The sequence below is a fragment of the Microbacterium sp. NPDC060132 genome (genome assembly GCF_042729675.1).
Classification (GTDB): domain Bacteria; phylum Actinomycetota; class Actinomycetes; order Actinomycetales; family Microbacteriaceae; genus Microbacterium; species Microbacterium sufflavum.
Map to the genome: position 1 here is coordinate 2848824 of NZ_JBHWXU010000001.1, position 54678 is coordinate 2903501.

General features: G+C 70.4%; 55 protein-coding genes and 3 tRNA genes (2 of these 58 running past the window's edge). 35 read left to right on the forward strand and 23 right to left on the reverse strand.

Annotation, left to right across the window (positions count from 1 at the left end):
* On the forward strand, window positions 1-1061 hold the 3' portion of the coding sequence (gene mnmA / locus ACFWCH_RS13750) for a tRNA 2-thiouridine(34) synthase MnmA (RefSeq protein WP_136031836.1). It extends 37 nt beyond the left edge of the window; only the last 1061 of its 1098 coding nucleotides appear in the window; its start codon lies off the left edge, out of view; it ends in the stop codon at window positions 1059-1061.
* 38 nt (window positions 1062-1099) lie between these two features.
* On the forward strand, window positions 1100-3415 hold the full coding sequence (ligA, locus tag ACFWCH_RS13755; RefSeq protein WP_378803669.1) for an NAD-dependent DNA ligase LigA: 2316 nt from the start codon (window positions 1100-1102) through the stop codon (window positions 3413-3415).
* Between the two features lie 15 nt (window positions 3416-3430).
* Here ligA and ACFWCH_RS13760 read toward each other — a convergent pair whose 3' ends face one another.
* The 3 genes from ACFWCH_RS13760 to ACFWCH_RS13770 are packed head-to-tail and all read right to left on the reverse strand — an operon-like array spanning window position 3431 to window position 7495.
* Window positions 3431-3892, reverse strand: a complete 462-nt coding sequence (locus tag ACFWCH_RS13760; protein ID WP_378803670.1) for a GNAT family N-acetyltransferase — start codon at window positions 3890-3892, stop codon at window positions 3431-3433.
* A gap of 2 nt (window positions 3893-3894) precedes the next feature.
* Window positions 3895-5748, reverse strand: coding sequence for a DEAD/DEAH box helicase (locus ACFWCH_RS13765; protein WP_378803671.1), 1854 nt, complete (start codon window positions 5746-5748; stop codon window positions 3895-3897).
* Window positions 5749-5794: 46 nt separating this feature from the next.
* A complete protein-coding gene (locus ACFWCH_RS13770; RefSeq protein ID WP_378803672.1) occupies window positions 5795-7495 on the reverse strand; it encodes a long-chain-fatty-acid--CoA ligase in 1701 nt (566 codons plus the stop codon).
* A gap of 64 nt (window positions 7496-7559) precedes the next feature.
* Between ACFWCH_RS13770 and gatC the strand changes: the two genes are divergently transcribed.
* The 6 genes from gatC to ACFWCH_RS13800 are packed head-to-tail and all read left to right on the forward strand — an operon-like array spanning window position 7560 to window position 13118.
* Window positions 7560-7859, forward strand: coding sequence for an Asp-tRNA(Asn)/Glu-tRNA(Gln) amidotransferase subunit GatC (gene gatC / locus ACFWCH_RS13775; protein WP_136031845.1), 300 nt, complete (start codon window positions 7560-7562; stop codon window positions 7857-7859).
* Window positions 7856-9373: an Asp-tRNA(Asn)/Glu-tRNA(Gln) amidotransferase subunit GatA gene (gene gatA, locus ACFWCH_RS13780; RefSeq protein WP_378803673.1), complete on the forward strand. Its 1518-nt coding sequence runs from the start codon at window positions 7856-7858 to the stop codon at window positions 9371-9373. The genes gatC and gatA overlap by 4 nt, the downstream gene beginning before the upstream one ends.
* Window positions 9373-10890 carry an Asp-tRNA(Asn)/Glu-tRNA(Gln) amidotransferase subunit GatB gene (gene gatB / locus ACFWCH_RS13785; RefSeq protein WP_136037384.1) on the forward strand — a complete coding sequence of 506 codons (1518 nt, stop codon included), beginning with the start codon at window positions 9373-9375 and terminating at the stop codon, window positions 10888-10890. The genes gatA and gatB overlap by 1 nt, the downstream gene beginning before the upstream one ends.
* Before the next feature lie 47 nt (window positions 10891-10937).
* Window positions 10938-12197 (forward strand): DNA polymerase IV, encoded by a 1260-nt coding sequence (locus tag ACFWCH_RS13790; protein WP_247638754.1) that lies wholly within the window; start codon window positions 10938-10940, stop codon window positions 12195-12197.
* A gap of 38 nt (window positions 12198-12235) precedes the next feature.
* Complete coding sequence (locus tag ACFWCH_RS13795) at window positions 12236-12553, forward strand: hypothetical protein (RefSeq protein ID WP_136031854.1); 318 nt, start codon at window positions 12236-12238, stop codon at window positions 12551-12553.
* Entirely contained in the window at window positions 12537-13118 is a 582-nt protein-coding gene (locus ACFWCH_RS13800) for a hypothetical protein (RefSeq protein ID WP_136045261.1), read from the forward strand. The genes ACFWCH_RS13795 and ACFWCH_RS13800 overlap by 17 nt, the downstream gene beginning before the upstream one ends.
* Window positions 13119-13134: 16 nt before the next feature.
* Here ACFWCH_RS13800 and ACFWCH_RS13805 read toward each other — a convergent pair whose 3' ends face one another.
* The 6 genes from ACFWCH_RS13805 to orn all read right to left on the reverse strand — a co-directional run bounded on the left by ACFWCH_RS13805 (window position 13135) and on the right by orn (window position 15741).
* Window positions 13135-13617 (reverse strand): DUF2017 family protein, encoded by a 483-nt coding sequence (locus ACFWCH_RS13805; protein ID WP_378803674.1) that lies wholly within the window; start codon window positions 13615-13617, stop codon window positions 13135-13137.
* Window positions 13614-13904, reverse strand: a complete 291-nt coding sequence (clpS, locus tag ACFWCH_RS13810) for an ATP-dependent Clp protease adapter ClpS (RefSeq protein ID WP_136031860.1) — start codon at window positions 13902-13904, stop codon at window positions 13614-13616. The genes ACFWCH_RS13805 and clpS overlap by 4 nt, the downstream gene beginning before the upstream one ends.
* Window positions 13905-13906: 2 nt before the next feature.
* Window positions 13907-14254: a metallopeptidase family protein gene (locus ACFWCH_RS13815; protein WP_247638756.1), complete on the reverse strand. Its 348-nt coding sequence runs from the start codon at window positions 14252-14254 to the stop codon at window positions 13907-13909.
* 33 nt (window positions 14255-14287) lie between these two features.
* Window positions 14288-14917, reverse strand: coding sequence for a LysE family transporter (locus ACFWCH_RS13820; protein WP_136031863.1), 630 nt, complete (start codon window positions 14915-14917; stop codon window positions 14288-14290).
* Between the two features lie 88 nt (window positions 14918-15005).
* Window positions 15006-15078 (reverse strand) — tRNA-His (locus ACFWCH_RS13825).
* Between the two features lie 36 nt (window positions 15079-15114).
* A complete protein-coding gene (orn, locus tag ACFWCH_RS13830; RefSeq protein WP_247638757.1) occupies window positions 15115-15741 on the reverse strand; it encodes an oligoribonuclease in 627 nt (208 codons plus the stop codon).
* Between the two features lie 61 nt (window positions 15742-15802).
* Between orn and ACFWCH_RS13835 the strand changes: the two genes are divergently transcribed.
* A tRNA-Arg gene (locus ACFWCH_RS13835) sits at window positions 15803-15875 on the forward strand.
* Window positions 15876-15899: 24 nt separating this feature from the next.
* On the opposite strand, the gene ACFWCH_RS13840 is transcribed toward ACFWCH_RS13835, so the two are convergent.
* Window positions 15900-16169, reverse strand: coding sequence for a hypothetical protein (locus tag ACFWCH_RS13840; protein WP_247638758.1), 270 nt, complete (start codon window positions 16167-16169; stop codon window positions 15900-15902).
* A 205-nt stretch (window positions 16170-16374) separates the two neighbouring features.
* Here ACFWCH_RS13840 and ACFWCH_RS13845 point away from each other — a divergent pair, with 205 nt between their 5' ends.
* The 4 genes from ACFWCH_RS13845 (at window position 16375) to ACFWCH_RS13860 (ending at window position 19775) form a co-directional block, all read left to right on the forward strand.
* The gene (locus tag ACFWCH_RS13845; RefSeq protein ID WP_247638759.1) at window positions 16375-16953 is read left to right on the forward strand and encodes a single-stranded DNA-binding protein; all 579 of its coding nucleotides are present in this window, start codon (window positions 16375-16377) and stop codon (window positions 16951-16953) included.
* 73 nt (window positions 16954-17026) lie between these two features.
* Window positions 17027-17521 (forward strand): DUF6993 domain-containing protein, encoded by a 495-nt coding sequence (locus ACFWCH_RS13850; RefSeq protein ID WP_240744576.1) that lies wholly within the window; start codon window positions 17027-17029, stop codon window positions 17519-17521.
* Window positions 17522-17602: 81 nt separating this feature from the next.
* Window positions 17603-19282, forward strand: coding sequence for an energy-dependent translational throttle protein EttA (ettA, locus tag ACFWCH_RS13855; protein ID WP_136031871.1), 1680 nt, complete (start codon window positions 17603-17605; stop codon window positions 19280-19282).
* A 4-nt stretch (window positions 19283-19286) separates the two neighbouring features.
* The gene (locus ACFWCH_RS13860; protein ID WP_136037378.1) at window positions 19287-19775 is read left to right on the forward strand and encodes a thioesterase family protein; all 489 of its coding nucleotides are present in this window, start codon (window positions 19287-19289) and stop codon (window positions 19773-19775) included.
* Window positions 19776-19811: 36 nt separating this feature from the next.
* On the opposite strand, the gene ACFWCH_RS13865 is transcribed toward ACFWCH_RS13860, so the two are convergent.
* Window positions 19812-20702: an acyl-CoA thioesterase II gene (locus ACFWCH_RS13865; RefSeq protein WP_247638760.1), complete on the reverse strand. Its 891-nt coding sequence runs from the start codon at window positions 20700-20702 to the stop codon at window positions 19812-19814.
* A gap of 51 nt (window positions 20703-20753) precedes the next feature.
* Here ACFWCH_RS13865 and ACFWCH_RS13870 point away from each other — a divergent pair, with 51 nt between their 5' ends.
* Window positions 20754-21419, forward strand: coding sequence for a hypothetical protein (locus ACFWCH_RS13870; RefSeq protein WP_136031878.1), 666 nt, complete (start codon window positions 20754-20756; stop codon window positions 21417-21419).
* Window positions 21420-21569: 150 nt separating this feature from the next.
* Here the strand turns inward: ACFWCH_RS13870 and ACFWCH_RS13875 are convergent, their stop codons facing one another.
* The 4 genes from ACFWCH_RS13875 to pepN form a co-directional block, all read right to left on the reverse strand.
* Complete coding sequence (locus tag ACFWCH_RS13875) at window positions 21570-23237, reverse strand: FAD-binding dehydrogenase (protein WP_247638761.1); 1668 nt, start codon at window positions 23235-23237, stop codon at window positions 21570-21572.
* On the reverse strand, window positions 23234-23683 hold the full coding sequence (locus tag ACFWCH_RS13880) for a globin (protein WP_136037375.1): 450 nt from the start codon (window positions 23681-23683) through the stop codon (window positions 23234-23236). Before ACFWCH_RS13880 ends, ACFWCH_RS13875 begins: the two co-directional genes overlap by 4 nt.
* On the reverse strand, window positions 23680-24753 hold the full coding sequence (locus ACFWCH_RS13885) for a mechanosensitive ion channel family protein (RefSeq protein ID WP_136031884.1): 1074 nt from the start codon (window positions 24751-24753) through the stop codon (window positions 23680-23682). The genes ACFWCH_RS13880 and ACFWCH_RS13885 overlap by 4 nt, the downstream gene beginning before the upstream one ends.
* A gap of 78 nt (window positions 24754-24831) precedes the next feature.
* Window positions 24832-27384: an aminopeptidase N gene (gene pepN / locus ACFWCH_RS13890; RefSeq protein WP_247638762.1), complete on the reverse strand. Its 2553-nt coding sequence runs from the start codon at window positions 27382-27384 to the stop codon at window positions 24832-24834.
* A gap of 164 nt (window positions 27385-27548) precedes the next feature.
* On the opposite strand from pepN, the gene ACFWCH_RS13895 reads away from it, so the two are divergent.
* Genes ACFWCH_RS13895 through ACFWCH_RS13915 form a run of 5 tightly spaced genes read left to right on the forward strand, consistent with a single transcriptional unit; the run spans window position 27549 to window position 32432 of the window.
* A complete protein-coding gene (locus tag ACFWCH_RS13895) occupies window positions 27549-28733 on the forward strand; it encodes a ferrochelatase (protein ID WP_136037372.1) in 1185 nt (394 codons plus the stop codon).
* 39 nt (window positions 28734-28772) lie between these two features.
* Complete coding sequence (locus ACFWCH_RS13900; protein ID WP_136037371.1) at window positions 28773-29258, forward strand: ribose-5-phosphate isomerase; 486 nt, start codon at window positions 28773-28775, stop codon at window positions 29256-29258.
* A 1-nt stretch (window position 29259) separates the two neighbouring features.
* On the forward strand, window positions 29260-30258 hold the full coding sequence (locus ACFWCH_RS13905; RefSeq protein ID WP_136031893.1) for an Fpg/Nei family DNA glycosylase: 999 nt from the start codon (window positions 29260-29262) through the stop codon (window positions 30256-30258).
* Window positions 30259-30297: 39 nt separating this feature from the next.
* A complete protein-coding gene (locus ACFWCH_RS13910; RefSeq protein ID WP_136031895.1) occupies window positions 30298-30939 on the forward strand; it encodes an FMN-binding negative transcriptional regulator in 642 nt (213 codons plus the stop codon).
* Window positions 30936-32432: an amidohydrolase gene (locus tag ACFWCH_RS13915; RefSeq protein WP_247638763.1), complete on the forward strand. Its 1497-nt coding sequence runs from the start codon at window positions 30936-30938 to the stop codon at window positions 32430-32432. The genes ACFWCH_RS13910 and ACFWCH_RS13915 overlap by 4 nt, the downstream gene beginning before the upstream one ends.
* A gap of 66 nt (window positions 32433-32498) precedes the next feature.
* Here the strand turns inward: ACFWCH_RS13915 and ACFWCH_RS13920 are convergent, their stop codons facing one another.
* Entirely contained in the window at window positions 32499-32984 is a 486-nt protein-coding gene (locus tag ACFWCH_RS13920; protein ID WP_136031899.1) for a Dps family protein, read from the reverse strand.
* 132 nt (window positions 32985-33116) lie between these two features.
* Here ACFWCH_RS13920 and ACFWCH_RS13925 point away from each other — a divergent pair, with 132 nt between their 5' ends.
* The 4 genes from ACFWCH_RS13925 to ACFWCH_RS13940 all read left to right on the forward strand — a co-directional run bounded on the left by ACFWCH_RS13925 (window position 33117) and on the right by ACFWCH_RS13940 (window position 35481).
* Window positions 33117-33683 (forward strand): gamma carbonic anhydrase family protein, encoded by a 567-nt coding sequence (locus ACFWCH_RS13925; RefSeq protein ID WP_247638765.1) that lies wholly within the window; start codon window positions 33117-33119, stop codon window positions 33681-33683.
* Window positions 33684-33696: 13 nt separating this feature from the next.
* A tRNA-Ile gene (locus ACFWCH_RS13930) sits at window positions 33697-33770 on the forward strand.
* Window positions 33771-33815: 45 nt separating this feature from the next.
* Window positions 33816-35078, forward strand: coding sequence for a globin domain-containing protein (locus ACFWCH_RS13935; RefSeq protein ID WP_372490594.1), 1263 nt, complete (start codon window positions 33816-33818; stop codon window positions 35076-35078).
* Between the two features lie 142 nt (window positions 35079-35220).
* Window positions 35221-35481, forward strand: a complete 261-nt coding sequence (locus ACFWCH_RS13940) for a DUF6458 family protein (RefSeq protein ID WP_136031905.1) — start codon at window positions 35221-35223, stop codon at window positions 35479-35481.
* 50 nt (window positions 35482-35531) lie between these two features.
* Here the strand turns inward: ACFWCH_RS13940 and ACFWCH_RS13945 are convergent, their stop codons facing one another.
* Together ACFWCH_RS13945 and ACFWCH_RS13950 are read right to left on the reverse strand one after the other, a co-directional pair.
* On the reverse strand, window positions 35532-35849 hold the full coding sequence (locus ACFWCH_RS13945; protein ID WP_136031908.1) for a hypothetical protein: 318 nt from the start codon (window positions 35847-35849) through the stop codon (window positions 35532-35534).
* Window positions 35850-36020: 171 nt separating this feature from the next.
* On the reverse strand, window positions 36021-36938 hold the full coding sequence (locus ACFWCH_RS13950) for a helix-turn-helix transcriptional regulator (protein ID WP_378803675.1): 918 nt from the start codon (window positions 36936-36938) through the stop codon (window positions 36021-36023).
* A 111-nt stretch (window positions 36939-37049) separates the two neighbouring features.
* Here ACFWCH_RS13950 and ACFWCH_RS13955 point away from each other — a divergent pair, with 111 nt between their 5' ends.
* A complete protein-coding gene (locus tag ACFWCH_RS13955) occupies window positions 37050-37949 on the forward strand; it encodes an alpha/beta fold hydrolase (RefSeq protein WP_136037364.1) in 900 nt (299 codons plus the stop codon).
* On the opposite strand, the gene ACFWCH_RS13960 is transcribed toward ACFWCH_RS13955, so the two are convergent.
* Complete coding sequence (locus tag ACFWCH_RS13960) at window positions 37909-38394, reverse strand: Lrp/AsnC family transcriptional regulator (protein ID WP_136032312.1); 486 nt, start codon at window positions 38392-38394, stop codon at window positions 37909-37911. The genes ACFWCH_RS13955 and ACFWCH_RS13960 overlap by 41 nt on opposite strands.
* Window positions 38395-38563: 169 nt before the next feature.
* Here ACFWCH_RS13960 and pdhA point away from each other — a divergent pair, with 169 nt between their 5' ends.
* The 3 genes from pdhA to ACFWCH_RS13975 are packed head-to-tail and all read left to right on the forward strand — an operon-like array spanning window position 38564 to window position 42058.
* Window positions 38564-39679, forward strand: coding sequence for a pyruvate dehydrogenase (acetyl-transferring) E1 component subunit alpha (pdhA, locus tag ACFWCH_RS13965; protein ID WP_247638767.1), 1116 nt, complete (start codon window positions 38564-38566; stop codon window positions 39677-39679).
* Window position 39680: 1 nt separating this feature from the next.
* Window positions 39681-40691, forward strand: coding sequence for an alpha-ketoacid dehydrogenase subunit beta (locus tag ACFWCH_RS13970; protein WP_136037361.1), 1011 nt, complete (start codon window positions 39681-39683; stop codon window positions 40689-40691).
* Window positions 40688-42058: a dihydrolipoamide acetyltransferase family protein gene (locus tag ACFWCH_RS13975; RefSeq protein ID WP_136045245.1), complete on the forward strand. Its 1371-nt coding sequence runs from the start codon at window positions 40688-40690 to the stop codon at window positions 42056-42058. The genes ACFWCH_RS13970 and ACFWCH_RS13975 overlap by 4 nt, the downstream gene beginning before the upstream one ends.
* Here ACFWCH_RS13975 and ACFWCH_RS13980 read toward each other — a convergent pair.
* Window positions 42051-42653 carry a TetR/AcrR family transcriptional regulator gene (locus ACFWCH_RS13980; protein WP_136032319.1) on the reverse strand — a complete coding sequence of 201 codons (603 nt, stop codon included), beginning with the start codon at window positions 42651-42653 and terminating at the stop codon, window positions 42051-42053. The genes ACFWCH_RS13975 and ACFWCH_RS13980 overlap by 8 nt on opposite strands.
* A 112-nt stretch (window positions 42654-42765) precedes the next feature.
* Between ACFWCH_RS13980 and ACFWCH_RS13985 the strand changes: the two genes are divergently transcribed.
* From ACFWCH_RS13985 to ACFWCH_RS14005, 5 genes are read left to right on the forward strand one after another with little or no spacing between them, the layout of a single operon-like run.
* Window positions 42766-44319: a carboxyl transferase domain-containing protein gene (locus tag ACFWCH_RS13985; protein ID WP_247638768.1), complete on the forward strand. Its 1554-nt coding sequence runs from the start codon at window positions 42766-42768 to the stop codon at window positions 44317-44319.
* A 5-nt stretch (window positions 44320-44324) separates the two neighbouring features.
* Window positions 44325-46250 carry an acetyl/propionyl/methylcrotonyl-CoA carboxylase subunit alpha gene (locus ACFWCH_RS13990; RefSeq protein ID WP_378803676.1) on the forward strand — a complete coding sequence of 642 codons (1926 nt, stop codon included), beginning with the start codon at window positions 44325-44327 and terminating at the stop codon, window positions 46248-46250.
* A complete protein-coding gene (locus ACFWCH_RS13995) occupies window positions 46247-47398 on the forward strand; it encodes an acyl-CoA dehydrogenase family protein (protein ID WP_378803677.1) in 1152 nt (383 codons plus the stop codon). Before ACFWCH_RS13990 ends, ACFWCH_RS13995 begins: the two co-directional genes overlap by 4 nt.
* A 9-nt stretch (window positions 47399-47407) precedes the next feature.
* Window positions 47408-47893 (forward strand): MaoC family dehydratase, encoded by a 486-nt coding sequence (locus ACFWCH_RS14000; RefSeq protein WP_378803678.1) that lies wholly within the window; start codon window positions 47408-47410, stop codon window positions 47891-47893.
* The gene (locus tag ACFWCH_RS14005) at window positions 47890-48696 is read left to right on the forward strand and encodes an HpcH/HpaI aldolase/citrate lyase family protein (RefSeq protein ID WP_378803679.1); all 807 of its coding nucleotides are present in this window, start codon (window positions 47890-47892) and stop codon (window positions 48694-48696) included. Before ACFWCH_RS14000 ends, ACFWCH_RS14005 begins: the two co-directional genes overlap by 4 nt.
* Window positions 48697-48733: 37 nt before the next feature.
* Here the strand turns inward: ACFWCH_RS14005 and ACFWCH_RS14010 are convergent, their stop codons facing one another.
* Both ACFWCH_RS14010 and ACFWCH_RS14015 read right to left on the reverse strand, forming a co-directional pair.
* Window positions 48734-49321: a histidine phosphatase family protein gene (locus tag ACFWCH_RS14010; protein WP_136032331.1), complete on the reverse strand. Its 588-nt coding sequence runs from the start codon at window positions 49319-49321 to the stop codon at window positions 48734-48736.
* Complete coding sequence (locus tag ACFWCH_RS14015) at window positions 49318-50157, reverse strand: Sir2 family NAD-dependent protein deacetylase (RefSeq protein WP_136032333.1); 840 nt, start codon at window positions 50155-50157, stop codon at window positions 49318-49320. Before ACFWCH_RS14015 ends, ACFWCH_RS14010 begins: the two co-directional genes overlap by 4 nt.
* A gap of 65 nt (window positions 50158-50222) precedes the next feature.
* Here ACFWCH_RS14015 and ACFWCH_RS14020 point away from each other — a divergent pair, with 65 nt between their 5' ends.
* Window positions 50223-51023 carry a TrmH family RNA methyltransferase gene (locus ACFWCH_RS14020; RefSeq protein ID WP_378803680.1) on the forward strand — a complete coding sequence of 267 codons (801 nt, stop codon included), beginning with the start codon at window positions 50223-50225 and terminating at the stop codon, window positions 51021-51023.
* A gap of 4 nt (window positions 51024-51027) precedes the next feature.
* On the opposite strand, the gene ACFWCH_RS14025 is transcribed toward ACFWCH_RS14020, so the two are convergent.
* On the reverse strand, window positions 51028-51855 hold the full coding sequence (locus ACFWCH_RS14025) for an SGNH/GDSL hydrolase family protein (protein WP_136032337.1): 828 nt from the start codon (window positions 51853-51855) through the stop codon (window positions 51028-51030).
* 146 nt (window positions 51856-52001) lie between these two features.
* Here ACFWCH_RS14025 and ACFWCH_RS14030 point away from each other — a divergent pair, with 146 nt between their 5' ends.
* A complete protein-coding gene (locus ACFWCH_RS14030; RefSeq protein WP_136032340.1) occupies window positions 52002-53744 on the forward strand; it encodes a DEAD/DEAH box helicase in 1743 nt (580 codons plus the stop codon).
* A 134-nt stretch (window positions 53745-53878) separates the two neighbouring features.
* On the forward strand, window positions 53879-54678 hold the 5' portion of the coding sequence (locus tag ACFWCH_RS14035) for a VIT1/CCC1 family protein (RefSeq protein ID WP_136032342.1). It continues 298 nt past the right edge of the window; only the first 800 of its 1098 coding nucleotides appear in the window; its start codon is at window positions 53879-53881; the stop codon falls past the right edge of the window.

Below are 54678 nucleotides of genomic sequence, written 5' to 3' on the forward strand. Positions count from 1 at the left end.
CCGCCGTCGCCGCGGCGAGGGCGGTCGAGGCCGGGCATGACGTCGTCGGCGTGCACCTCGCCCTGTCCCGCGCGGGCGGGACGCTGCGCACGGGCAGCCGCGGCTGCTGCACGATCGAGGACGCGCTCGACGCGCGCCGCGCCGCCGACCTGCTCGGGATCCCCTTCTACGTGTGGGACTTCTCGGAGCGGTTCCGTGACGACGTGATCGACGACTTCATCGCCGAGTACCGCGCCGGGCGCACCCCGAACCCCTGTATGCGCTGCAACGAGAAGATCAAGTTCGCCGCGCTCCTGGAACGGGCGATCGAGCTGGGCTTCGACGCCGTCTGCACGGGGCACTACGCCACCCTGATCGAGGGGCCGGACGGCCGGGAGCTGCACCGGGCATCCGACAACGCCAAGGACCAGTCGTACGTGCTCGGTGTGCTCACTGCCGAGCAGCTCGCGCACACCTACTTCCCGCTCGGCACGACGCCCTCCAAAGCGGTCGTGCGCGCTGAGGCGGCAGCCAGGGGCCTGACCGTCGCCCAGAAGCCCGACAGCCACGACATCTGCTTCATCCCGGACGGCGACACGCGCGGGTGGCTGGCGGAGAAGGTCGGTGCGGAGACCGGGGAGATCGTCGACCGCAGCGGCGCGGTGGTCGGCGAGCACGAGGGCGCGCACGCCTTCACGGTGGGGCAGCGGCGAGGGCTCAAGCTCGGGGTGCCGGCCGCGGACGGCAAGCCCCGGTTCGTGCTGGAGGTCCGGCCGGTGTCCAACACCGTGGTCGTCGGGCCGAAGGAGGCGCTCGCGATCGCCGAGATCGCGGGGGAGCGGTTCAGCTGGGCCGGCGCGGCGCCCGTGGAGTCGTCCTTCGCATGCGACGTGCAGATCCGAGCGCACGCCGACCCCGTTCCCGCCACGGCCACCGTGACCGCGGACGGCGTCCGTGTGGCTCCGGAGGTTCCGCTCGACGGCGTCGCACCGGGGCAGACCGCGGTGTTGTACGTCGGCACGCGCGTGCTGGGCCAGTTCACGATCGACACCACGGTCTCGGCGGTTCCGGTCGGCGTCTGATCCCGGCGGATGTCGGCGGCCGCTCCTAGACTGAGCAGGTGGCGGAGAACATCTCACTGGAAGACGCTCGGATCGAGGCCGAGGAGCTGACGACCCGCATCCTCGAGGCCAAAGACGCCTACTACGGACGCGACACCTCGCTCGTCGACGACGCAACCTACGACGGGTGGATGCGGCGTCTGGAAGAGCTGGAGCGCCTGCACCCCGAACTGCAGGGCCAGGACTCGCCGACGCAGATGGTGGGAGCGGCGGAGGCCACCGGTCTCGCCACGATCGAGCACGCCGAGCGCATGCTCAGCCTCGACAACGTGTTCTCCGTCGACGAGCTGCGGGAGTGGGCGGCCAAAACCCGCGCGGCGGCCGGTCGTGACGTCGACTGGCTCACCGAGCTCAAGATCGATGGGCTCGCGATCAACCTCCGCTACGAGAACGGGATGCTCACCTCCGCCGCCACACGCGGTGACGGCCGGGTGGGCGAGATCGTGACGGAGAACGCGCTCCGTCTGCCGGAGATCCCGCAGCGACTGCGTGGTGAGGGGCATCCGCCGATCGTCGAGGTCCGCGGCGAGGTGTTCATCCCGGTCGCGGCGTTCGAACGGCTCAACGCCGCGCAGGCCGCCTTCCGCGAGCGCGCCTACGCCGACGCGCTCGCCCGGTGGGAGGCACGCGGCGGCGTGAAGAAGCCGTTCGACGAGGAGAAGGCGCGCACGGCTGCGGCACGTCGGTTCCCCGCGTTCGCGAATCCGCGCAACGCCGCCAGCGGTGGTCTGCGCCAGCAGATCGACAAGAAGGACGGGCTCGAACTGGAGGCGGGGCTCCTGCGGATCGAGTCGCTCGCGCTGTACGTGCACGGCATCGGCGCCTGGGCACAGCCGCCGGTGGCCGCGCAGAGCCAGGTGTACGACCTGCTGGCTGAATGGGGCCTGCCGACGAGCCCGCACACGCGGGTGTGCCGCAGCATCGATGAGGTCGTCGACTTCGTGGAGTACTACGGCGAGCACCGGCACGACATCGAGCACGAGCTCGACGGGATCGTGGTGAAGGTCGACGAGCTGGAGCTGCATGACGAGCTCGGCGCGACCAGCCGGGCACCCCGGTGGGCGATCGCCTACAAGTACCCGCCGGAGGAGGTGCAGACGACGCTCCTCGACATCGTGGTGTCGGTCGGACGCACGGGCCGGGCGACCCCGTTCGCGGTGATGGCGCCCGCGCACGTCGCGGGGTCGGTCGTGCGTCAGGCCACGCTGCACAATAAGGACGTCGTGAAGGCCAAGGGCGTGCTCATCGGCGACACCGTGGTGCTGCGCAAGGCGGGTGACGTGATCCCCGAGGTGCTCGGGCCGGTCGTGGAGAAGCGGGACGGCACCGAGCGCGAGTTCGTGATGCCTGCCGACTGTCCGGAGTGCGGAACACCGCTGCGGCCGATGAAAGAGGGCGACATCGACCTGCGCTGCCCGAACGCGCGCTCGTGTCCCGCACAGGTTCGCGGGCGTGTCGAGCACATCGGGTCGCGCGGCGCGCTCGACGTCGAGGCGCTGGGCGAGGTCACGGCCGCGGCCCTCACGCAGCCGACGTCACCCGCCGTGCCGCCGCTGGAGACGGAGGCCGGGCTGTTCGCGCTGACGCTCGACCAGCTCGTGCCGATCGAGGTCGTGGTCCGGGATGCCGAGACCGGGCTGCCGCGTGAGGACGAGGACGGCCTGGTGAAGACGAGGGCGCCGTTCCGCCGGAACCCGACGGCGGCCGAGAGGAAGGCGGGGCGCGAGGGCCCCCAGCCCTCCTCGCAGGCGCTCACGCTCCTCGCCGAGCTCGAGAAGGCCAAGACGAAAGACCTGTGGCGACTCCTCGTCGCGCTGAACATCCGTCACGTGGGCCCGGTGGCGGCTCGAGCCCTCGCGCAGTGGTTCGGTTCGCTGGACGCGATCCGGGCGGCCTCCCGGGAGGAGCTCGCCGCGGTCGAGGGCGTCGGCGGGATCATCGCCGACTCGCTGCTCGCATGGTTCGAGGTCGACTGGCACCAGGAGATCGTGCGGCGCTGGAGCGAGGCGGGGGTGCAGTGGGCGACGCCGGGGCACGCGGGGCCCGGGGCTGCGGTCGCCGAGGGCGGAGTGCTCGACGGGCTCACGGTCGTCGCGACGGGTTCGCTCGACGGCTACACGCGCGAGGGAGCGCAGGAGGCGATCATCAAGGCGGGGGGCAAGGCCGCTTCGAGCGTGTCGAAGAAGACCGACTTCGTCGCGGCAGGTCCGGGCGCCGGCTCCAAGCTCGCGAAGGCCGAGGAACTGGGCATCCGCATCCTCGACGCTGCACAGTTCCACCTGCTGGTGACCGAGGGACCCGACGCCCTCGGCTGAACGGGTGCCCGCGGGTCAGGTGTCCGTGGGAGGCAGGAACTGCAGCAGCCGAGGGGAGTCGGCGAAGCCGAGCCCGCGGTACAGCGTCACGGCCTCCTCGCTCGAGTGCACGGTGACGCGTCCTGCGCCGAGGGACACCGCGTGAGCGCACGCCGCCGCGACCAGTGCTCGCCCGGTCCCGCGCCCGCGGTGCTCCGGCAGCACGAACACGCTCTGCACGTCGGCCGAGACCCGGTCCGCGGCCCCGGGGCGCGGCACCCGGGGGAGCATCGCGACCCAGGCGACCCCGACGGGGTCGCCTGGGTCCGCCCTCGCTACGAACGCCGAGTGCGTGTCCTCGTGGAGGCTCCACCAGGCGGCGAGCTCCGCCGTGAACTCGTCGAACGACCGTCCCGCCGTCAGCTCGTCCGGCACGTCCTGCCACTTGAGCAGCGCGAGCCCCGCGACGTCTCGGCGGTCCGCACGGTCGATACGCACGATCAGCTCTTGTGACGGGGCTTCCGGAACGGCTTGTCCTCGCGGGGACCGCGGGGTCCGCGATCGTCACGGTCATGGCGGTCACCGCGGTAGCCGCGGCCCGCGCTGTCGTCGTTCCCGCGGTCGCGCGCAGCTCCCCGGCGTGCCCCGGGGCCACGGTCGGGCGCGATCTCGATCAGCCGCCCGGAGATGCGGGTGTCGCGGAGCTTCTCGAGGACGGCGGGGTCGAGGTTGGCCGGCAGTTCCACGATCGAGAAGTCGGGGCGGATGTTGATGGCGCCGAAGTCGTCGCGACCGAGGCCGCCCTCGTTCGCGAGCGCGCCGACGATCTGCCGCGGCTCCACGCGGTGCCGTCGTCCGACCTCGATGCGGTACGCCGCATAGTCTCCACGGCCCCGGCGTTCCCTGGGCTCACGCGTCTCCCGCGCGTCGCGCGGTGCGCGCTCACGCGGAGGACGGTTGTCGGCGGCGACAGCTCGGGCGAGCGGGTCGTCCGCGGGGTCGAGGAGGAGTGGACGCTCACCCTGCGCGACCACGGCGAGAGCCGCGGCGACATCGCTCTCCGGCACGTCGTGGTGGCGCACGTAGTGGGCGATGATGTCGCGGAACGCGTCGATGCGGGCGGTCTCGGACAGCGCGGTCGTGATGGCGTCGTCGAAGCGCGCGAGGCGCGTGGTGTTGACGTCCTCCGTGGTCGGCAGCTGCATCTGCGTCGGCGTCTGCCGCGTGGCCTTCTCGATGTGCTTCAGCAGGTAGCGCTCGCGTGGGGTGATGAAGCTGATCGCGTCCCCGGTCCGCCCGGCGCGCCCGGTCCGGCCGATGCGGTGCACGTACGACTCGGTGTCGGTGGGGATGTCGAAGTTGATGACGTGGCTGATGCGCTCCACGTCGAGACCGCGCGCGGCGACGTCGGTCGCGACCAGGATGTCGAGCTTGCCGTCCTTGAGCTGGTTGACACTGCGCTCGCGCTGCACCTGCGGCACGTCGCCGTTGATCGCGGCGGCGGAGTAGCCGCGAGCGCGGAGCTTCTCCGCGAGCGTCTCGGTCTCGTTCTTGGTGCGGACGAAGACGATCATCCCGTCGAAGTTCTCCACCTCGAGGATGCGCGTGAGGGCGTCCACCTTCTGCGCGTACGACACCACGAGGTACCGCTGGGTGATGTTCGTGTTGGTCGCGGTCTTGGACTTGACCGTGATCTCCTCCGGGTCGCGGAGGTACTGCTGCGCGAGGCGCCGGATCTGGGCGGGCATCGTGGCGGAGAACAGCGCGACCTGCTTCTCCTCCGGCGTCTGGGCGAGGATCTGCTCGACATCCTCCGCGAAGCCCATCTTCAGCATCTCGTCCGCCTCGTCGAGCACCAGGTACTGCAGCTCCGAGAGGTCGAGCGTGCCCTTGGCGAGGTGGTCCATGATGCGACCGGGGGTTCCGACGACCACGTGCACACCGCGGCGCAGCGCCGACAGCTGCACGCCGTACCCCTGACCGCCGTACACGGGCAGCACGTGGACGCCCTTCATGCGTGAGGCGTACGACTCGAACGCCTCGCACACCTGCAGCGCGAGCTCGCGCGTGGGGGCGAGCACGAGGGCCTGCGGGGTCTTCTGTGCGGTGTCGAGGCGCTCCAGCACGGGGAGCGCGAAGGCCGCGGTCTTGCCGGTACCGGTCTGCGCCATGCCCACCACGTCGCGGCCCGACAGCAGGGTCGGGATCGTCGCGGCCTGGATCGGGGAGGGGGTCTCGTAGCCGAGGTCTCGGATGGCCTTGAGGACGGGCCCGGTGATGCCGAGCTCCTCGAATCCGGGGGTTGCGGGGGACTCGTCGGGGGCGTCGGTGGGCACTGCGTCTTCAGGGGTCACTTCCCAAGGGTAGCGCGCGCCGGCCGCCACCACCTGTGCAGACGGCTCAGGCGCCGGTGGTGAGCGCGAGCAGCTTCTCCTTGACCTGGCGGCGCAGGACCTTGCCGATGAGCGACTTCGGCAGCTCGTCGACCACGAACACGCGGCGCGGCACCTTGTACGGGGTGAGGATGCTGCGGGCGTACGCGCGGATCGCTTCGACGTCGACGTCGGCTCCTCCGTCGACGACGATCGCGGCGACGACCTCCTCGCCCGAGTGCTCGCTGGGCAGTCCGACGACGGCGGCGTCCACGACCGACGGGTGCTGCCGCAGCGCGTTCTCGACCTCGGTGGGGGCGACGTTGAAGCCGCCGGTGATGATCAGCTCCTTGATGCGGTCGACGATGCGGACGAAGCCGGCCTCGTCGATCGTGACGATGTCTCCCGTGCGGTACCAGCCGTCGACGAACACGGCGTCGGTCTCCTCCGGCTTGCCGTAGTAGCCGGAGAACACCTGCGGGCCGCGGACGACGAGCTCGCCCGCCGACCCCGCCGGTACGTCCTGCGTCGGGTCCTCGGGGTCGACCACGCGGCACTCCGTTCCGGGGAGGGGGAGGCCGACGGTGCCCGGCACGCGGTTGTCGGCCACGGGGTTCGCCATCAGCACGGGCGAGCACTCGCTCAGCCCGTAGCCCTCGACGAGGTAACCGTGGGTCGCGGCCTCGAAGGGGACGACCAGCTCGTGCGGCAGGGCCATCGCCCCGGAGATCGCGACCTCGATGCCGTCCAGGGAGACGCCCTTCGCCTGCGCGGCCGCGAGCAGCCGGTCGGCGATCGGGGGCACGAGCGGGAGGAAGGTCGCGGGGTGCTTCTTTGCGACATCGAGCACGAGGTCGGGGTCGAACTTGGGGAACAGCACGAGCCGCGCCCCCATCGACATCGCGAACGTGAGGCACAGCGTCAGCCCGTAGGCGTGGAACATCGGCAGCACGGCGTACACCACGCAGCCCTTGCCGCGCTGGATCGACGGCACCCATGCCTGCGCCTGCGCCGCGTTCGCCAGCAGGTTGCGGTGCGTCAGCGCGGCGCCCTTCGGAGTTCCGGTGGTGCCCGAGGTGTACTGGATGATCGCGAGGTCGTCCGTGTTCGGTCTCGGATGCGACGCCGGAAGCGGGTCGGAGGCCACGAGCGAGTCCCACACCACGGTTCCGCGCACGCGCTCGGTCAGCGCTGCCCTGGACTCGCGCGCCTTCGCGACGGGCAGCCGCAGAGCGAAGCGGGTGAGGGCGGGCATCGCGCGCGTCACGTCGACGGAGACGAGGTTCGTCACGGCGAGGTCGGCGGGGAAGTCCTGCACGGTGGCGACGACCTTGTTCCACACGATCGCGTGCTTGGCGCCGTGATCCTCGAACTGCTTCCGCAGCTCGCGCGGCGTGTAGAGCGGGTTGTGCTCGACGACGACGGCGCCCAGACGCAGCACGGCGTAGAAGGCGATGATGTGCTGTGGGCAGTTCGGCAGCACGATCGCGACCGGGTCGCCCGCACGCACGCCGAGGTCGCGGAGTCCGGTGGCGGCCCGGTCGATCGCGTCCTGCAGTCGGGCGTACGTGGTCTCGCGGCCGAAGAACTGCAGCGCGGGAGCGTCGGGGTAGTCGCGGGCGGACGCGGCGACGATGTCGACGAGGGAACCGGTGACGGGGGCGAGATCCTCGGGGACGCCGTCGGCGTAGCTGGCGATCCACGGGCGAGGAGGCTGGAACGTGCTCACGCGCCCAGCTTATGCGCGCCGCGACGCGCCGAGCGGGCGACGGCACCCCAACTAGACTGGGGTCGTGTCTGAAATCACCCCTGATCTTGTGCGCCATCTCGGCGTGCTCGCGCGCATCCAGCTGAACGACGACGAGGTGACGCGGCTCACGGGCCAGCTCGACGCCATCGTCGACAACATCGCCAAGGTGTCGGAGGTGGCCACGGCCGACGTCGCCGCCACGAGCCACCCGATCCCCCTGAGCAACGTCTTCCGTCCAGACGTCGTCGGGCAGACGCTCACGCACGAGCAGGTGCTGCAGAACGCCCCCGACGCCGCCGACGGCCGCTTCCGGGTGACCGCGATCCTGGGAGAAGAGCAGTGAGCGACATCATCCGGCTGACCGCGGCGGAACTCGCCGACAAGCTCGCGGCGCGTGAGGTCTCCAGCGTCGAGGCCACCCAGGCGCACCTGGACCGTATCGCCGCGGTCGACGGCGACGTGCACGCGTTCCTCCACATCAACGAGCACGCGCTCGACGCGGCCGCTGCCGTCGACGCACGCCGTGCGGCAGGGGAGGAGCTCGGCCCGATCGCGGGGGTCCCGCTCGCCATCAAGGATGTCCTGGTCACCACCGACCAGCCGACCACCAGCGGGTCGCGCATCCTCGAGGGCTACCGGTCGCCGTACGACGCGACCGTCGTCGCCCGCTCGCGCGCGGCCGGTCTCATCCCGCTCGGCAAGACGAACATGGACGAGTTCGCCATGGGCTCGTCGACGGAGCACTCCGCGTATGGCCCGACGCGGAACCCCTGGGATTTCGACCGGATCCCCGGTGGATCCGGCGGCGGTTCGGCCGCCGCCGTGGCCGCGTTCGAGGCCCCGCTCGCGCTCGGCTCGGACACGGGCGGCTCGATCCGTCAGCCTGCTCACGTGACCGGCACGGTCGGGGTGAAGCCCACGTACGGCGGAGTCAGCCGCTACGGCGCGATCGCCCTCGCGTCGAGCCTCGACCAGGTCGGCCCGGTCACCCGCACGGTGCTCGACGCCGGTCTGCTGCACGATGCGATCGGCGGCCACGACCCGAAGGACTCGACGTCGCTCGACGAGCGGTGGCCGTCGTTCGCCGCTGCAGCGCGTGAAGGTGCGAGCGGGGACGGCCTCAGAGGTCTCCGCGTCGGTGTCATCCGCGAGCTTCCCGACAGCGGCTTCCAGCCGGGGGTCGCCGCGTCGTTCCGCAGCGCCCTCGCGCTCCTGGAGGCTCAGGGCGCCAAGATCGTCGAAATCGATGCGCCGCACTTCGAGTACGGCGTCGCCGCGTACTACCTGATCCTCCCGGCGGAGGCGTCCAGCAACCTGGCGAAGTTCGACTCGGTCCGCTTCGGTCTGCGCGTGACGCCGGAGGGTAACCCCACGGTCGAGGACGTCATGTCCGCCACGCGCGACGCCGGATTCGGCGACGAGGTGAAGCGACGCATCATCCTCGGCACCTACGCGCTGTCCGCGGGCTACTACGACGCGTACTACGGCAGCGCCCAGAAGGTCCGCACGCTCATCCAGCAGGACTTCGCCGCCGCCTTCGGCCAGGTCGACGTGATCGCCACGCCTTCGGCGCCGACCACGGCGTTCAAGCTCGGCGAGAAGATCGACGATCCGCTGCAGATGTATCTCAACGACATCACCACGATCCCCGCGAACCTCGCGGGTGTGCCCGGCATCTCGATCCCGAGCGGCCTGTCCGACGACGACGGCCTGCCCGTGGGCATCCAGTTCCTGGCTCCGGCCAGGGAGGACGCCCGTCTCTACCGCGTGGGAGCGGCGCTGGAGACACTCCTCGTCGACTCGTGGGGGGCGCCGCTCCTCACCCGCGCACCGCAGCTCGCAGGAGGGAACCGCTGATGGCCGCCGCAGCCAAGCTGATGGACTTCGACAGGGCTCTCGAGCTGTTCGAGCCTGTGCTCGGGTTCGAGGTGCACGTCGAGCTCAACACGAACACCAAGATGTTCTCCGACGCGCCGAACCCGGCGAACGAGGCGTATCACGCCGCCGAGCCCAACACGCTCATCGCCCCGGTCGACCTCGGTCTGCCCGGGTCGCTGCCGGTCGTGAACGAGACGGCCGTGCGCTCGTCGATCAGCCTCGGACTCGCACTGGGCTGCTCGATCGCGGAGTCGAGCCGGTTCGCGCGGAAGAACTACTTCTACCCCGACCTCGGCAAGAACTACCAGATCTCGCAGTACGACGAGCCGATCGCGTTCGAGGGGTCGGTCGAGGTGGAGCTCGAAGACGGCACCATGGTGACCATCCCGATCGAGCGCGCGCACATGGAGGAGGACGCGGGCAAGCTCACCCACATGGGCGGCGCGACCGGACGCATCCAGGGCGCGGAGTACTCGCTGGTCGACTACAACCGCGCAGGGGTGCCGCTGGTGGAGATCGTCACCAAGACGATCTTCGGCACCGAGCACCGGGCGCCGGAGGTGGCGAAGGCGTACGTGGCGGCGATCCGCGACATCGTGCGCGGTCTGGGCATCTCGGAGGCCCGGCTGGAGCGGGGCAACCTGCGCTGCGACGCCAACGTGTCGCTGCGCCCGCGGGGGCAGGAGAAGCTCGGCACGCGTACCGAGACGAAGAACGTCAACTCGATGCGCTCCGTGGAACGCGCCGTCCGGTACGAGATCCAGCGCCAGGCGCAGATCCTCGCCGACGGCGGCACGATCATCCAGGAGACCCGCCACTGGCACGAGGACACCGGCACCACCTCGCCGGGCCGTCCGAAGTCCGACGCGGACGACTACCGGTACTTCCCCGAGCCGGACCTCCTCCCTGTGCAGCCGGCCCCGGAGCTGATCGAGGAGCTGCGCGCGGCACTGCCCGAGCAGCCCGTCGCGCGGCGCCGCCGGCTCATGGCCGAGTGGGGTTTCACGCCGCTGGAGTTCCAGGACGTCCGCAACGGCGGTCTGCTCGACGTCGTCGAGGCGACGATCGCGGCGGGCGCGACGCCGGCGACCGCGCGCAAGTGGTGGACGGGTGAGATCAGCCGCCTGGCGAACGCGCAGGAGAAGGACGCCGCGGAGCTGATCACCCCCGAGAACGTCGCGGCGTTGCAGAAGCTCGTCGACGAGGGGACCCTCACCGACAAGCTCGCCCGCCAGGTGCTCGAGGGCGTCATCGCCGGCGAGGGCACTCCGCAGCAGGTGGTCGATGCCCGGGGCCTGGCCGTGGTGTCCGACGACGGCGCGCTCGTCGCGGCGATCGACGAGGCCCTCGCCGCACAGCCCGACGTGATGGCGAAGATCCAGGACGGCAAGGTGCAGGCCGCCGGTGCGATCATCGGTGCGGTCATGAAGGCCATGAAGGGTCAGGCCGACGCCGCACGCGTGCGCGAGCTCATCCTCGAGCGCGCTGCCCAGTAGCCGTCTCTCCCGGGCCTCGTGTCCGGGGCCCGGGAGAGAATGGACGCATGGGACACGGTGACGGCAGAGGGCGCATGGTGTCCGCGGCCGATGCCGACGACAGCGGAACCCGCATCCTGCATGTCGACATGGACGCGTTCTACGCCGCGGTCGAGGTGCTCGACGATCCGAGTCTGCGGGGCATGCCCCTCATCATCGGCTCGCCGGACGGTCGTTCCGTCGTCTCCAGCGCCTCGTACGAGGCGCGGCGCTACGGCGTTCGGTCCGCGATGCCCGTCTCGCAGGCTCTCCGCCTGTGCCCGACGGCCAGGGTGGTACCGCCGCACTTCCCCCGCTATCAGGCGGTCTCGCGCCAGGTGATGGCGATCTTCGAGTCGTTCACCCCGCTGGTGGAGCCCCTGTCCGTCGATGAGGCGTTCCTCGATGTGCAGGGCGTGCGTCGGCTGTGGGGGAGCCCGGCGAGGATCGCCGCGCAGATCCGGGAGCGCGTCTCGGCGGAGGTCGGCATCACGTGCTCTGTGGGCGTGGCCGAGACGAAGCACGTCGCCAAGATGGCGTCGACGATCGCGAAACCCGACGGCATGCTCGTGGTATCGGCCGCGGAGACGCTCGACTTCCTGGCCCCGCGGTCGGTGCGCGCGTTGTGGGGTGTGGGGCCGAAGGCGGCGGAGGCGCTGGAGGCGCGAGGCATCCGTACGATCGGCGACATCAGGGCGACCACGACCGACATGCTCGACCGTGCAGTGGGCCCGGCGCTGAGTGCGCGGCTGGCGCAGCTCTCATGGGGCCGGGATGCGCGGGCGGTGGACACCGAGCGCGTGGAGAAGAGTATCGGACACGAGGAGACGTTCGACGTCGATGTCGACGACCGCGCGTTCCTGCGTGCGGAGCTGTTGCGGCTGGCCGATCGCGTGGGCGCGCGGTTGCGTCGTGCCGGGTGGGAGACGTCGACCGTGTCGATCAAGATCCGCTTCGCCGACTTCCGCACGGTCACCCGGTCGCAGACCCTGAGCGACCCGACCGCCGTGAGCCAGCGCATCGGGGAAGCGGCGCAGAGTCTGTTCGAGCAGATCGATCGGCGCGATCCGATCCGTCTGGTCGGCGTGCGGGCCGAGAGACTGCAGCCGGCGGGCGGCTCCGCCCTGGCGCTCTGGGACGACGACGAGGACTGGCGCCGCGTGGAGGGGGCGGTGGACGAGGCGATCGCCCGCTTCGGGACGGCGACGATCAGCCGCGCGCGTCACATCGGTCGCGGCGAGGGTCGCGGGGCCGCGCGGCATCCGAAAGACCACGGCATCGCGGATTGAGGGGCGCGCACGCGGGCGGGGTCGGCTACCGTGGGAGCATGCCGAACATTGCACTGGAACTCGGGAAGCAGGTCGCGTCCTTCGGCGTGAAGAGCGCGTACGGTGAGCCGCAGGATGTCGACGGCGTGAGCGTGACGCCGGTCGCATTCACCTACTCCGGTTTCGGGGGCGGCAGCGGCGACGGTGCCGAGGGCGGCGGCGGGGGCGGTGTCTCGATTCCCGTCGGCGTCTACGTGCGCCGCGAGGAGGGGCTCCGCTTCGAGCCGAACATCGTGACCCTGCTCGTCGTGGCGGTGCCCTTCGTGTGGGTCACCGGTCGTGCCCTCACGCGCATCATCCGTGCCCTCAAGAAGTGACGATCCCGTCGCGGCGGCGCTTCGCCAGGCCGCGGCACTGATCGCGCAGGACATCCGCGGCCTCGCTGCGGCGAACCCGATGGTGGTCATCGACGGCGGGAGCGGTGCTGGCAAGACCTCGCTGGCGGAGCTGCTCGCGCGGAACTGGCCGCTCGTCGGACGGGTGCAGGTCATCGCCCTCGACTCGCTGTACCCGGGCTGGGACGGCCTGGAGTCCGGCGTGGAGCGAGCGGTGGACGGAATCCTGCGGCCGCACGGGCGGGGCCTGCTCGGCTCCTGGCGTCGGTGGGACTGGGAGCAGAACACGGAGGCGGAGAGTCATGCCGTCGACCCATCGCTCGGTGTGATCGTCGAAGGCAGCGGCATCCTCCGTCCGTCGACGGCCGACCTCGCCGATGTCCGCATCTGGGTGGAGGCGGGGGAGGAGTCGCGAAAGGCGCGCGCGCTCGCGAGGGACGGCGACACGTACCGACCGCACTGGGAGCGGTGGGCGGCGCAGGAGCGTCAGCACCTCCTGCAGCACCACCCGCGCGAGCTGGCGACGCGCATTGTCACGGTGCCGTGACCGCCGGTATCCGGTCTCAGGCCCCGATGTCGTCGGCCGCTTCGATGAGCAGTTCGAGCCGGTAGCCGAGCCAGTCGTACACGGCCATCGCCTCACCACCCGCGACGGGCTCCTCCACGGTGAGGCCGAGCCGCGTCGCGATCACCAGACGGATGGCGGTGAGGGTGCGCAGCCAGGAGTCGATGTCGCTTCGCCGGATCGTCACCTCCCGGAGCTCGCGGGCCTGTTCCGGCGTGAACGGCGCCTCCGGGTCGAAGGCGGAGAGCGCCGACCGCACGGTGCGCGCATCCAGGACACGCCGGTCGGTCACGTCGTCGCGAGTGGCCGCTGCGAACGCGGCCGCGGCACCCTCGTCGTCGGGATAGGGGTTGGGCGTCAGTCGGGCGATCGCGGGGTCACTCGGATCCTGCTCGGCGATGAGGGCGAGGAAGTCGTCGACGATCCGCAGGAGCTGGGCGCCCTCGATGGTGGCGACGGTGAGGATGAGGGGGGCGGTCATGCGGATGCCTTCCGCACGGTCGCCCAGAGCCCGTAGTCGTGCATCGCCTGCGCGTGGACCTCCATCGTCTCGCGCGGCCCTGTCGCCACGATCGCGTGGCCCTCGTTGTGCACGGCGAGCATGAGTGCGGTGGCGTGCTCCTCGGTGTAGCCGAAGTAGGTGCGGAAGACACGGACCACGTAGCTCATGAGGTTCACCGGGTCGTTCCAGACGACGACCTGCCAGGGCTCGAGCGGTGCGGCGGACAGATCCGTGCTCTCGTCGAGATCGGGGAGTGCCGTGCTCATCGTCACGCCCATCCCAGCTCGTGCAGGTGCGCATCGTCGATGCCGTGGAAGTGCGCGATCTCGTGCACGAGCGTCGTGTGGATCTCGTCGCGCAGATCATCGAGGGTCTCGCACTGGGCGAGGTGCGGCTCGCGGTAGACGATGATCCGATCCGGGAGTTCGCCCATGCCGTACTGTGTGCGTTCCGTCAGTGCGAGACCGTCGTACATCCCCAGCAGGTCGAGACTGCCGTCCTCGGGGCGGTCCTCGACCACGAACACGACGTTGTCGAGGCGGTCCACCATGTCGTCGGGCAGCAGGTCCAGCTCCTCGATCACGAGGGCCTCGAATGCGCCGGCGTCCATGTCCATCCAGACCAGCCTAGGGGCCATTCGGGACACCGGTCAGTGCAGCAGGACCAGCAGCGCTGCCACGAGGATGAACAGGCCGCCGAAGACGGCGTTGAGGATGCGCTGCCCGCGCGGCGAGGCCGTCAGGCGGCGGAAGGGCCGGGCCGCCACCGCGAAGAACCCCCACATCACCAGCACGTCGACCACGACGACCGTCGCGATCAGCGCGAGGTATTGGGGAAGCTGTGGCTGGTCGAGCCGGATGAACTGGGGAATGAACGCGAGGAAGAAGACGATCGCCTTGGGGTTGAGCAGGTTGACCCAGAAGCCCCGGCGCATCATCGACCAATGGCTCTCGTGCGCCGGTGCGGGGATGGGCGCGTCGTCGAGCGGTGGTGTCGGGCGGCTGAGGATGAGGCGGAGGCCGAGGAAGACGAGGTAGGCGGCGCCCGCGTAGCGGATGAGGGTGAACAGCACCTCGGATCGGGAGACGAGCAGACCGACGCCCGCGGCGACGATCACGACATGAACGATCAGAGCGATCTGCTGGCCGATGATGCCCCAGATGGAGCGCCGCCAGCCCTGCGACAGGGAGTTCGACATCGTGTTGATCGCGCCAGCGCCGGGCGTGAAGCTGATCACCACCGACGCGGTGAGGAGCGAGAACCAGACCGCCAGTGACACGGCTCCAGTCTAGAGCCGCAGGGCAGCGTCGATCCGCGCCTCGAAACGGAAGAAGCCCGGTTCCGAGGAACCGGGCTTCTTCTCTCCGGGTGAGTAACGGGGCTTGAACCCGCGACCTCCTGGACCACAACCAGGCGCTCTACCAACTGAGCTATACCCACCATGCGCCCGCCTGCGCGGGCAACCCTACGAGTCTATTACATGTTCGAGGTGAACTCCGACACGGTGCGCGTCGCGATCTCCTTGGCATCGTCGCTCGACGGCCCCGGCTCGTCGACGAACACGGCCTCCCGGTAGTAGCGGAGCTCACGGATGGACTCGAGGATGTCGGCGAGCGCGCGATGGCCACCGTCTTTCACCGGTGCCTGGAAGAACACTCGCGGATACCAGCGCCGGGAGAGCTCCTTGATGCTCGACACGTCCACGTTGCGGTAGTGCAGCCACTGGTCGACCTGCGGCATGTACTTGGCGAGGAACATGCGGTCGGTGCCGATCGTGTTGCCCGCGAGGGGTGCCTTGCGCTCGAGCGGGACGAAGCGACGGATGTAGGCGAGCGTCTGTTCCTCGGCTTCCGCGAGCGTGACGCCCCGCGGGATCTCCTCGATCAGCCCGGAGGTCTCGTGCATCTTCGTGACGAAGTCGTTCATGTGGGACAGCGCCTGATCGCTCGGCTTGATCACGACCTGGAATCCGGGGTCGAGGGGACGCAGCTCGAAGTCGGTGACGACGACCGCGATCTCGACGAGCTCATCCATGGAGAGATCGAGGCCCGTCATCTCGCAGTCGATCCAGACCAGGCGATCGTTCTCGGAGGCAGCTACCATGTCGTCATCCTATCGAGGGCACCGACATCGCCCGCCTGCCCGCGGTACGGTAGGACTGTCCGCCTCCGTAGCTCAGGGGATAGAGCAGGAGCCTTCTAATCTCTTGGTCGCAGGTTCGAATCCTGCCGGGGGCGCTTCCGATCGACGTAGCGACGGCATCAGCAGTGGCGAAGCGCGGCCACGGCATCGTCGGCACGCCAGAACTCTCCGATCAGCCGGAAGCGGCCGGTCGCGAGGTGCAGCCGCTCCGCCCGGTAGCGCAGACCGAGCGGGTCCGGCACGAGCCTCAGGTGACCGAGGACATACTCCCGCGAGTCCTGGACCCGCCACAGGTGGTCGGCGGCGCGGACGAGATGCTCCTTCTCCGAGGAGAGACGAGGTGCGGCGAAGGGCACCTCGGGGGCCGTGGCGGACGTTCGTTCAGACATCGATTTCTCCCTTCCTGCAACAACGCTAGGACGGGCCACCGACATTCGCGCCGCGCCGGGACACGCGTCTGACCGGGCTCTTCCTCCACGCTTCGTCGATGTCGGCGATGCGTCCCCACAGCGCGTGGATGCGTCAGTCGATGCTCCTGCCGTCACCGCAGGCTGGAGACATCCGGAGAGGCTCCGGCGACAGAAGGAGAACAGCATGACCGAGATGATCACCGTCGTGGGGCGAGTGGCGACCGATCCGCATCAGGGGCACACCGGCGCGGGGGTGCCCGTCACCAACTTCCGGCTGGCGAGCACGCACCGCCGCTTCGAACCGACGACCCAGACCTGGGTCGACTCCAAGACCAACTGGTTCTCCGTGGCGGCGTTCCGGCAGCTCGGTCAGAACGCCAGGGCGTCGCTGCGGGTGGGCGACAGCATCGTCGTGACCGGCCGCCTGCGCATCCGGGCCTGGGAGAGCAATGGGAAGCAGGGCACGAGTGCCGACATCGAAGCCGACGCGATCGGGCACGACCTGCGGTGGGGGACGACCGCGTTCCGGCCGTCGCCGAGACGCTCTCCGGAGACCGTGGCGGAGGGGGAGAAGGATGGGGAGCAGTCTCCCGGTGCCGACTCCGCGAGTGGAAGCGCGCGGACGGCGGCGAGTGGCCGAACCGGAGACGATCTGGGTGACCTGTGGGGCATCGACGGTTCCGGGGACGGGGGTGCGGCGACGGACCAGGCGTTCCCCGACGGCTTCCTCGGAGCGGGAGCCAGGGTGTCGGCGGGGCAGTAGGGGCAGGCGCGCAGCGTCAGCCACGCACCGTCAGCACGCCGGGCTGTGGGTGTGGGCGACGTAGACTCGGCTCGTGCTCCGAACGGCCCCGTCACTCGCCCGCACCGCCCGCGCGTTCGTCGGAGCCGGTGCGATCCTCGTCCTCCTCGTCGGATGCACGGCCGCCGCCGGCGAGCATCCGACGCCGCCGAGCTCCCTGTCGCCCTCGCCCGCGGATACGGCGACGGCGTCGCCGGCACTGCAGCCCGAGGGCACCGCGGAAGACAATCTTCCGTATTTCCGGGCGATCGCGGAGGGTGTGTGGGCCTCGGAACAGCGAGCGGAGGGTCGGGCCTATATCGACGCGCTGGTGGCCGGGGGCTTCGATCGCACCGCCATGCAGGTCACGCCCGACCAGACCACCGTGGGCAACCCGGTGGAGAGCCTCCAGTTCTCGGTGCGCTGGGGAGAGGAGTCCTGCCTGGTGGGACAGGTCGGTCCCTCGACGGGACAGGTGGTGGCCGTCGTCATGCCCCAGCTTGCCGAGGGACGCTGCCTGGTCGGGACGACGCGTCCGATCGACTGGTGATGCTTCGATCACGAACCCTGCCGCCGACGGCCGGTAGGCTGGAGTGTCGATCTTCGACGCCAACAGAAGGAGCGGTTTTCGGTGGCTGAGTACATCTACTCGATGGTGCGTGCGCGCAAGGCGGTGGGCGAGAAGCTCATCCTCGACGACGTCACGATGGCGTTCCTTCCCGGAGCGAAGATCGGCATGGTCGGCCCCAACGGCGCCGGCAAGTCGACGATCCTGAAGATCATGGCCGGGCTCGACACGCCGTCCAACGGCGAGGCGAAGCTGTCGCCCGGCTATTCGGTCGGGATCCTCATGCAGGAGCCGGAGCTGGACGAGTCGAAGACCGTGCTGGAGAACATCCAGGACGGCATCGCGATCAAGGCGAAGCTCGACCGCTTCAACGAGATCTCGGCGCTGATGGCCGATCCCGATGCGGACTTCGATGCGCTGCTCGCCGAGATGGGCACCCTGCAGGAGGAGATCGACGCGGCCGACGGCTGGGACCTCGACTCCCAGCTCGAGCAGGCCATGGACGCACTGCGCACGCCCCCCGGCGACGCCGCGATCGCCCCCCTCTCCGGTGGAGAGAAGCGACGTGTCGCCCTCGCCAAGCTCCTGCTGCAGAAGCCGGATCTGCTGCTCCTCGACGAGCCGACCAACCACCTGGACGCGGAGAGTGTGCTGTGGCTCGAACAGCACCTGCAGTCGTACAAGGGCGCCGTCATCGCCATCACCCACGACCGGTACTTCCTCGACCACGTGGCCGAGTGGATCGCGGAGGTCGACCGCGGTCGGCTGATCGGCTACGAGGGCAACTACTCGACCTACCTGGAGAAGAAGGCCGAGCGTCTCGACATCCAGGGCAAGAAGGACGCGAAGCTCGCCAAGCGCCTCAAGGACGAGCTCGAATGGGTCCGTTCCAGTGCCAAGGGTCGCCAGACGAAGTCGAAGGCGCGACTCGCGCGCTACGAGGAGATGGCCGCGGAGGCGGAGCGGACGCGGAAGCTCGACTTCGAGGAGATCCAGATCCCCGCGGGGCCGCGCCTGGGCAACGTGGTCATCGAGGCGAAGAACCTGAAGAAGGGCTTCGACGGACGCTCGCTGATCGATGGCCTCAGCTTCAGCCTTCCGCCGAACGGCATCGTCGGCGTGATCGGTCCGAACGGCGTCGGCAAGACCACACTGTTCAAGACCATCGTCGGTCTCGAGCCCCTCGACGGCGGCGACCTGAAGATCGGCGAGACGGTCAAGATCAGTTACGTCGACCAGTCGCGCTCGTCGATCGACCCGAACAAGACGCTGTGGGAGGTCGTCTCCGACGGGCTCGACTTCATCACGGTCGGCAAGACGGAGATCCCCTCGCGGGCCTACGTGTCGAAGTTCGGCTTCAAGGGTCCTGACCAGCAGAAGAAGGCCGGTGTGCTCTCGGGCGGTGAGCGCAACCGCCTGAACCTCGCGCTCACGCTGAAGGAGGGCGGCAACCTGCTGCTCCTCGATGAGCCGACCAACGACCTCGACGTCGAGACGCTGAGCTCGCTGGAGAACGCCCTTCTCGAGTTCCCCGGCTGTGCCGTGGTCATCACCCACGACCGGTGGTTCCTCGACCGCATCGCGACGCACATCCTGGCGTACGAGGGCACCGACGAGAAGCCCGACCAGTGGTACTGGTTCGAGGGCAACTTCGAGGCCTACGAGCAGAACAAGATCGAGCGCCTCGGGCCCGACGCGGCCAAGCCGCACCGGTCGACCCACCGCAAGCTCACGCGCGACTGACCCGATGACTGCGCCTTCGCCGGGAACCCGCCTGCACATCCCGATCCACCTCCGCTGGGGGGATCTGGACGCGTTCAACCACGTCAACAACACCTCGATGCTCAAGCTGCTCGAGGAGGCGCGCGTCCGCGCGTTCTGGCGGGCGGGTCCCGGCGAGGAGGCGCCGTCCACGGCGGTGCTCGACTCCGGCATCGACGAGGGCATCCTGACGCTGATCGCGCGGCAGGAGATCGAGTACCTCGCGCCGGTGCCGTATCAGCGTCGACCGCTCGAGGTGCAGATGTGGTTCGGCAAGCTCGGCGGGTCCAGTGTCGAGGTCTGCTACGAGGTGCACAACGACCCGGCCGCGGAGCCGCGGGTGCTGTACGCGCGGTCGACAGCAGTGATCGTGCTCGTCGAGGCCGCGACGGGTCGCCCCACGCGACTCACCTCCGAGATGCGCGAGGCCTGGGAGCCGTACGTCGGCCCTTCCATCGAGTACGCGCACCGCTGACCTCGACGGCCGTGTGACCCGCGCCGAACGCTCGGATCAGGATGCCTCCGACGGCACGCGGATCATAATCTCCTGCGCCACGCTCGCCACCAGCGAGCCGTCGCGCGTGTAGATCCGCCCGGTGGCCAGCCCGCGCCCGCCGCGCGCGTTCGGGGACTCCTGCGCATACAGCAGCCACTCGTCGACGCGCGCGGGACGGTGCCACCACATCGCGTGATCGAGGCTCGCGACCTTGAGTCCCTGGTGTGCCCACGAGACCCCGTGCGCGCGCAGGATGGACTCCTGGATCGTCATGTCGCTGAGGTACGCCAGTGCCGCGCGATGCAGCCGCTGGTCGTCGGGGAGCGGAGCGCGCAGTCGCATCCAGACGGCCTGACGCGGGACCCGGGCATCGTCGTTGGGGAGGTACAGCGGCGACTCGACGTGACGGATGTCCGCGGCGCGATCGGTGAGCATCCGCCGCGCGCCCCCGGTGAGTCCGGGAACGCGATCCTCGTCGGGGAACAGCGTCTCCGGGTCGGGCACGCCCTCGGGCATGGGCTCCGCGTGCTCGACTCCCGGATCCGCATCCTGGAAGGACGCGATCATCGAGAAGATCGGCACCCCGTTCTGGTACGCCTGCGTGCGGCGCGTCGAGAATGAGCGGCCGTCATGGATGCGGTCGACGGCGATCGTGATGCCCTGACTCGCGTCACCGGGCCGCAGGAAATAGCCGTGCATCGAATGGACGGCGCGATCCTCCGGCAGGGTGCGCTCCGCCGCGAGGAGCGTCTGCGCCAGCACCTGGCCTCCGTAGATGCGGCCGCTCGGCATCGGGTGCGAGGAGCCCGTGAAGATGTCCTCGGTCGTCCGGGCCTGGGTGGCGTCGAGGTCGAGAACCTCGAGGAGTCGATCGACGGTCTGGATGGCGTGGTCGTCCGCGCTCATGGGTTCCTCTCCGCGACCGCAGGCGCCGCACCTCTTGGTAGTTTAGAACGCGTGCCGCCTACGCTCCTGCTCGCCGATCCCGACACGGCGAAGGATGTCCTGACGTTCGTGGGCCGCGCCGGTCGCGCGGGCGACGGGGGAGTACGACTTCAGGCCTCGCGCGGGGTCCTGGCGCTGACCACGGCCGTGCTCTCGCCGCAGACCCTGTTCGATCAGACCCCCACGATCCTCGCGATGCGTATCGTGCACGCGGACCCTGAGCTCGAATGCGACCTGGTCGTCGACAGCCTGTCGCCCGCCGACACCCCCGAACGCCTCATGCTGCCGGACACCGGCCTGTCGCCGTCCTGGGCCGGGGTATCCCCGCCGCGCCAGGGCTGGACCGTGGAGGCGTCGCTGGAGGCGTCCGTCGTCGCGCAGCGCGCACAGTGGGGGATCTCCGCCGTGGCGCGGGGGGCGGGCGCCGGCTCGGGCGAGGAAGCGGTTCGCGCGCTCCGAGCGGCCATCTGGGGCGAGCCCGACGACGATCTCGGCGGGCTGCCGCGCGGTGTGGCGTTCGCCGCGGACGCCATGGGCTTCATCTCGGGCGAGGAACAGGTCGGGGTGTCGCGCGCCGGTCGCTGGTCGCGGCTCGCCTTCCGTCGCGGGCATGTGCTGGCACGAGGCCCCGTGGCATCCGGGCTCACGGGCGTGCGGGCCACCGGCACCCGAGCCTGACGGCGCTGCCACCTCGGAGCGACGGGACGGGCGCCAGGGCCTGATGGGACGGCCGAAGCGCCGGCGTGACCCGAGGGCGAGAGCCACGCTCGTCGATCGACCGCGCCGGGGCGTATCCGAGGGTTTCGCCACGAGCCCCGTGGCGCGGGGTCAGTCCGCCGCCGCGGCGGCCGACCTTCCCGCCTGTCGCCCGGAGAACAGGCACCCTCCGAGGAACGTGCCCTCCAACGCCCGGTACCCGTGGACACCGCCACCGCCGAAGCCGCTCGCCTCGCCCGCGGCGAACAGGCCAGGGATCGGGATGCCCTGGGCGTCCAGCGCACGACCGTCGAGGTCGGTGTGGATGCCGCCCAGCGACTTGCGGGTGAGGACGTGCAGCTTGACCGCGATCAACGGGCCGGCGGCCGGGTCCTGCAGCCGGTGCGGCGCTGCCGTCCGGATGAGCTTGTCACCGCGGTAGCCGCGCATCGAGCGCAGCATGCCGATCTGGGCATCCTTGGTGAACTCGTTCTCGATCTCGTGGTCGCGCGCGACCACCTCGCGCCGCACGGTGTCGATGTCGAGCAGCTCGCCACCGTCATGCCGGCTCATCTGCTCCAACAGCGACTCCAGGTCGTTCTCGACGATGAAGTCCTGTCCCTCGTCGAGGAACGCCTGGACGGGGCCGGTCGGTCCTTTGGCGAGCCGCGACTTCAGCAGCAGCCCTACATCCTTGCCGGTGAGGTCGGGGTTCTGCTCGCTCCCGGACAGGGCGAACTCCTTCTCCACGATCTGCCGCGACGTGACGAACCAGGAGTGGTCGTGACCGGTGCGCCGGAGGTGCGCGAGCGTCCCGAGCGTGTCGAACCCGGGGAACAGCGGCACGGGGAGGCGCGCGCCCGTCGCGTCGAGCCACAGGGACGAGGGGCCGGGGAGGATGCGGATGCCGTGCGCGGGCCACACCGGATCCCAGTTCGTGATCCCCTCCACGTAATGCCACATGCGGTCGCCGTTGATCAGGCGGGCGCCGGCGGCCGCGGTGACGGCCTGCATCGAGCCGTCGACATACGCCGGGACGCCGGAGAGCATGTGCGCCGGCGGCGTTCCCAGCCGTTCGGGCCACGCCGCACGGACGAGCTCGTGGTTGCCGCCGATCCCTCCGGACGACACGACGGTCGCCTTCGCCGTGATCTCGAACGCGCCGATCACCTCGCGGGAGGACGGCACTCCCCGTTCCGCACCGCTGGAGGCGAGGACGGAGCCGCGGGCGCCGGTGACACGTCCATCCGTGACGATGAGGCTCTCCACGCGGTGCCGCGCGAGCACGGTGAGCCGACCGCTGCGCTCGCCCTCCTCGACGGCCGCGGCGAAGGGGGCGACGATCCCGGGGCCGGTGCCCCAGGTGATGTGGAATCGCGGCACCGAGTTGCCCGGTCCGATCGCGCCGTAGCCGCCGCGCTCCGCCCAGCCGACCACGGGGAAGAAGCCCACGCCGAGGCTGCGCAGCCATGAGCGCTTCTCCCCGGCGGCGAACTGCAGATACGCCTCGGCCCAGCGGCGCGGCCACTCGTCCTCCGGGCGGTCGAAGCCCGCGTTGCCGAACCAGTCCTGGGTGGCGAGCTCGAGCGAGTCCTTGATGCCGAATCGGCGCTGCTCGGGGGAGTCCACGAAGAAGAGTCCGCCGAACGACCACCACGCCTGGCCGCCGAGGTTCGTCCGCGGCTCCTGGTCGACGACGATGACGCGGCGTCCGGCCGCCAGTGCCTCGCGGGCGGCGACCAGTCCGGCCAGCCCCCAACCGATCACCAGGACGTCCGTGGTCGGGGGCTTCGTCGTCATGTGTTCTCCGTTGATTCCTGACGTGCGCGGGTCTCGAGCGTCGGGCGCCCGTGGGGAGTCGTGCCGATGCCGGACGGCTCGAATGTGTTCACCATGGCATAGGCGGCGCGCTCCAGGTAGTCCCAGAGCGTGGATTCGTGCAGCGGAGACAACCGAGCCTCGTCGACGGCGGTGCGCATGTGACGAAGCCAACGATCACGCGCGTCCGGGTCGATGTGGAACGGCATGTGACGCATGCGCAGGCGCGGGTGTCCGCGGGTCTCGCCGTACGTGGTCGGACCGCCCCAGTACTGTTCCAGGAACATCCGCAGGCGGTCCTCGGCGGGGCCCAGATCCTCCTCGGGATACATCGGCTTGAGCACCGGATCGAGGGCGACCTCGCGGTAGAACACGGAGACGATCTTCCGGAACGTCTCTGCGCCCCCGACCTCGTCGTAGAACGTCATCTGTCGCCATTCCCCTCGGTCGACGGCTTCTTGCGGCGCCAGATGCCGCGGTCCGGGATGACCGGCACGCCCGTGACGGCGTTCGGCCGGGTCTTCGGCGGGTTCGCCCCGCGCACGCGCCGTGCGCCTTCGAGCCCTGTCGGCACGACATCGGACATGCGCGGCACCGCGATCTCCTTCTCCAGCAGAGCGGCCCGCAGCCGGCGCCGCAGCTCCTGTGCGACGTCGTCTCTGGCGTTCGCCCTGGTCTTGATGACGACGCGGACCACAAGGGCGTCGCCGTCGATGGATTCCAGGCCCCACAGCTCGGGCTTCTCGACGATGCGCGTCCGCCACTTGGGGTCCTTCGCGAGGCCCTGTGCCGTCTCGAGCATGATGTGCTCGACCTGGTCGAGGTCGGCGTCCGGGGCGACGCCGGTGTCGACGATCGCGCGTGCCCATCCCTGGGACATGTTGCCGATGCGCGTGACCTCGCCGTTGCGGACGTACCAGAGCGTCCCGTTCACGTCTCGCACCTGGGTGATCCGCACGCTCACGTACTCGACCACGCCGCTCGCCAGACCAAGGTCGACCACGTCACCGATGCCGATCTGGTCCTCCGCGACGAGGAACATCCCGTTGAGCACATCTTTGACGATGTTCTGGGCGCCGAAACCGAGACCAGCACCCACGGCGGCGGTCAGCAGCGTGAGCGACCCGAGCAGGCTGGGACTGAGAGCGTTCACGACCAGCACGATCGCGATGACCACCAGCATCACGTTGACGATGTTCTGGAGGATCGTGCCCAGGGTCCTCGTGCGCTGGACCAGACGCATATCGGCGAGCGGAGAGCGTTCGAGCGCCTGGGTGTCGTCGACCGACGCCTTGTTCTTCGCGCTGTCCACGATCCGGTGCACGACGCGCCTGATCACGCCCCGCAGCACGAAAGCGATCACCACGCAGGAGGCGATGATGATCGCGACGACGAGCGCTTTGCCGCCGATGTGTCCGAGCAGGGTCAGCAGGTCCTGGACCCAGTCGGGAAGCGGGGTGGGAGTGGGGTCTGGCGTGGTCTCGAGGGGGAGGATCATCGCTGCCGAGTTTACCGAGCGGGCCTCTGCCCCGGCTGGAAGCGCGGCGGCAGAGGCCCGGACGGAGGGTGGCGCCGATCAGTCCTCGGCGTCGCGGGACTGCGCCGCCAGCGCGCGCTCGACGTCGGCGAGGTTCTCCAGCACGAGGCGACGGAGCGCCGGCGGAGCGTCCTGGTGCGAGGACAGCCACGAGCGCGTCGCGTCGCGCAGCGCCACGTCGGCCAGCGCCGTGGGGAACAGGCCGACGATGAGGTACTGGGCGATCTGGTAGGTCCGCGACTCCCACACCGGCAGCAGCATGTCGAAGTACTTCGGCACGAACTCGCCGAGCACGTCGGCGCCTGCGGGGTGCACGAAGCCGAGGGCTGCCGACCGGACGATCGTGTTCGGCGCGTCATCCCGCTCGATCAGAGAGGCCCACGCGGCCTGCTTCGAGGCGGCGTCGGGAAGAGCGGCTCGTGCCTGCGCGGCGAACTCCGCGCCCTTGGCGGTGTTGTCGGCGGCGAGAGCGGCGTCGATCGTCGCGGCGTCCGTCGCTCCGATGGTCGCGAGTCCGACGAGCAGCTGCCAGTTCAGGTCGGCGTCGATCTCGAGACCGGGGAGGGTCTCCTCGCCGGAGCGCAGGCGCCCGACGATGCCGGCGTGCTCAGGGGTGACCAGGGCGTTCGCGAACGCCGTGACGAACTGGAGCTGGCTGTCGCTGCCCGCTTCTGCGGCTTCGGCGAGGGCCCACAGGCCGTCCGCGACCTTGAGTCGCGCCGCCTGGCGCTCCTCGGGTCGCACGTACAGCGTGGCCGCCGTGCGCAGCTGGGCGAGCGTCGTGCGGACCGTGGTCGACTCGGTCTCGCGGCCGATGTTGCCCAGCACGAGGTCGATGTAGTCCGAGGCCGCCGTCTCCGCGTCGCGCGTCTGGTCCCAGGCGGCGCCCCACACGAGGGAGCGCGCAAGCGGGTCGTGGATGTCGGCGAGGTGTGCGATCGCCGTCGCCAGCGACTTCTCGTCGAGACGGATCTTGGCGTAGGCGAGGTCGTCGTCGTTCAGCAGGATCAGGTCGGGGCGCGCGAGGCCCTGCAGTTCGGGGACCTCGGTGCGGTCGCCGTCGACATCGACCTCGACGTGGTGGACGCGCGTGAGCGTGCCGTCCTGCAGCGAGTAAAAGCCGATGCCCAGGCGGTGCGGACGGATGGTCGGGTAGTCCGCCGGGGCGGTCTGGGTGATCGCGAAACGCGAGATCTTGCCGTCGTCGCCCTCGGCCACCACGGGCTCGAGCGTGTTGACGCCGGCCGTCTCCAGCCACTTCTTCGACCAGGTGCCCAGGTCGCGTCCACTCGTGGCCTCGAGCTCCGACAGCAGGTCGCTGAGCTCGGTGTTGCCCCACGAGTGCTTCTGGAAGTACTGCGACACCCCGGCGAAGAACGCCTCGATGCCGACCCATGCGGCGAGCTGCTTCAGCACCGAGCCGCCCTTGGCATAGGTGATGCCGTCGAAGTTGACCTGCACGTCTTCCAGGTCGTTGATCTCCGCGACGATCGGGTGCGTGGAGGGGAGCTGATCCTGGCGATAGGCCCAGGTCTTCTCCATCGCGTTGAACGTGGTCCAGGCCTCGGTCCATTCGGTGGCCTCGGCCGTCGCGATGGTGGAGGCCCACTCCGCGAACGACTCGTTGAGCCACAGGTCGTTCCACCACTTCATGGTGACCAGGTCGCCGAACCACATGTGCGCGAGCTCGTGCAGGATCGTGACGACCCGGCGCTCCTTGACGGCGTCGGTGACCTTGCTGCGGAAGACGTACGTCTCGGTGAACGTGACCGCACCCGCGTTCTCCATCGCCCCGGCGTTGAACTCGGGCACGAACAGCTGGTCGTACTTCGCGAACGGGTAGGGGACGCCGAACTTCGATTCGAAGTACGCGAAGCCCTCACGGGTCTTGTCGAAGATGTAGTCGGCGTCGAGGTGCTGCCACAGGCTCTTGCGGCCGTAGACGCCGAGCGGGATCACGCGGCCGGAGGCGCTGGTGAGCTCGGAGAACGTGGACTCGTAGGGTCCCGCGACGAGGGCGGTGATGTAGGAGGAGATGCGCGGCGTCGGCTCGAATCCCCAGGTGGCGGTGACGTCGTCGTCGTGCACAATGGGCTCGGGCGTGGGGGAGTTGGACACGACCTTCCACGCCGCGGGCGCCGTGACCGTGAACTGGAACGTCGCCTTGAGGTCGGGCTGCTCGAAGACCGCGAAGACGCGGCGCGAGTCCGGCACCTCGAACTGCGAGTACAGGTAGACCTCGCCGTCGACGGGGTCGACGAATCGGTGCAGGCCCTCGCCCGTGTTGGTGTAGAGGCAGTCCGCGTCGACGACGAGCACGTTCTCGGCCTGCAACCCGGACAGCGCGATGCGAGAGTCGGCGAAGACCTCCTGCGGGTCGAGCTGCTCGCCGTTGAGAGAGATCTCGCGCACGTCGCGGGCGATCAGATCGATGAAGGTGAAACCGTCGGGCGTCGCGGAGAAGCGCACGACGCTGCGGGAACCGAAGACCTCGGCGCCCTTCGTCAGATCGAGGGCGACCTCATAGGAGTGCGTGTCGATGACATCGCGGCGCTCCTGCGCTTCGATTCGGGTGAGGTTCTCTCCAGGCACAGCTGTACTCCCAGGGGTGAGGGGATGTCACCGGGGTCGGCGCAGTTGGCGCCGACGGCAACCATGACAGCCTACGCCAGTGCGCGAGGCGGGCTCACGCTCTGTGCGCATTCTCCCGGCGGCGAGCGGACACCGGTGCCTCGACGAGGTGGGAGGATGGAGGGGTGACTGCGATCGAGCCGAATGTCGTCCCCTTTGCCTCGCCTGCCGCCGCCAGCGGTGCGCCCTTCGTGACCACGCCCGTCGCGTACGATGCGATCCTCCTCGCCGGCTTCGGTGGCCCGGAGGGTCAGGAGGACGTGATCCCGTTCCTCCGCAACGTGACGCGCGGCCGCGGCATCCCCGACGAGCGGTTGGAGGAGGTCGCGCACCACTATCGTCACTTCGGCGGCGTGAGCCCCATCAACGGGCAGAACCGCGTGCTCAAGGAGGCGCTCGAGCAGGCGCTCGTCGCGCGCGGCATCGAGCTGCCCGTGTACTGGGGCAACCGCAACTGGGCCCCCTACCTCGAGGAGGTCGTGCCCGAGGCGGCGCGCAACGGGCACACCACGCTGCTCGCGTTCGCCACGAGCGCCTACAGCTCGTTCTCCAGCTGCCGCCAGTACCGCGAGGACTTCGCGCGCGTGCTGGAGGAGACCGGCCTCGGGGAGACCGTCACGATCGACAAGATCCGCCCGTTCTATGACCACCCGGGTTTCGTCGAGGCCTTCGAGTCGGGAGTGCGGGAGGCCATCGAGGGCTTCCTGGCGCAGGGCATCGCCGCGCCGGACATCCAGATCCTGTTCTCGACGCACAGCATCCCGACGGCCGACGCCGAGCGTTCCGGCGCCCGCGACATCGACTGGGGCGAGGGCGGCGCCTACGCCGCGCAGCACCTGGCCGTCGCGGCCTGGGTGATGGACCGGGTACGGCAGTCCGTGCCGGCGGCGGCCGACGTGGCCTGGGAGCTCGTCTACCAGTCGCGCTCGGGGCCCGCGTCGCAGCCGTGGCTCGAGCCGGACGTGTGCGACGTGATCGGTGAGCTTCCCGCGCGAGGGCGGCGCGCGGTCGCGGTCGTGCCGGTGGGATTCATGAGCGACCACATGGAGGTGCTCTGGGATCTCGACACCGAGGCGGCGGAGGCGGCGGAAGACGCGGGACTCGCGTTCACGCGCACGCCGACGCCTGGCGTGTCGCCGACGTTCGTCGAGGGGATCGTCGACCTGATCGAGGAGCGGCTGCAGGGGCGTCCGAACGAGGAGCGCGCTCACGTCACATCGCTCCCCGGCGGCTTCGACGTCTGCCGGCCCGGCTGCTGCGAGAACGTCAGGGCGGGGTTCAAGCCGGCGGCCGCCGGCGTCGCCCCGTGACCGGAACGGGTGTCGGCGGCGGCTTCTAGGATGGAAGCCATGCGCATCCACATCGCCACCGATCACGCTGGACTCGATTTCTCCACGCAGCTGCAGGAGCACCTGCGGGCGGCGGGGCACGAGGTCGTCGACCACGGTCCGGTGGAGTACGACGCGCTCGACGACTACCCGGCGTTCTGCATCCGGGCTGCTCAGGCGGTGGTCGCCGATCAGGAGGCGGGCGTCGAGGCGCTGGGTGTCGTGTTCGGCGGATCCGGCAACGGCGAGCAGATCGCGGCGAACAAGGTGCGCGGTGTCCGCGCGGCCCTGGTGTGGAACCTCTCCACGGCCGAGCTCGCACGGGAGCACAACGACGCCAACGTGATCTCCATCGGCGCGCGGCAGCACACGTACGACGAGGTGACCTCCTTCATCGACCGGTTCATCTCGACCCCGTTCTCGGGCGACGAGCGTCATGTGCGCCGCATCGGACAGATCGCCGACTTCGAGCGCGACGGCTCGCTGCTCCCGGATCCGCGGGGCTGACATGCCCGAGGGTCACTCCGTCCACCGCATCGCCCGGCAGTTCGACCGCAACTTCGTCGGCAAGGTGCTCCGCGCCTCCAGCCCCCAGGGACGCTTCGCCGAGGGGGCGGCGATCCTCGACGGGCGCACGGCGACGAGCGTGCAGGCGGTCGGCAAGCAGATGTTCCTGGAGACCGAGGGCGACCTGTGGCTTCGCGTGCACCTGGGGCTCTACGGTGCCTGGGACTTCGCTGGCGAGATCCTCGTCGACCCCACGATCGCGTCTGCGAATGGACGTATGGGTCAGACGAACCAGCGAGGCACCGTGCTGGAGGACCCGATCCTGGACGACGCCGGAGAGAACTCTCTCGCCTCGATCGGCGCCCCGCGACGCACGCGGGTGCACGTGCGCATGTCCGAGCAGACGAAGGGTCTCGCGGACGAGGGGGTGGAATGGCCGCCGCCCGTGGTGGGGCAGGTGCGTCTGCGGCTCATGACCGACATCACGGCCGCCGACCTGCGCGGCCCTACGGCGTGCGTTCTGCAGACGCCCGAGGAGATGCTCGCGACGGTCGCCAAGCTCGGTCCGGATCCGCTCGTCGGTGATCCGGCCGAGAACGAGGAGCGCTTCGTCCGCGCGGTGCGCAAGAAGTCGACGCCCATCGCGCTGCTGCTGATGGACCAGGCGGTGGTGAGCGGCATCGGCAATGTGTATCGCGCGGAGATGCTCTACCGGCAGCGGCTCAATCCGCACACGCCCGGACGAGACGTGCCGGAGGATGTGGTGCGCGCCCTCTGGCACGACTGGGTGCGCCTGCTGGCGATCGGTGTCGAGACGGGTCAGATGATGACGATGGACGACCTGTCGCCCGACGAGTACCGTGCTGCGATGGCGAGCCGCGACGACCGGCATTGGGTGTACCACCGCGCCGGACTCCCGTGCCGGGTCTGCGGCACCGAGATCGCGCTCGAGGAGATCGGCGCGCGCAAGCTCTACTGGTGCCCCCGCTGCCAGGCGTGAGTCCGCGCTGGCGTGTGCGGGCGCCCCTAGGCTGAATCCATGCGACAGAATCCGAGCTTCACGCTCGCCGACGTGACCGAGATCCGGCGCGTGATCGAGGCCAACCCCTGGGCCACCATCGTGAGTTCGACCGACGACGGGCTCGTCGCCTCGCACTATGCCGTGCTGCTCGACGACGACCGCGACGACCTGACGATCGTGGCCCACGTCGGGCGTCCCGACGACCTCATCCACGGGCTGGGGGAGCGGGAACTGCTGGTGGTCTTCCAGGGCCCGCACGGCTACGTGTCGCCCGGCTGGTACGGCGATGTCCCCGCGGTGCCCACATGGAACTACACGGCCGTGCACCTGGCGGGCACACCCGAGATCCTGACGCCGGACGAGAACCTGCGGGTGCTCGACCGCCTCGTGGAGCGGTTCGAGAACGGCATGCCCGAGCCGCGGCTGATGTGGCAGCGTCCCAACGACGCCGCGTTCGTGGAACGGCTCGCCGCAGGGACAGTGGGATTCCGCCTCACCCCCGCGCGCGTCGTCGCAAAGCGCAAGCTCAGCCAGAACAAGCCCGTCGAGACGATCGAGTCGGTGATCGCGGCACTCGAGAGCGAAGGCCCGTACACCAACCGTCCTCTGGCGGCGGAGATGCGGCGCGCTCAGGTGGCGCGCGAGGGGAACCGGGCATGACGGCGCGGAACGACACCGTCGGGACGGTGCGCGCCGTTCGTCTGGCCGGTCCCGGCCGGGAGTTCCTCATCGACGACGAGCCGGTGGACCTTCACCTCGACGGCGGCGTCATCGTCGACATCGCGCCGACCGGCGCCCTGCGACCGCGTGGACAGGTGCTCGACGCCGATGGTCTCTGGGCGGTCCCCGGCTTGTGGGACAACCACGTGCACACGGTCCAGTGGGCGCTGGCGGCGGAGCGGGTCCCGTTGCATGACACGACCTCGGCGGCGGAAGCCGCGCTGCGGATGGGTGAGGCGCCGACGCTCCCCGACGGACGCCGCGTCGGTACGGGATTCCGCGACGCCCTGTGGCCGGATCGGCCGAGCCTGGAGCTGCTGGACGCGACGACGGGAGCGGCGCCCACCTACCTCATCAATGCCGACGTGCACAGCGTGTGGCTGAACACCGCTGCTCTCGCCCGCGAAGGCTTCCGTGCTGACGACGGGGTCCTGCGCGAGGAGGACGCCTTCGAGATCTCGCGCCGCCTCAACGCGGTCGACCCGGCGCACAGCGACGAGGCCGTGCTCCGCGCCGGTGAGGCCGCAGCGGCGCGAGGCGTCACCGGACTGGTCGATTTCGACATGGCGTGGAACGCCGCTGCTTGGCCGCGCCGCATCCGTGCGGGCTTCGCCTCGCACCGCGTGGAGTTCGCGTTCTATCCCGCAGACCTCGATCGTGCCGTGACCGAAGGGCTGCGTAGCGGCGAGCCGCACGAGGAACCGGACACTCCCGCGGAGGCGCGCGGTCTGATCCGTGTCGGCTCGCTCAAGATCATCACGGACGGGTCGCTGGGAACCCGCACCGCCGCGTGCTCTCACGCCTATCCGGACGACCCCGGCAACTACGGGGTCCTGACGGTACCGGGCGATGAGCTCGTCGCTCTGCTGACCACCGCGACCGGCGCGGGCATCACGGCGGCCGTGCACGCCATCGGCGACCGCGCTGTCACGTCCGCCCTCGACGCCTTCCTGGTCACCGGGGCGACCGGTTCTCTGGAGCACGCCCAGCTCGTGCGTCATGCCGACCTGGCGCGGTTCGCGCGCCTCGGTGTGATCGCCAGCGTGCAGCCGCAGCACGCCGTCGACGACCGTGACTTCGTCGAGCACCACTGGGCAGGGCAGACCTCTCTCGGTTACCCGCTGTCGTCTCTGTTCGCCGCCGGTGCCGAGGTGCGGTTCGGTTCCGACGCCCCGGTGGCGCCCCTCGACCCGTGGCAGGCCCTGTCGGCGGCGGTCTGGCGCACGGATGACGAGCGGGAATCGTGGCACCCGGAGGAACGCCTCACGGTCGACCAGGCGTTGAGCGCCAGCGTGCGCTCCACGCTCCGCCCCGGGGAGATCGCCGATATCGCGCTCACGTCCGCGGATCCGCGCACCGCAGATGCCGCCGCGTTGCGCGCGATGCCCGTGGCCGCCACCCTTCTCGCGGGCCGCGTGACCCACGTCGGCTGAGCCTCGCGCACGCGGAGAGGGCGGCCCCGGTATCCCGGGGCCGCCCTCTCCGAAGGTGCTGACTGGTCAGGCCGCGATGTGCGAAACGAGGAACCAGCGGTCCTTCTCCAGTCCGCGCTGGATCTCGATCGCGACGTCCTGGCTGGTCAGGTCGACCTCGTCGAGGCCCTCGACGGCCGCCTTGACGTCGACGAGGATGGCGTCGATATCGGCGATGACCGCGCGGATGAGTTCATCCGACTGCGCGAAGCCGGCGGCGACCGACGTCGAACCGGCCTTCTCTGCGACGGCCGAGACGCGCGCGTCGATCGGGAGTCCGAGGGCGACGATCCGCTCGGCGGCGGTGTCGGCGAAGTCGCCGGCATGGGCGACGATGGTGTCGAGGAGTTCGTGGACGCCGACGAAGTTCGCCCCGCGCACGTGCCAGTGCGCCTGCTTGCCGTTGATGGTCAGGGCCTGAAGGCCGAGGACGACGGGGGAGAGGAACTGCGCGGCGCCGGCGGCGACGGTGGGGTCGATGGCGGTGGGGGAAACGGTCTGTGCCTTGCTCATCTTGTGCTCCTCCGGGAGATTCTCGTGTCTGATGGGAACAACGCTACTCAGCTGAAAATGTTCCGCAAGCAAGATGAGGCATCGCTTACCGCCGCGAATCGGCGCGGGACGGGCGACGGCTAGAGTCGCTGCATGAGCGACGACGCGACCATCCTGTCTCTGCCCGGCCGCACTCCCGATCTCGACGACTCGGTGTTCCTCGCTGCGGGCGCCAGGGTGATCGGGGAGGTGACCATCGGGGAAGGGTCCAGCGTCTGGTACAATGCGGTCCTCCGGGCGGACTCCGCTGCGATCACGATGGGCGCTGGCAGCAACGCACAGGACAACGTGTCGATCCATGTCGACAGCGGACACCCGGTCGTGATCGGAGACGATGTCTCGATCGGGCACAACGCCGTCGTGCACGGCTGTCGGATCGGCGACGGTTCGCTCATCGGAATGGGAGCCGTGGTGCTGTCAGGCGCCCGTATCGGCTCGGAGTGCCTCATCGCCGGCGGCGCGCTCGTACTCGGCGACGCGGAGGTGCCGGACGGCTCGCTGGTGGCAGGCGTCCCGGCCCGCGTTCGTCGCGCGCTGAGCGACGAGGAGCGTGCCGGGTTACGGGAGAACGCTCGGATCTATCGCTCACACGTCGAGACCCATCGTGGTGCGGCGCACGCCGACGCGTCCGGGGAGGAGAGCGGTTCGGACGGGCGGTAGTCTCGGAGGGCAGGGGGCGGTGGCCAAGCTGGTTAAGGCAGTGGGCTCATAACCCAACGATCGCGGGTTCAAGTCCCGCCCGCCCTACGACTCGGATTTGCACGGGATCCATGCCGCCATGGGGCGCACCGGATGAGGAGGCTGAGAGCATCCGCACTCCGAAGGGAAGTCATGCAGCTCTCACCAGAATCCGAGACCGTCGTTCGCGCCACCGCCGGTGTGGTCGCCGAGCACGCCGAGGAGATCACTCGACTGTTCTATCCGCGGATGTTCGCGGCGCACCCCGAGCTTCTCCGGGTCTTCAACCGGGCGCACCAGGCGCACGGTGAGCAGCCGAGGGCCCTCGCCGCCTCGGTCGTCGCATTTGCCGTGTCCCTGATCGATCCCGAGGCGCCCGATTTCACGCCCGTGATGCGGCGCATCGCTCACAAGCACGTCTCGCTCGGGATCCGCGCGCGTCAGTACACGATCGTGGGACACCATCTGCTCGACGCCGTGGGGATCGTGCTGGGCGACGCGGTGACCCCGGAGGTCCGTGCTGCCTGGGACGAGGTGTACTGGCTGTTCGGGTGCTCACTCATCGCGGAAGAGGCTCGACTGTATGCGTTGGCCGGCACCGACCCCGAACACCCGTGGCGCAAGCACCGCGTGGTCGAGCGGATCGCGGAGACCGACGACGTGGTCACCCTCGTGCTCGAACCCCTCGACGGTGCGGTCGCCGATCACCGCGCGGGGCAGTACGTGGCCGTCGCCGTGGATCTGCCGGACGGCTCACGGCAGCCGCGTCAGTACACGCTGTCGTCTGCGCCCGGGGGCGGAGCACTGCGGGTGACCGTGAAACGGGTGCGCGGGATCGATGGTACGCCCGACGGCCAGGTGTCCACGTGGCTGCACGACAACGCGATGCCCGGCACGATCCTCGACGTCTCACAGCCCGCCGGTGACGTCGTCCTCGATGAGTCGCACGACCCGCTGGTGCTGGTCTCGGCAGGGATCGGCATCACCCCGGTCGCGGCGATGCTGGACGGCGTTCGACGCACGCAGCCCGAGCGCACTGTGCGGCTCTTCCATGCCGATCGCACACCGTCGTCGCACGCGCTCGTCGGCCCCGTGCAGGAGAACCTCAGCGGCCTGGAGGATGCGACGGCGGTGCGCTGGTACTCGTCGGCCCCGACGGACGCTCCTGTCCTCGACGGCGTGCGCGCCGGGCGGATGGACCTGACGGATGTCGAGCTTCCCGCCGGGGCGCGGGTGCTCCTGTGCGGACCCCTCGGCTTCATGCGCGACATGCGCGCGTCACTGCTCGGGCGCGGCGTGCCCGCGGAGCGGATCGACTACGAGGTGTTCGGCCCCGACACCTGGATGCGCCATCCAGCGGACGCGTCGGCGGCGTGAGCAGCGACCGGTCGAGGACGCCGATTCACCGGGCCCCCGGAGACCAGAACGACAGGAGAGCGCCGTGTCAAGCCCCTCCTGTCGGCCGTCCGGACGCGCCAGCCTCTTTCTGTGCGGCGTCCGCCGCTGAACGGGAGGCAACATGAGCATCGGCACTGGAATCGTGCTCTTCGTGATCGGGGCGATCCTCGTCTTCGCGGTGAACGTCGAGGTGACCTGGGTGAATCTCGACATGGTCGGATACATCCTCATGGGAGCCGGAGTCGTCGTCTTCTTGATCGGCATCGTGCTCCTGGCACGTCGCCGTCGGACCGAGACCGTCTCGCGCACGTATGTCGATCCCGCCACGGGGGAACCCACCACCCGACGGTCGGTGAGCTCGAGTTCCGACGACGGACTCTGAGCGACACGGACGGCTCGCGGGGATCCTGGGCCCCGCGAGCCGTCTGCGTGTCAGCTGAGGTCGGCGCCCTCGAGATGCTCCTCGACGAGGGTGATGCCGCCGCTCGAGTTCGCCGAATGCGCGAGCTCCTCGATCCACCGTCGACTCAGTTCCGGCGGCTCGGGAGCGTCGAACACGAAGCGCAGCGGGATGGAGGGGTGCAGCCACAGCGTCGAACGGCCGGGTGCGTCACCCTCGGGGTGCCGCCAGGAGAGCGTGAAGCTCTCATTGCGACGAAGCTTGGTGGCGATGACGACCTTGAGGTGGGCGAGCGCCCTGTCGTCGATCTGGATCGGGGTCTGAGTGTCTCCGTAGTAGAGGCTTCCCATCGTCAACCGACCTTGGTGCTGCAGAGGACTGCGGTGTTCATGGGGGCTCCTCGAAACATGCTGGGGGCCGGACGGGTGATCCGGATACTTCGGACTCTAATCGGCTCAGCCGATAGAGCCCGAGAGGGCGCGCAACTCGCCGTCACGCACGAAACAAGTGTGCGCGCGGTGTCAGGTCCGGGGCAACGTCGGCGGCATGGAGTACGCCTCACGATAGGCCGCGGCGAAGCGCGAGGAGTTGCTGAACCCCCACCGCCGCGCGATCGTCGCCACGGAGGCCCCGTTGCGGGCCAGCAGGTCTCTATGGGCTCCGTCGAGGCGGGCCCGACGCAGTGCCTCGGTGGGGGTGATGTCGAGCGCCCGACGGAAGGCGTACTGAAGTCCCCGCGTGGACATGTACGCGGCGGCTGCCACGTCATCGATCGTGATCGGGAGATGGGCGTTGTCGTCGATGTACGCGAGGGCGCGCCGCACCGACGCAGGGGCGCCCGACCGCTGGCTCGGACGCCGCAACGCATCGCTGAACGTCGTCGAGAAGCTCGTCATCGTGAGCATCAGCGCGTGGCGCTCGAACTCCTTCCCGACCAGCGGGTCGACGGGCTCGCCTTCGACGAGCGTGCTCTCGAGGTAGGTGAACATCGCCCCCCACCGGTCGGCGTCGGCGCGGGAATGGGGCGAGAGCCCGGTGGCTTTGAGCTCCACCCGGTCGTCTCCCGTCACCTGACGCATCGTGGCCTGGGCGGCCGACCGATCGAAAACGAGGGCGCGCACGCGGGCTCCGTGCTCCCACGTCGCGTCCACCTGGGTGCCGTCGGTGAGCCACGGCACACCCGCGTCGAGCGGTTGGCGATGCGACCACACCTGCGCGTCCGGAGAGTCGACACGGCACACCAGCAGTTGATCGTCCGGCTGCGTTCTGGCGTGCACCTGTGCGGCGAGGTCGTAACGGAGGACCGTGGTGGCCCCGAGGTCCATCGAACGCCAATCGAAGCGGAAGCGATGGGGGTCGACGTCCTCAAGCGTGGCGGACGGCACGAACTGCTTCCAGGTGGGCTCCACCTGCGCGACATCCCTGGATGTGAACTGCACCTTCGGCTCCTCGTTGCGTGACCGACCCGAAGAGGAAGGCCACTTGGGACGATAACCCATCATGCTGACACCGAGGCAGAGGGTGGCGTCGGTCGCTCGTAGACTCGGGGTATGACCGTGCCTTCCCCCTACGCGGACCGCCTGAGCACCCTCCCCGTGGAGCGCCACGAGGTCGCCGTCCGCGGCGGTGTCACGGCGTACTGGGAGTACGGTCCGCGCGACGCCGACACGACCATCGTCGCCGTGCACGGGTTCCGCGGCGAGCACCACGGCCTCGAGCCGGTGCTCGCGTACCTTCCGGAGGTGCGGGTTCTGGTCCCGGATCTCCCGGGCTTCGGGGAGACCGCGCCGCTCCCCGGACGGCGCCACGACCTCGACGAGTACGCCGCGTGGTTGACGGACTTCGTCGCAGCCACCGCCCCGGGAGCGGTGATCCTCGGCCACTCCTTCGGCTCCATCGTCGCGGCGGCCGCCGTCGCGGGAGGTCTCGCGACGCCGCGCCTGATCCTCCTCAACCCCATCGGCGCGCCGGCACTGGAGGGGCCGAAGGGGCTGATGACCCGGCTGGCGGTGCTCTACTACGCCCTCGGCGCGAAGCTGCCCGACCGGCTCGGTACCGCGGTGCTGCGAAACCGGGTCATCGTGCGCGTGATGAGCATCACGATGGCGAAGACCCGCGACCCGGGGCTGCGCCGCTTCATCCACGATCAGCACGACACCTACTTCTCCCGGTTCTCCGACCGCGACGTGCTGCACGATGCGTTCGTCGCGAGCGTGTCGCACGACGTGCGCGAGTTCGCGCCGCGCATCGACGTGCCGACGATGCTGGTCGCGGCGCAGCGCGACGACATCACGCCCATCGAGGCGGAGCGGCGGCTGGCGACCCTGTTCGCCGACGCGGAACTCGTCGAGATCGCCCACGTCGGTCATCTGATCCACTACGAGACCCCGGTCGAAGCAGCCGGGGCGATCAGGCGCTTCCTGAGGATTCCCGTCGCGCGAGGCCGATGAGCCCCGCCACCCGGAACGGGATCACCTCGCCCATGGCCAGGGAGGTCTCGGTGCGCTCGACCCCGTCGATCGACAGGATGCGCGCGTCGGTGTCGAACAGGTGCCTGGCGTCACGGCACGCGACGCGGGCGAGGAGGTCGATCGATCCGCTGAGTCCGTGCGCCTGCACGACCTCGGGGATGCGGGCGAGTTCGGTGATGATGCGGGGAAGCTCGGTCTGGCGTACGCCGATGCTGACGAAGGCCTGCAGCGGGAAGCCCAGGACGTCGGGGGAGAAGGCGCGCTCGTAGGAGAGGAAGACGCCGGTCTGATCCAGGCGGGCCATCCGCGCTTGGATCGTGTTGCGTGACAGCCCCATCTTCTCCGCGAGCGCGACGATCGTGATCCGCGGATCGTCGGCGAGCGACGCGAGCAGCTCGAGATCGATTCGGTCCAGTCCAGGCATAGTGCCAAACCCTAGCAGGCCCGAACTGGCGAAAAATGAGCAACATGCTCAAGTGATGGACGATTGCTTGAGCGAGGTGTTGAGCAGACGTACCCTCAGACCATGCCGGTGATGACGCCGGCACCGTTGCGCGAAGCCCCACGAGGGCCGCCGGACGAGGAGGACGACGATGTCACCGCAGGCCACACCGATCGCAGACACCGCCCAGGATCTGGAACTCTCGGAGCGCCTTCTCGCCCCGGACGGGTCCCGCGTTCCGAACCCGCGCCTCGACCCGTTCGTCGTGGACGTGGACGCCGCGCAACTCCGCGCGCTCCACCGCGACATGGTCGTACTCCGTCGCATCGACGCGGAGGGCGTGGCGCTGCAGCGTCAGGGCCAGCTCGGACTGTGGGCGCCGTGTCAGGGCCAGGAGGCGACGCAGATCGGCACCGCCCGAGCTCTCGACCCCCGCGACTTCGTGTTCCCCAGCTACCGTGAGACCGGCGTGATCTACGCGCGCGGCGCCCAGCCGGGCGATTACGTGCGCATGTGGCGCGGGGAGGAGGGGGCGGCGTACGACCCCGCGGCTCTCGGTGTCGCGCCGCTGCAGATCATCATCGGCGCGCAGACGCTCCACGCCGTCGGCTACGCACTGGGGATCCAGTACGAGAAGGCGGCGGAAGTGGCGGTCACCTATTTCGGGGACGGTGCGACGAGTCAGGGTGACGTGAACGAGGCGATGATCTTCGCCGCCTCGTACCAGGCCCCCGTCGTGTTCGTCTGTCAGAACAACCACTGGGCGATCTCGGAGCCGGTCGCCGTGCAGTCCCAGTACCCGATCGCGGGACGCGCGCCCGGATTCGGGATCCCCAGCCTGCGGGTCGACGGCAACGACGTGCTCGCGTGCCTGGCGGCGATGCGGTGGGCCCTCGACCATGCGCGTTCCGGCCGTGGACCCGCGTACATCGAGGCCGTGACCTACCGCATGGGCCCGCACACCACCGCGGACGACCCCACCCGGTACCGCGACGACGCGGAGCTGGAGGCCTGGCGTCGGCGGGATCCGATCGCTCGGCTGGAGGCGTACCTGCGCCGTGTGGGGGAGTTCGACGACGACCACGTGGCGGACACGCAGGCGGCGGCTGACGCGGTGGCGAAGGAGATGCGGGCGGCCTGTCTCGGAATGGTCACGCGTCCGCCGCTGGCCGTGTTCGACGGCGTGTACGCCGAGCCGCACACGGGGCTGGAGCGTCAGCGCGACGAATACGCCGCGTATCTCGCGTCGTTCGAGAGCGAGGTGTGACATGACCCAGCTCACGCTCGGCAAGGCCCTCGGCGCCGGACTGCGCCAGGCCATGCGCGACGACGACCGGGTCGTGCTCCTCGGCGAGGACATCGGCAAGCTCGGAGGGGTGTTCCGCATCACCGATGGACTGCTCGACGAGTTCGGCGCCGCGCGCGTGATCGACACCCCGCTCGCCGAGTCGGGCATCGTCGGCACGGCGGTCGGGCTCGCGTTCCGCGGCTACCGCCCGGTGGTCGAGATCCAGTTCGACGGCTTCGTGTACCCGGCATTCGATCAGATCGTGTCGCAGGTGGCGAAGCTGCACTATCGGACTCAGGGCCGGGTGAAGATGCCCCTCACGATCCGCATCCCGTGGGCCGGAGGCATCGGAGCCGCGGAGCACCACTCCGAGTCGCCGGAGGCCTACTTCGCGCACACCGCGGGGCTGCGCGTCGTCGCGGTGTCGAACCCGGAGGACGCGTACCGCAGCCTGCGCCAGGCGATCGCCTCGGACGACCCTGTCGTCTTCTTCGAGCCCAAGCGCCTCTACCACCACAAGGGCGAGGTCGACCTGGAGGCACCGCTCGCCGACGCGCCGCCGATGGGACTCGCCCGTGTCGTCCGTGCGGGCACGGACGCGACGGTGATCGCCTACGGTGCGATGGTGACGACGGCGCTGCAGGCCGCCGACGCCGCTGAAGACGAGGGGCTGTCGTTGGAGGTCGTCGATCTCCGCTCGCTCTCGCCCGTGGACTACGACTCGGTCGCCGCCTCGGTGCGCAAGACGGGCCGGGTCGTGGTCGCGCACGAAGCCTCCAGGGAAGCCGGGCTCGGTGCCGAGGTCATCGCCAGCATCACCGAGCGCTGCTTCGAGTACCTCGAGCACGCGCCGCTGCGCGTGACCGGACACGACGTGCCGTATCCGCCCGCGAAGCTCGAGAAGTACCATCTGCCCGACCTCGACCGCATCCTCGACGCTGTCGATCGCGTGATGGACCGCCCGAACAGCCTGACGGGAGCGGACGCATGATCGCCGAGTTCCGTCTGCCCGACCTGGGGGAAGGGCTCACCGAGGCGGAGGTCGTGCAGTGGCTCGTCTCGCCCGGCGAGAAGGTGGCGCTGAACCAGACCCTCGCCGAGGTCGAGACCGCGAAGGCCGTGGTGGAACTGCCCTCGCCCTACGAGGGCACCGTGTCCAGCCTGCATGCCGAGGCGGGCGAGACCGTGGCGGTGGGGGCACCGCTCATCGCCTTCGACGTCGCCGGTGAGGAACCGCAGACTCCGACCCCCGCGATCGAGGGTGCCGAGGCCGAAGGCAGCGAGAAGACGCAGCCGAACCTCGTCGGCTACGGTGCTGCTCCCACGACGGCGGGCCGGCCCGCGCGGCGTGCCCGTCGGATCGGTGGCGCGAGTCCGGCGGCGGACACCGCGGTCCTGGAGGCGGCTCCCCACGACGCCTCGCCCTCGGCGTCCGTGGAGACCGTGATCGAACGGCCGCGCTCGACGCCGCCCGTGCGGGCGCACGCGAAGCGCCTCGGCGTCGACCTGGTGCTGGTCGCGGCGGAGGTCGGCGACCGGCTGATCACACGTCAGGATGTCGACGCGTACGCCGAGCGGCTCGCGGCCCGCTCGGACGCGACGCGCACGCCCGCGCCCGTGCCGGGGAGCGCCGCTCGTCCGACCGGCCACCAGCCCGACCGCGAGACCCGCATCCCGATCCGGGGAGTGCGCAAGCACACCGCGGCGGCGATGGTGCAGAGCGCGTTCACGGCGCCGCACGTCACCGTGTTCCATACGGTCGACGTCACCGCGACGATGGACCTGCTGGCACGACTGCGCGAGGACCGCGCACTCAGTGGCCACCGGATCGGTCCGCTCGCCGTCGTCGCGAAGGCGGTGTGCCTTGCCCTCGGCGGGGCGCCGGGCCTGAACGCGCGGTGGGATGAGGAGGCGGGCGAGATCGTCCAGTACGGCTACGTCGACCTCGGGATCGCCGCGGCGACCGAGCGGGGCCTGATCGTGCCGATGATCCGCGATGCGGAGCGGATGACCCTGGTGGAACTCGCGGATGCCATCGCGGCGCTCGCAGAGACAGCTCGCGCGGGCAAGACGTCGCCCGCGGAGCTGTCCGGCGGCACGTTCTCGATCTCGAACATCGGAGTGTTCGGCGTGGATGCCGGGACGCCGATCCTGCCGCCGGGTCAGTCGGGCATCCTCGCGGTCGGTGCGGTCAGGCGGCAGCCGTGGGAACACGCCGGAGAGATCGCGCTGCGTCAGGTGATGACGCTGAGCCTCTCGTTCGACCACCGGATTGTGGACGGCGCGGAGGGCGCCGCGTTCCTGAAGGCCGTGGCCGACGTGCTCGAGGAGCCCGGCAGGGCGATGCTGCTCAGATGAGGGCGCGCAGCGCCGCCTCCGCCATCGTGACCAGTACGGTCGCGGTGGCGGAGTGCCGCCTCGTCGCGGCTCGCGTGCTGTGGGGCGTCGAGTTGATCAGCCCGAAGCACGCCTGGACGCGCAGCCGGAGTTCGTCGCGGGCGACGTCGTCGCGGGGATCGATCGCGGCGAGCGCGTCCATCCAGAGCTCGATGTAGGCACGCTGGAGCCGGCGGACCTCGGCGCGGTCGGCGTCGGCCAGATGCGCGACGTCGCGGTCCTGCACCTGGATGACCTCGGCGTTGCCGAGCGCGAAGTCCACGTGGAACCGGATGAGTGCGCGCATGCGCTCCTGAGGGTCGGCGGCGGACACCGCCACGCGGTCACCCCCGTCGACCAGGTCGTGGCTGACCTTCACGAGCACGGCGCCGAGCAGGGCCTGTTTTCCCGCGAAGTGTCGGTAGACGGCGGGGCCGGAGACGCCGACCGCTGCGCCGATCTCCTCGAGGCTCACGCCGGTGTAGCCGCGGTCGGCGAACAGCCGGGCGGCCGCGTGCAGCAGCGCGTCGGACCGCTCTGCTTTCGCGCGGTCCCTGGCGGTGAGCGGGCTTGTCATCTCAGTTAATCCTCGCTAACCTGAATCATCGGGTTAGTGAACACTAACCGAGAATGCGTGCACCGCGCCAGGGCAGTCCGTGGCGCGGTCGTGGGTCGAGGAGGACATCACGATGCCGGCAACCCAGGAAGATCTGGCGCACGAGCTGCGTGCTCGGATCGCGACCGCCGCCATCGGCGGTCCGGAGGCGTCACGCGAACGTCACGTCGCGCGCGGCAAGCTGCTTCCGCGCGACCGGGTCGCGCGGGTGCTCGACGAGGGCAGCCCCTTCGTGGAGATCGCTCCGCTGGCGGCGGACGGCCTGTACGGGGGAGAGGCGCCGGGGGCCGGGGTCATCGCGGGTATCGGACTCGTCCACGGCCGCCACGTCATGGTCGTCTGCAACGACGCGACAGTGAAGGGCGGCACCTACTACCCGCTCACGGTCAAGAAGCACCTGCGGGCACAGGAGATCGCGCTCGAGAACCGCCTTCCGTGCCTGTATCTCGTCGACTCGGGCGGGGCGTTCCTGCCGCGACAGGACGAGGTCTTCCCCGATCGCGACCACTTCGGGCGCATCTTCTTCCACCAGGCGCGCCTCTCGGCCGCGGGTGTTCCGCAGCTCGCCGCCGTGCTCGGGTCGTGCACCGCCGGGGGAGCGTATGTCCCGGCGATGAGCGACGAGACGGTGATCGTGCGCGATCAGGGCACCATCTTTCTGGGCGGACCTCCGCTCGTGAAAGCCGCGATCGGCGAGGTCGTCTCCGCGGAGGAGCTCGGGGGTGGAGCGCTCCACGCGAAGCGCAGCGGCGTCGTCGACCACCTCGCGGAAGACGACGAGCACGCACTGGAGATCCTGCGGGACATCGTCGCGACGCTTCCCGCGCCCGCCCCGCCCGCCTGGGAGGTCGTCGAGAGCAGACCGCCGTCCGAGACGGGCTCACTGTACGACGTGGTCCCGGTGGACGTGAACGCGTCCTACGACGTGCACGTCGTGATCGACCGGCTCGTCGACGGCGATACCTTCCGGGAGTTCAAGGCCGAATACGGCACCACCCTCGTCACCGGCTTCGCGCGCCTCCACGGACACCCGGTCGGCATCGTCGCGAACAACGGCGTGCTGTTCAGCGAGTCGGCGCTCAAGGGCGCCCACTTCATCGAGCTGTGCGACCAGCGCGGCATCCCGCTGCTGTTCCTGCAGAACATCACCGGCTTCATGGTCGGGTCGGATGCGGAGGCCGGAGGGATCGCGAAGGACGGGGCCAAGATGGTCACCGCGGTCGCGACCACCCGTGTCCCGAAGCTCACCGTGATCATCGGCGGGTCGTTCGGGGCGGGCAACTACTCGATGTGCGGGCGCGCCTACTCCCCGCGGTTCCTGTGGACGTGGCCGGCGAGCCGCATCTCGGTCATGGGCGGTGCTCAGGCCGCATCCGTCCTGGCCACGGTGAAGGAGGACCAGCTGGCCGCGCGCGGTGAGACCTGGGCGCCCGACGACCGTGCGGCGTTCGAGGAGCCGATCCGCGAGCAGTACGAGCGGCAGGGCGAGCCGTACTACGCCACGGCGCGCCTGTGGGACGACGGCATCGTCGACCCCGCGCAGACCCGCGACCTGCTCGGGCTGGCGCTCGATGTCGTCTCCCGCACCCCGCTGCCCGAACCGCGCTTCGGCGTCTTCCGGATGTGAGCCCCATGTCTTCGTCACCCTCTCTCTCGTTCGCCACCGTCCTCGTCGCGAACCGCGGCGAGATCGCCCGACGCATCATCGGCACGCTCCGCGCTCTGGGTATCCGCAGTGTCGCGGTCTACAGCGATGCCGACGCGGGGGCACCCCATGTGCGCGAGGCCGACGTGGCGGTCCGCATCGGGCCGGCTCCGGCGGCCGAGTCCTATCTCGACATCGATGCCGTCGTCGCGGCCGCGCGGGCCACCGGCGCGCAGGCGATCCACCCCGGCTACGGCTTCCTGTCCGAGAGCGTCGGGCTGGCGGAGGCGTGCGCCGAGAGCGGAATCGTGTTCGTCGGCCCCTCCGTGACGGCTCTGCAGGTCATGGGCGACAAGGCCAGGGCGCGGGACCACGTCGCGCGGAGCGGGGTGCCGGTCGTTCCGGGGTTCGACGCACGCGGACTGTCCGACGCGGAGATCGAGGAGGAGGCGGACGCGGTCGGGTTCCCCCTCCTGGTGAAGCCGAGCGCGGGCGGAGGCGGCAAGGGCATGGAGGTCGTCGCGGACGCGGCCGCACTGCGCCCCGCCCTGTCCTCCGCGCGACGGGTCGCCGCCGCGGCCTTCGGCGACGACGCGCTCATCCTCGAACGGCTCATCGCCCGGCCGCGGCACATCGAGGTGCAGGTCTTCGGCGATGCACACGGCCGGGTGGTGGCGCTGGGCGAGCGCGAGTGCACGCTGCAGCGACGGCATCAGAAGGTCATCGAGGAGGCGCCGTCGGCCGGCATCCCCGAGGACACGCGCGACCGGCTCCTGACGGCGGCGGTGCGCGCGGCGGAGAGCGTCGCCTACGTCGGCGCCGGCACCGTGGAGTTCCTAGTCGATGCGGACGCCCCGGAGAACGTGTTCTTCATCGAGATGAACACGCGCCTCCAGGTCGAGCACCCGGTGACGGAGGAAGTGACCGGGCTCGACCTCGTGGCGCTGCAGCTGCAGGTCGCCGACGGTCGTCCCCTCGAGGTCGAGCCGCGCGGGCGGGGTCATGCCGTCGAGGCGCGCGTGTACGCCGAGGCTCCGGAGCGCGGCTTCCTGCCGTCCACCGGGACCGTGCTGCTGTTCGAGGCCCCGGATGGGGTCCGGGTCGACGCGGCTGTCGAGACGGGCAGCGTGGTGACGGGCTACTACGATCCGATGATCGCGAAGGTGATCGCTCACGCCGACGACCGGGCGACCGCCCTCCGCCGCCTGGACGACGCCCTGGCGCGCACCGTGGTGCTGGGGGTCGACACGAACATCGGGTTCCTGAGGCGGCTGCTGCACGACGAGCGTGTCGTCGCGGGCGACCTCGACACGGGGCTGATCGAGACGCTGCTCCCGCTGGAGCCGAGCCGACCCTCCGCATCGCAGCTCGCCGCTGCAGCCGCCGCTCTCCAGCCCGTCGGGGCATCGCCGCGAGCCGCCGACCCGCTGTGGGGACGACTCGCCGGGTGGCGGCTCGGCGCCGATCCCGCTCCGGTCGCGCCCCTCACCGTGCTCACGGATGACGACGCGGTGGTCGAGCTGCACGACGCCGATCCCGGACGTTCGACGGTGCGCGCGGCCGTGGATGCCGACGGGGCGGTGTGGGTCGTCGAAGACGGGGCCACCATGAGGCTTCTGCCCGTGGATCGGCGCGCGCGCCTCCAGCGTCGGCTGGCCGCGACCGGCGACGGTGGTCGCGCGAGCGAGCCGGAGGGACGAGCCCCGATGCCGGGGAGCGTGGTGGCCGTGCACGTCGCGGACGGCGCGGTCGTCGCGGCCGGCGAGCCGCTCGTCGCGATCGAGGCCATGAAGATGGAGCACCAGGTGCTCGCCCCGCACGACGGGGTGGTGCACCTGTTGGTCGCGATCGGCGACCAGGTACGGCGCGACCAACCGGTCGCCCGGGTGACGACGATGGAGGACGACCGATGATCGAGAGCCTGACCGACGAGGAGCGCGAGCTCGCGGGGATGGTGCGGGAGTTCGCCGACACCGTGGTCGCCCCGCAGTCCTACGAGGCCGACCGCACGCACACGCTCTCGATGGACGTGGTCGCGCAGATGGGCGAGCTCGGGCTGTTCGGCCTTCCCTTCCCCGAGGAGTACGGCGGACAGGGCGGCGACTATATGGCGCTCGGCATCGCGATCGAGGCGCTGGGCCGGGTCGACCAGTCGATCGCGATCACGTTGGAGGCGGGGGTCAGCCTGGGCGCGATGCCGATCTACCGGTTCGGCTCGGAGGAGCAGAAGCGCGAACTGCTGCCTGACCTGCTCGCCGGACGCGCTCTCGCCGGGTTCGGGCTGACGGAGCCGGAGGCGGGAAGCGACGCCGGCGCCACGCGCACCACGGCACGGCTCGACGGCGACGACTGGGTGATCGACGGCTCCAAGCAGTTCATCACGAACTCCGGCACGCCGATCACGCGCTTCGTGACGGTGACCGCCGTGACCGGCGCGACCGAGGGACGCAAGGAGATCTCGACGATCATCGTGCCCAACGGCACCCCGGGGTTCACGGTCGAACCGCCCTACGACAAGGTCGGCTGGAACGCCTCGGACACCCACCCGCTCACGTTCGACGGGGCGAGGGTGCCCGCCGGCAACCTGCTGGGGGCGCGTGGCAGCGGGTTCCGCAACTTCCTGAGCATCCTCGACGAGGGTCGCATCGCGATCGCCGCCCTCTCCACCGGTGCGGCCGAGGGGTGCCTGGAGGCGGCGGTCGCCTACGCGAAGAGTCGCACGATCTTCGGCAGCGCGCTCAGCACCCGGCAGAACGCCCAGTTCACGCTCGCCCGCATGCGTGCGCGCGTGCACACCGCGCGACTCGCGTGGCACCATGCCGCCCGGTTGCGCGACGCGGGCTCCCCGTTCGCGGAGGCCGCGGCGATCGCGAAGCTCGTGGCGGGCGAGGCCGCGATGGACAACGCGCGGGATGCGACGCAGATCTTCGGCGGCAACGGCTTCATGAACGAGTTCCCCGTGGCACGCCACTACCGCGACTCCAAGATCCTCGAGATCGGCGAGGGCACGACGGAGGTCCAGCTGCTGGTGATCGCCAGGGCCCTGGGGCTCGCCGGGTAGCGTGGAGGGATGAGCATGCGCGACATCGAGCAGCGCGGACTGTACTTCGAGGAGTTCGACACGGGCGTGCGGTACCTGCATCGACCGGGGCGCACGGCGACCGAGGCCGACAACGTGCTCTTCACGACGCTCACCATGAACACGCAGGCACTGCACCTCGACGCCGCCTTCGCCGACGCCAGCGAGCCGTTCCACGCGCGACTGATCAACTCGATGTGGACCCTGTCCACGATGGTCGGGACCTCGGTGGCGCAGCTCACGCAGGGCACGCTCGTGGCGCAGCTCGGCATGGGCGACGTCGCGTTCCCGCACCCGCTGTTCGCGGGCGACACCCTCACCACGGAGACCGTCGTGGAGGAGAAGCGCCTGTCATCCTCCCGCCCGGGGACGGGGGTCGTGCGACTCGCGCACACGGGGCGGAACCAGGACGGCACCGTGGTCGCCACGGCCACGCGCACGGTGCTGGTCCGCTGCCGCCCGGAGGCGTCCGCATGAGCTTCGACCTCGGCCCCGCGCTGCTGTTCTGCCCGGCGGATCGCCCGGAGCGCTTCGCGAAGGCGCTCGACCGCGCCGACGCGGTCATCCTCGACCTGGAGGACGCGGTGCTTCCGGGGGCGAAGGCCGAGGCCAGAGCGAACGTGCGATCGGCCGCGCTCGACCCGGAGCGTGTGATCGTGCGGGTGAACGCGCCGAGCTCCGCCGAGTTCGACGCCGACCTCGCGGCCCTGGCGGAGACGGGCTTCCGGACGGTCATGGTCGCGAAGAGCGAGAGCGCGTCCGATCTCGACCGTCTCGGCGACGCGTACGACCTGATCGCGCTGTGCGAGACGGCGCGCGGTGTCCACGCGGCGCCCGACATCGCGGCGCATCCGCGGGTGGTCGCCCTGATGTGGGGAGCGGAGGATCTGGTCGCCTCACTGGGCGGCACCTCGTCGCGGACCCCGGCCGGCCGTTACCGCGACGTCGCCCGCTACGCCCGCGCCCGCGTGCTGCTCGAGGCGGGGTCGTACGGCAAGGCAGCCATCGATGCCGTGCACGTCGACATCGGCGACCTGGAAGGGCTGCAGCAGGAGGCCGCCGACGCTGCGGCATCCGGCTTCCGCGCCACGGCGTGCATCCACCCGAGCCAGGTGTCCATCGTGCGAGAGGCCTACCGTCCCGACGCCGAGACCGTCGCCTGGGCGAGGGCCGTGCTGGAGGCAGCCGCCACGGAGCGCGGGGTCTTCCGGTTCGACGGTCGCATGGTGGACGAGCCCGTGCTCCGGCACGCGCGCTTCGTGGTCTCCCGCGCCCGCTGAGGCCGCGTCATCCACCGCGCGACAGAGCGCCGGGGCGTCAGAGCACGGGCGACTCGTCGAGCAGTCGCAGGTACCCCGGTGCCGCGACGAAGCGGTGCGCCGAGCCGTTGCCCAGAACGGTGCCCTCGCGGGGGAGCGTGCCGCCGGAGACGTGATCGATCACGGCGCGGATCACTCCGCCGTGCGTGACCACGAGCACCGACTCCGCCTGCGGGGCCGAACGCCGTCGCGCCTCCCTGGCGATGCGGTGCAGGGCCGCGATCGCCCTCACCCCGACGTCGGGCAGCGACTCGGCGCCGGGAACCTCCGCGTGCCAGTCGCCGTACGTCGAGATGTAGTCGGGGACCAGGAGTCCCTCGCCCTCGCCGAACTCCCGCTCGCGCAGGTCGGGGACGACACCGGCGATGTCGAGCCCGAGACGCTGCGCGATGATCTCCGCGGTCTCCCTGGCGCGGGAGAGCGGGCTCGTGTACACGGCGTGGTGCGCGGTCCCGGCGAGCTTCTCGGCGGCCCAGCGTGCATCCTCGCGCCCGGTGTCGTTGAGGGGGATGTCGGTGGAGCCCTGGATGCGCCTCGCGAGGTTCCAGTCGGTCTGTCCGTGGCGGATGAGGGTGAGGTGGGTCACTGCAGCAGCTCCTGGAGGGCGGGAAGGACGTCGCTGGTGCCTGCGGCGAGCGTGGCGTCCGCCCAGGCGTCGGCGCGTGTCGGTTCGCGGTTGACGATGATGAGCGGGATCCCCCGGCGTCGGGCGCGGTCGACGAGCCGCACGCCGGAGTTGACGACCAGGGACGAGCCAGCGACGATCAGGGCCGTGCTGGAGCGCAGCAGGGATTCGGCCGCGCGGAATCGGTCCTGGGGCACGTACTCGCCGAAGAACACCACGTCGGGCTTGAGCATCCCGCCGCACACCGTGCACGCGGGGATCACGAAGCCGTCCGTGCTCTCGGGCAGCACATCGCCGTCCGGTGCGAGGGCCACGTTCTCAGGCACGGTGATCCAGGGGTTGAGCTCCTCGATCTGCACGGCGATGTCGCGTCGGTCGAACACCTGTCCGCAGTGCAGGCACAGGACGCGGCGCATGGTGCCGTGGACCTCGATCACGTGCGAGCTGCCGGCCCGCAGGTGCAGGCCGTCGACGTTCTGGGTGATGACACCGGACACGGTCCCGGCGGTTTCCATCGCGGCGACGGCCAGGTGTCCCGGGTTGGGGGCGGCCTGTGCGAACGCGCGCCAGCCGAGGTGCCCGCCCACCCAGTACCGCCGTCGGGCGGCCTCGTCACCGAGGTACGTCTGGATCGTCATGGGGTCGCTGCGCGTGCGCGCGCCTTCGCCGCGATAGGCGGGGATGCCCGAGTCGGTCGAGATCCCGGCTCCGGTGAGGAAGGCGATGCGCCGGCCGCGGAGCAGGTCGGCGACCCTGCCGAGGGTGGCCGATGACTCGGCGGTGTTCGACGCGCTCACAGGACCTCCCCGTGCGAGTCTACGGCGCGGCGACGGGGCCGGTCTCGCGCTGGCAGAGTGGAGGGATGCACCTGACGTCCGTGACCGACCTCGACGACCCGCGGCTCGACGACTACCGCGGGTTGACGGACACGGCGCTGCGGGCCGTCACCGAGCCGGCCGAGGGGCTCTACATCGCGGAGACGACGACGGTGATCGAGCGCGCGGTGGCGGCCGGTCACCGCCCGCGCTCCGTGCTCGTCGCCGAACGTCGGGTCGAGGAGATGGCGCGTGTGCTCGGAGAGCTGCCGGTCCCGGTGCTGGTCGTTTCCGACGAACTGGCCGAACGCGTCACGGGCTACGCCGTGCACCGCGGAGCCCTCGCGTCGATGCAGCGCCCCGCCCTCGCCCCGGTCGCCGACGTGATCCGCGGGGCCCGGCTCGTTCTGGTGCTGGAGGGGCTCGGTGACCACGCGAACGTGGGCGCCGCGTTCCGTGCGGCCGCCGGGCTGGGGGCCGACGCGGTGCTGGTCTCGGCGCGCTGTGCCGATCCGCTGTACCGCCGGAGCGTGCGGGTGAGCATGGGAACGGTGTTCCAGGTGCCGTGGACCCGCATGGCCGACCTGGGTGAGGGGATGCGCGACCTCACCGCGCAGGGGTTCGACATCGCCGCTCTCGCCCTCGACGACGGCGCGGTACCGCTGGATGTCTACGCTGCGGAGCGCCCGGAGCGGGTCGCCCTGCTGATGGGCTCGGAGGGGGACGGTCTGTCGCGGGAGGCGCTGGCAGCGGCAGACACCGTGGTGACGATCCCCATGTCGGGCGGCGTCGACTCGCTCAACGTCGCCTCCGCCGCTGCCGTCGCGCTGTGGGCGCTGCAGAACTGACCGATCAGTCGCGGCCGGGGAGGATCACCGGTCCGGGCTCCGGTCGCTTGGCGGCGATGTTGTCGCCCGAGGACTGATGCCGCAGCCGCCGCAGCACCCACGGCACGAGGTGCTCCCGCGCCCAGCCCAGGTCTTCGGCTCTGGCCGCACGCCACGTACGGAGGGGGAGCGGCTCGGGCTGCATGGCCTCCAGATCGTTCGGGACGTTGAGGGCGCGCAGCACCATGCGGGCCACCTCGTGATGCCCGAGCGCGTTGTAGTGCAGACGGTCGTCGTCGAAGAATCGCGCGTCCTGCACGACCTTGAGCGCCCACTGGTCGGCGACGATGCAGTCGTGCCGCTCCGCGATCGCGCGCACGTTCTCGTTGTAGATCGCGACCTTGCCGCGGAAGGGTCGGAACACCGGGGTGAACCCGGTGTCGATCCCGGTGAACAGGATGACGGCGGCGCCCGTGGACGACAGGCGCGACACGGCGTCCTCGAGCTGGGCGGCGATCGCGTCCGGGTCGGTGCCGGGGCGGATGACGTCGTTGCCACCCGCGCAGATCGAGATCAGGTCGGGTCGCAGCGCCACGGCCGGCTCCACCTGGTCGGCGACGATCTGGGCGATGAGCTTGCCGCGCACGGCAAGGTTGGCGTACGCGAAGTCGTCGACCTGCTGTGCGAGGACCTCGGCGACGCGGTCGGCCCAGCCGCGGTGGGCGCCGGGGTTCACGGGGTCGGGGTCGCCGATGCCCTCGGTGAAGGAGTCGCCGATGGCGACGAACCGTCGCCACGGATGCGGAGTCTCGTTCGGGACGTAGGGGCTCCTGGTCGATTCCTGGTCGCTCATCCGGCTCTCCTTCGCGGGGGCTTGCGGGCGGCGGTCGGCCGCTGCGCAGTGACCGAGCCTACCCGTCGGGGGTTCCGCGGGGGCGGACGCGCGCGGCGATCGCGGCGGATGCCGTGGTGTCCCCGGCAGCGATTATCGTGGAGTCGATGCTCTCTCCCTCCTTCCCTCAGCGCGCCCCGTGGGGAACGGCGAGCAAGCTGCGCGCGTGGCAGCAGGAGGCCCTCGACGCCTACTTCCAGGCCGACCAGCGCGACTTCCTCGTCGCTGCGACCCCGGGCGCCGGCAAGACCACGTTCGCGCTGACGCTCGCGGTGGAGCTCATGCGGATGGGCGAGGTCGACCGGGTGATCGTGGTGGCCCCGACGGAGCACCTGAAGACGCAGTGGGCCGATGCGGCGGCTCGGGTGCACATCCGGCTCGACCCGCGGTTCCGCAACAGCCACTGGGCCCCCGCGCGGCACTATCACGGCGTCGTCGTCACGTACGCGCAGGTCGCCGCGAAGTCGTCGATCCATCGCCACCTCACGGAAGACGCGAAGACCCTGGTCATCCTCGACGAGGTGCACCACGGCGGCGACGCGCTGAGCTGGGGCGATGCGATCCGCGACGCGTACGGCCCTGCCAAGCGGCGGCTGCTCCTCTCGGGCACCCCGTTCCGCAGCGACACCGCGCCGATCCCGTTCGTGGAGTATCTGCCGGACGAGACCGGTGCCCGCGTGTCCAGCACCGACTACGCGTACGGCTATGGGCGTGCTCTCGCCGACGGTGTCGTCCGTCCGGTCCTGTTCCACATGTACGCGGGCAAGATGCGCTGGCGCACGAGCGCGGGCGACGAGCTGGAGACCCATCTCGGTCAGGACAACACGAAAGACGTCACGTCGCAGGCATGGCGCACGGCCCTCGACCCCGAGGGCGACTGGATGCCGGCCGTGCTCTCCGCCGCCGACCGTCGCCTCACCGAGATCCGCCATCACGTGCCGGACGCGGGCGGGCTCGTGCTGGCGACCGATCAGACGGTGGCCAGGGCGTACGCGAAGATCCTCCACAGCATCACCCGCGAGCAGCCGACGATCGTGCTGTCCGACGATGCCACGGCGTCGGAGCGCATCGAGAAGTTCTCCGCCGGCACGCAGCGCTGGATGGTCGCCGTGCGCATGGTGTCCGAGGGGGTGGACGTGCCGCGGCTCGCGGTGGGCGTGTACGCCACCTCGTCGTCGACCCCGCTGTTCTTCGCGCAGGCGATCGGCCGGTTCGTGCGGGCCCGACGCCGGGGCGAGGCGGCCAGCGTGTTCCTGCCCCACGTGCCCGTGCTGATGAAGCTCGCGAACGAGATGGAGAAGCAGCGCGATCACGCGCTCGACCGCGGCTCGAAAGACGAGGACGGTCTCGACGACTCGCTCCTGGAGAGCGCGAACCGCGAGGAGGAGACCTCCGACGCACTCACCCAGGAGTTCAGCTACCAGGCCATCTCGTCCGTCGCGCACTTCGATCGCGTCGTGTTCGAGGGCAAGGAGTTCGGTCAGCTCGCGGAGCCGAACACGCCGGAGGAGGAGGAGTTCATCGGCTTCCCCGGTCTGCTCGAGCCCGAGCATGTCCACGAGCTCCTGATGCAGCGCCAGGCGCGACAGTCCCGGCACCGGGAGGTGCGCGAGGCCGCGGAGCCGGCGACGGCCACCACGACGCTTCCCGCGCCGCTCCACCGCACCCTCCGCGAGCAGAGGCAGCTGCTGAACAGCCTGGTCGGGTTGTACGCGCGCCAGTCGGGACAACCGCACGGCGCCGTGCACGCCGAGCTCCGGCGCATCTGCGGGGGGCCGGCGGTCGCGCAGGCCACGGTCACTCAGCTGCAGTCGCGCATCGAGGTCCTCCGCAAGCGCGTCCGCTCCTGACCGGGATCACGACCGCGTCTGCTTCGGATCCCCGAAATGCTGGCAATCGGTGCCAGGACGCGGTTGCGCGCTCCGCTCGCGGATAGCGTGGAACGGTTGCCCGCGCATCGGGCACGCTGATTCCTGGAGGACCCATGACTGCCCCTGCCGCCGCGGATTCGACGGCCTCTGACCGCCGCCGATGGGCCCGCTACCTCGTGGAGGAGCGCGCCGAGGGAGCCGTGTACAGCCGCCTCGCCGCCCGTCGGACGGGGGAGGAGCGCGCGATCCTGCTGGGACTGGCCGAGGCCGAACGCCGGCACGAGAAGCACTGGCTCGATCTGCTCGGCGGTGAACCGCGGCGGCTTCCGAGGGCGGGCCTGCGCTCGCGTCTTCTCGGCTGGATGGCGGGACGGTTCGGGTCGATCTTCGTCCTCGCGCTGGCGCAGAGTGCCGAGGCTCGGTCGCCGTACGATGCCGAGCGCTGGGCGACCCCTGCGATGCGCGCTGACGAGAAGGTCCACCACGAGGTCGTGCGCGGCCTGGCGGCGCGCGGACGACGACGGCTCTCCGGCTCCTTCCGTGCGGCGGTGTTCGGCGCCAACGACGGTCTCGTGAGCAATCTCGCCCTCGTGCTCGGCATCGGGGCGACCGGGGTGAGCTCGGGCTTCGTCCTGTTCAGCGGGATCGCCGGCCTGCTGGCCGGGGCGCTGTCGATGGGTGCGGGCGAGTTCGTGTCGGTGCGGTCGCAGCGCGAGCTGCTCGCGGCGACGGAGGCCAATGAGGACGCCGCGGCCGCCGCCGCCGACCTCGACATCGACGAGAACGAACTGGCCCTCGTGTACCGCGCCCGCGGGATGGATCAGACGGAGTCGCTCGCCCGGGCTCGTCGGATCGTGTCGGCCGCCCAGGAGGGCGTGCGTCGGGCGGCCACGGGTCCGGTCGCGGTCCAGGG

What these genes read in the sequence shown, in the direction of transcription:
- gatB (WP_136037384.1), top strand. Translation starts at nt 9,373, where the DNA reads ATGGCCGCCGCAGCCAAGCTGATGGACTTCGACAGGGCTCTCGAGCTG.
- ACFWCH_RS13790 (WP_247638754.1), top strand. Translation starts at nt 10,938, where the DNA reads ATGGGACACGGTGACGGCAGAGGGCGCATGGTGTCCGCGGCCGATGCC.
- ACFWCH_RS13795 (WP_136031854.1), top strand. Translation starts at nt 12,236, where the DNA reads ATGCCGAACATTGCACTGGAACTCGGGAAGCAGGTCGCGTCCTTCGGC.
- ACFWCH_RS13805 (WP_378803674.1), bottom strand. Translation starts at nt 13,617, where the DNA reads ATGACCGCCCCCCTCATCCTCACCGTCGCCACCATCGAGGGCGCCCAG.
- clpS (WP_136031860.1), bottom strand. Translation starts at nt 13,904, where the DNA reads ATGAGCACGGCACTCCCCGATCTCGACGAGAGCACGGATCTGTCCGCC.
- ACFWCH_RS13815 (WP_247638756.1), bottom strand. Translation starts at nt 14,254, where the DNA reads ATGGACATGGACGCCGGCGCATTCGAGGCCCTCGTGATCGAGGAGCTG.
- orn (WP_247638757.1), bottom strand. Translation starts at nt 15,741, where the DNA reads ATGGTAGCTGCCTCCGAGAACGATCGCCTGGTCTGGATCGACTGCGAG.
- ACFWCH_RS13840 (WP_247638758.1), bottom strand. Translation starts at nt 16,169, where the DNA reads ATGTCTGAACGAACGTCCGCCACGGCCCCCGAGGTGCCCTTCGCCGCA.
- ACFWCH_RS13845 (WP_247638759.1), top strand. Translation starts at nt 16,375, where the DNA reads ATGACCGAGATGATCACCGTCGTGGGGCGAGTGGCGACCGATCCGCAT.
- ACFWCH_RS13860 (WP_136037378.1), top strand. Translation starts at nt 19,287, where the DNA reads ATGACTGCGCCTTCGCCGGGAACCCGCCTGCACATCCCGATCCACCTC.
- ACFWCH_RS13865 (WP_247638760.1), bottom strand. Translation starts at nt 20,702, where the DNA reads ATGAGCGCGGACGACCACGCCATCCAGACCGTCGATCGACTCCTCGAG.
- ACFWCH_RS13875 (WP_247638761.1), bottom strand. Translation starts at nt 23,237, where the DNA reads ATGACGACGAAGCCCCCGACCACGGACGTCCTGGTGATCGGTTGGGGG.
- ACFWCH_RS13880 (WP_136037375.1), bottom strand. Translation starts at nt 23,683, where the DNA reads ATGACGTTCTACGACGAGGTCGGGGGCGCAGAGACGTTCCGGAAGATC.
- ACFWCH_RS13885 (WP_136031884.1), bottom strand. Translation starts at nt 24,753, where the DNA reads ATGATCCTCCCCCTCGAGACCACGCCAGACCCCACTCCCACCCCGCTT.
- ACFWCH_RS13900 (WP_136037371.1), top strand. Translation starts at nt 28,773, where the DNA reads ATGCGCATCCACATCGCCACCGATCACGCTGGACTCGATTTCTCCACG.
- ACFWCH_RS13905 (WP_136031893.1), top strand. Translation starts at nt 29,260, where the DNA reads ATGCCCGAGGGTCACTCCGTCCACCGCATCGCCCGGCAGTTCGACCGC.
- ACFWCH_RS13910 (WP_136031895.1), top strand. Translation starts at nt 30,298, where the DNA reads ATGCGACAGAATCCGAGCTTCACGCTCGCCGACGTGACCGAGATCCGG.
- ACFWCH_RS13915 (WP_247638763.1), top strand. Translation starts at nt 30,936, where the DNA reads ATGACGGCGCGGAACGACACCGTCGGGACGGTGCGCGCCGTTCGTCTG.
- ACFWCH_RS13920 (WP_136031899.1), bottom strand. Translation starts at nt 32,984, where the DNA reads ATGAGCAAGGCACAGACCGTTTCCCCCACCGCCATCGACCCCACCGTC.
- ACFWCH_RS13925 (WP_247638765.1), top strand. Translation starts at nt 33,117, where the DNA reads ATGAGCGACGACGCGACCATCCTGTCTCTGCCCGGCCGCACTCCCGAT.
- ACFWCH_RS13935 (WP_372490594.1), top strand. Translation starts at nt 33,816, where the DNA reads ATGAGGAGGCTGAGAGCATCCGCACTCCGAAGGGAAGTCATGCAGCTC.
- ACFWCH_RS13940 (WP_136031905.1), top strand. Translation starts at nt 35,221, where the DNA reads ATGAGCATCGGCACTGGAATCGTGCTCTTCGTGATCGGGGCGATCCTC.
- ACFWCH_RS13945 (WP_136031908.1), bottom strand. Translation starts at nt 35,849, where the DNA reads ATGGGAAGCCTCTACTACGGAGACACTCAGACCCCGATCCAGATCGAC.
- ACFWCH_RS13955 (WP_136037364.1), top strand. Translation starts at nt 37,050, where the DNA reads ATGACCGTGCCTTCCCCCTACGCGGACCGCCTGAGCACCCTCCCCGTG.
- ACFWCH_RS13960 (WP_136032312.1), bottom strand. Translation starts at nt 38,394, where the DNA reads ATGCCTGGACTGGACCGAATCGATCTCGAGCTGCTCGCGTCGCTCGCC.
- pdhA (WP_247638767.1), top strand. Translation starts at nt 38,564, where the DNA reads ATGTCACCGCAGGCCACACCGATCGCAGACACCGCCCAGGATCTGGAA.
- ACFWCH_RS13970 (WP_136037361.1), top strand. Translation starts at nt 39,681, where the DNA reads ATGACCCAGCTCACGCTCGGCAAGGCCCTCGGCGCCGGACTGCGCCAG.
- ACFWCH_RS13975 (WP_136045245.1), top strand. Translation starts at nt 40,688, where the DNA reads ATGATCGCCGAGTTCCGTCTGCCCGACCTGGGGGAAGGGCTCACCGAG.
- ACFWCH_RS13980 (WP_136032319.1), bottom strand. Translation starts at nt 42,653, where the DNA reads ATGACAAGCCCGCTCACCGCCAGGGACCGCGCGAAAGCAGAGCGGTCC.
- ACFWCH_RS13985 (WP_247638768.1), top strand. Translation starts at nt 42,766, where the DNA reads ATGCCGGCAACCCAGGAAGATCTGGCGCACGAGCTGCGTGCTCGGATC.
- ACFWCH_RS13990 (WP_378803676.1), top strand. Translation starts at nt 44,325, where the DNA reads ATGTCTTCGTCACCCTCTCTCTCGTTCGCCACCGTCCTCGTCGCGAAC.
- ACFWCH_RS13995 (WP_378803677.1), top strand. Translation starts at nt 46,247, where the DNA reads ATGATCGAGAGCCTGACCGACGAGGAGCGCGAGCTCGCGGGGATGGTG.
- ACFWCH_RS14000 (WP_378803678.1), top strand. Translation starts at nt 47,408, where the DNA reads ATGAGCATGCGCGACATCGAGCAGCGCGGACTGTACTTCGAGGAGTTC.
- ACFWCH_RS14005 (WP_378803679.1), top strand. Translation starts at nt 47,890, where the DNA reads ATGAGCTTCGACCTCGGCCCCGCGCTGCTGTTCTGCCCGGCGGATCGC.
- ACFWCH_RS14020 (WP_378803680.1), top strand. Translation starts at nt 50,223, where the DNA reads ATGCACCTGACGTCCGTGACCGACCTCGACGACCCGCGGCTCGACGAC.
- ACFWCH_RS14025 (WP_136032337.1), bottom strand. Translation starts at nt 51,855, where the DNA reads ATGAGCGACCAGGAATCGACCAGGAGCCCCTACGTCCCGAACGAGACT.
- ACFWCH_RS14030 (WP_136032340.1), top strand. Translation starts at nt 52,002, where the DNA reads ATGCTCTCTCCCTCCTTCCCTCAGCGCGCCCCGTGGGGAACGGCGAGC.